Consider the following 54,937-nt stretch of genomic DNA (forward strand, 5'->3'; position numbering starts at 1 on the left):
AGCCGTCCTCCCTGACCCTGATCGGTGGCCCGGTGGACCCGGATGCAACGCCGACCGAAGTCACCGATTTCGGCCGCCGCGTCACCATGGGCCAGCTTGAGGAGACCATGATCCAGCGGGTCGGTTTCAAATACGCAGGCGTCGGCCGCAAGGTCTATCCGGGCCTGTTGCAACTCTCGTCCTTCATGTCGATGAACATGGACCGCCACTCCAAAGCCTTCATGGATCAGATCCAGCGGGTCAGCAGCGGCGAAGCCTCTGATCACGACGCCCATAACCGGTTCTATGACGAATATCTGGCGGTGATGGACATGACTGCGGAATTCTACCTGTCGACCGTGGACCGCGTGTTCAAGAAAGGCGAGATCGCCAAGAACGAATTCGTCGTCGATGGTCACAAGGTCGATATCGGAAAGATCACCGATGTGGCGGTCAAGACCGTCGAAGGCGCCAATGATGACATCTCCGCCCCCGGCCAATGTATCGCGGCGCTGGACCTTTGCACCGGCCTGCCGGATTCGAAAAAGGCCAGCCATGTGGAACCGGGCGCCGGTCACTACGGGATCTTTGCGGGCCGCAGCTGGCGCAACAACATCCGGCCATTGGTGATTGAATTCATGAATGCCAACAGCCGTCCAAAGGGTAAGGCAAAGCGGAGCAAACCCAAGATCGCAGCGGTCTGATCCGATGGCGTCAGAGCAGGACCATTCAGGCCGCGCCTTCTCCTGTTCTTGCGGGACAATGCAGGGATACATCACGCCAGAGGCACTGAAGTCCGGAACCCATATCGCCTGTTTCTGCGCCGATTGCCGTGCCAACGAGCTCTATCACCACAGGCCGGATCCTGCCCCGGGTCCGGTGGCGCTCTTCCAGATGTCGCCGGATGGCATCCACATCACCCAAGGCGCGGAGGAACTGCGCCTGATGCGGCTCAGCCCCAAGGGGTTGTTTCGCTGGTACGCAGGCTGCTGCGGCATGCCCTTCGCCAACACGCTTGAGAAACCCGGCCTGCCCTTCGCCGGGATGCGTACCAATCTGTTCGCCCAGCCTGAGATTTTCGGCAAGATCCGCACCCGCGCCTTTGAACCCCAGCCGGGCAGACCGCCCCGCACCAAGGGCGCCGGAACGATGGTCTATGCCCTGTTCCGCCGCATGATCACCGCGCGCCTGTCCGGCAAGTGGAAAGAGACTCCTTTCTTTGACATTGAAACAGGCCGCCCAGTGAGCGAACCAATCGTGCTGAGCAAGGCAGACCGAGACGCCCTGACACAGGGCTGAAGCCCCCCTCACCCCACATCGATAGTCTGCCGGGAACGCCGGATCAGGCCTGATGGGCCGCGTCCGGCGCGCGAGACAACCAGTACAGCAGCGCCCGGCTCACCGCCTCGGGCTGCTCGAGCACCGGCAGATGCCCTGCACCAGAGATCACCTCCAGCTCTGCATGCGGGATCAGGTCGGCCAGAAATTCATGCCGTTTGACGGGCGTCAGGCGATCATATTCGCCGCACAGGATCAGCGTCGGGACATGACAGCGCCGGGCCACGCCCTGCTGATCCATGCGCCGCTGCAAGGCCCGGCTTTGCGCGACGAACAGATCGCTGCCCAGATGCATCCCCATCTGCCGCACCGTGTTCAGAACCTCCAGCCGCCCAGGTCCGGGCGCCAGGCAATCCGCAGGCAGGGCCTTGGCGAGCATCTCTTCCAGCCGTCCGGTGCGGGCCGCCACGATCATCGGCTCCCGTTCGGCGGCCTGCGCCGGAGTTTCCGCCAGAGGCGTCGTGTCCATCAGGCACAGGCGGCTGACCCGATCCGGCGCACGGCGCAGGATCTCAAGCGCGATAATCCCGCCCATGGACAGCCCGGCCAAGGCAAACCGTTCGGGCAGCATGTTCAGGATGTGCGCGGCAATCGCCTCAATCCGGTCACCGCCCAGCAGTGGCGCCACCGTGACCGGCAGATAGGCCGAAAGCGCCTCGATCTGCGGTGCAAAGACGCGCGCATCGCACATCATCCCGGGCAGCAGCACCAGAGGTTCTGATCCAAGCTGGGCCGAAGCATCCGGGGAGGTGGTGTATTGCATCTGCGGTGCCTCGCTGTTCTGCGCCCTGCAGTCTGCCGCAAGGTCACACAGGTCTCATACTGCAACTTTGTAGAGAGTTTTTTGAAATTGCAAGAAGTTAGAGGTCAATTAGAGATCAATCCGCCTCGGGAAATCCATTCCAGCGAAAGGCGCCATCTTCAGACAGGGGCGAAAACGGATTATGGGCGATTTCCCAGATATGGCCATCCGGCGCGCGGAAGTACCCGATGTATCCGCCCCAGAACACCTCGCCCGCGGGGCGCAGCACCTCTGCCCCCGCAGTTCTGGCGGCCTCCATCAGCACGTCCACCTCTTCGGCGCTGCGGGTGTTGTGGCTGAGCGTCATCGCCCCGGTCCCCAGCGCCTCTACCGGCAGACCGATATCCTCGGCCAGCTTTTCAATCGGATAAAGGCCCAGCGTCTGCGAAATCAGATCGAAGGCAACAACCCCATCCGGGCTTTGCGCCCTTTGCCAGCCGAGCGCCTCGTAAAAAGACGTCGCCACCTCCATATCCGGCACCCCCAGGGTGATCAGGCTAATCCTCTGTTCCATCACTTCACCTCCAGATCGGCCAGCCAGGACAGGATATCCTCAACGGCGGCCTCGGTTTGGCCCGGCGACATGATATCCCCGGCCATGACATGCGCATAGGGATCATCACCAGGGCCGGGCGTGTGGTTCTTCACCTCGACCGGCCCGCCCCAGCGCGCCGCCACTCCAGTGGTCAAATCCGGGCGGACCACGCGGTCCTGCAGGGAATACCAGAAAAGCGCCGGAATCTGCGCCTTCTCCACTGGCAACGCCATCACCGCGCGCACCAGCGCCGCCATCGGCACCGCCGCCACGGATGGGTAAGAGGTGGTCCAGAACCGACCATGTTCCGGGCTGCGCGCCGGAAATTTGCGTTCTTTCCCTACCAGTAGCGGCAGCCAATAGCGCGCAGCGGGCCAGGTTAGCAGCGGCGCTGCCGGATGATTGACGCCGTAGTTCGGGGAAATCATTGCGAGCCCCACCAGATCCTGCGAGAGCGCCGGATCAAGCGCCGCGGCGGTCATCAACGTCGCCCCTGTTGAGGTGGCGATCACCACCACCCGGTCGCCGACCGCACGCGCCGCCGCCAGGGCCTCGGCCACATCCTGCATCCAATCGTTGACCGTTGGTTCGGCCATCGCCGCGCCGGGGCGCCCATGGCCCGCCAGCCGGGTATAGACAAGGTTCGCACCCAGCGCCGCCGCAACCCGATCCGGCACCGGGCGGATTTCCTCGGAGGTGGCAGAGAAGCCGTGGATATAGACCACCGACAGCGGCGTTCGCACTTCGGGCTGTCCGGCCCAGATCACCCGTTTTTCCGCACCGGGCGTGATATCGGAATAGGCGCTTTCGACGGTTTCGAAATAGACACCGACCCCTTCGCCAAAACGGCGCGGCTCGAAAGAGGCTGAAAGGTCCACCGGTTCATAAGGCCCAAAGGCCCAGAGCGCCGCCCCGGCGGCCGACAGGGCCAACCCGGCGCGGACCAGCCATTTTGCCCCCCGCCGTATCATGAAACGCCAAGCACCTCTTCCAGCGCCGCCTCGATCAGCTTCAGGCAGGCCTCATCGGAAAACCGGTGGTCTGCATCCTTGACCAGCGTCAGCCGCATATCGGCGCATTCCGCATGATCGAGCAGCCGCAGCGCGGTCTCGGTGGAGACGGCAGTATCGGCGGTGCCCTGCAGGCAGCGCACCGGGAAAGGCAACGCCAGCGGGCTGCGCAGGACCAGGCGGGTGCGCCCATCCTCGATCATCCGTTGGGAAATGCGGTAGGGTTCCATGTAATCACTGGGCAGCTCCACATAACCCTGCGCGTCGAGTTCGGCCTTCTGCGCATCGGTGAAACTCGCCCAGTATCCATCCTCGGTGAAATCCGGCGCTGCAGCGATGGTGACCATCCCGGCGATGCGTTCGGGTACGGCGCGCGCCAGAAGCAGCGCCTGCCAGCCGCCCATGGAGGAACCAACCGGGACGATGGGCCCTTCGGTCAGCGCCGCAACGGCCGCCAGCGTGTCTTCGTGCCAATCGCCAATGCAGCCATCCTCGAAGGTTTCCGAGCTTTCCCCGTGACCCGAATAGTCAAACCGCAGAAAGGCGCGCCCCCGCGCCTGCGCCCAGGCCTCCAGATGGATGGCCTTGGTGCCTTCCATGTCGGATTTCAGCCCGCCAAGGAATACGATCACCGGCCCCGCACCCTCGGTCTTGTGATAGGCGATGCGCCGCCCTTGGGGCGTCTCCAGATAGTTGGCCGTCATCTCGCGTGTCCTTCTGTCATGTCTTTCGCCATTCCTCTGCCATGTCGTGGCGCCATATGCAAAACCCGCCATCCACCGGCGGGCGGGCTTATATGCTAAGCGCGAGAATGCGGGAAATCTCTGCCAGCGGCCGCCCCGACTGCGCCTGCCATGTATTGAATGCCTCCTGCGCCGCCAGCATGGCCTTTCTTGATCCCGGCGGGCCCGATATCCCCCCTTCAGCGACAAGACGGGCGACCACGTCTTTGGTAGAGACATAGCCATCGCGCCCCATCTGCCGCAGGACATAGCCGCCGGTGGTGCCGCCCAACCGGGACCCTTCGGATTTGAGCCACAATAGCAGTTCCCCAAACCGGTCATCCGGCCAGTCGGCGATCTTGCGGCCAAAACCACCCGCCTCTGCCGAGACCTCTTGAATGAAAACCGCGTTTTCCTGAATGGCGCGCAGTTTCGGGGCGTTGCGAATGATCCGCTTGTCCTGCAACAGCGCATCAAACCATTCATCGGACATCAGTGCCACGCGCCCCACCTCGAACCCCTCGAAGGCGGCAACGATATCGTCCTCTTTGGCCTCGATCATCTTTGTGTTCATGCCGGTCGAAAAGATCCGCATCGCCATGGCCTGCAGCCAGATTGCATCCGGGATCTCTGCCACCTCCGCCTTGGGGCGGATCGTCGGCAGCATGGCCGCAATTGCCTCGGGGCCGCCATGGCGATCCGCCGCCAAGTCCAATATCTCTTCAAAACTATGCATGGTGCTCTTTCTAATCGGGCAATCGGACAAAACACACGGGGATCGTGGCCCCGCGCCCGTCAAAAGGCAAGAATGGAAAGAAAACCAATATGCTCTGGCCTCCTCGCCGTTGTCAGAGGTGGCACAATGACAGTCCGCAGTGGTTGACAGCGCCAGCGCCTCAGTCAAAAAGGGGCACAGACACCATAACCCGCAACCGGGCGTTCAGTGGGCGCCAAACCGACGAGGAGCAGCCGATATGGCCCAGATCTCTCTCACCCTTCCCGATGGCAATTCACGATCCTATGACGCAGGCGTAACCCCTGCCGAAGTGGCTGCCGATATTTCGACCTCGCTGGCCAAGAAAGCAATTTCGGCCACTGTCGATGGCAAGCATTGGGATCTGCAATGGCCCATCGAGGCCGACGCCTCCATTGCCCTGCACACCATGAAGGACGAAGAGCAGGCGAATGAACTGATCCGTCACGATCTGGCGCATATCATGGCGCGCGCGGTGCAGGAAATCTGGCCCGAGACCAAGGTCACCATCGGCCCGGTGATCGAAAACGGCTGGTACTATGACTTCGACCGCGCCGAACCCTTCACCCCCGAAGACCTTGGCGCCATCGAAAAGAAGATGAAGGAAATCATCAACAAGCGCGAACCCGTGACCACCGAGGTCTGGGACCGCGAACGTGCGGTGAAATTCTACGAAGCCAACAACGAGCCCTACAAGGTCGAGCTGATCGATGCCATTCCGGGCGACGAGCCGCTGCGCATGTACTGGCACGGCCACTGGCAGGATCTCTGCCGGGGTCCGCACCTTCAGCACACCGGACAGGTGCCGGGCGATGCCTTCAAACTGATGTCCATCGCAGGCGCCTATTGGCGCGGCGACAGCGACCGCGCCATGCTGCAGCGGATCTATGGCGTCGCCTTCACCGGCAAGGAAAAGCTGAAAGCCTACCTCACCATGCTTGAGGAAGCTGCCAAGCGCGACCACCGCAAGCTGGGCCGCGAGATGGACCTCTTTCACATGCAGGAAGAGGCCCCCGGTCAGGTGTTCTGGCACCCGAACGGCTGGAAGGTTTACACCACCCTGCAGGACTACATGCGCCGTCAGCAGGAACGCGGCGGCTATGTCGAGGTGAACACGCCGCAGGTCGTTGACCGCAAACTGTGGGAAGCCTCGGGGCACTGGGACAAGTACCAGGAAAACATGTTCATCGTCGAAGTGGACGAGGACCATGCCCGGGAAAAGGCCGTAAACGCGCTGAAACCGATGAACTGCCCCTGCCACGTGCAGGTATTCAATCAGGGTCTGAAATCCTATCGCGATCTGCCGCTGCGCATGGCCGAGTTCGGCTCCTGTGCGCGCTATGAACCCTCTGGGGCGCTGCACGGCATCATGCGGGTGCGCGGCTTTACACAGGACGACGGCCACATCTTCTGCACCGAGGATCAGATCGAAAGCGAAACTGCGCGTTTCATCGACTTCCTGTCGAAGATCTACGCCGACCTTGGCTTCCACGACTGGACCATCAAACTGTCGACCCGCCCCGAGAAACGCATCGGCAGCGACGAAAGCTGGGACTTCGTGGAAAAAGCGCTTGGCGATGCCTGCAAGGCGGCCGGCTATGATTTCGAGATCCTCGAAGGCGAAGGCGCCTTTTATGGTCCCAAGTTGGAATTCACCCTGACCGATGCCATCGGCCGGAACTGGCAGTGCGGTACGCTTCAGGTGGACCCCAACCTGCCCGAACGCCTCGAAGCGACCTATGTGGGTCAGGACGGCGCCAAGCATCGTCCCTTCATGCTGCACCGCGCAACGCTCGGCTCCTTCGAACGTTTCATCGGCATCCTGATCGAGGAACACGCGGGCAAGCTGCCGTTCTGGCTGGCGCCGCGTCAGGTGGTTGTCGCTTCCATCACCTCGGAAGCCGATGATTACGTTGCAGAAGTGGTGGAAACGCTAAAAGCCGCAGGCGTGCGCGCCGAGGCGGACATCCGCAACGAGAAGATCAACTACAAGGTCCGCGAACATTCGCTGGGCAAGGTGCCGGTGATTCTGGCGGTCGGCCACCGCGAGGTCGAAGAGCGCACCGTTTCCGTGCGGCGCCTCGGTGAAAAACAGACGAAGGTCGAAACCCTCGCCGATGTAACAAAATCGTTGGGCCTTGAGGCCACGCCGCCGGATCTGCTGTAACAATTGCGGCTACCGCTATCAAAAACCGGCTCCCAATCGGGGGCCGGTTTTCATTTTATAGTTGATTAACGTTCCCAATCAGATGGTTAAACACTACCAGACTGTCACACTTCCTGACGCCCGCGTGACACACAGCCTCGTGAATTTAAAGACCTCCGGACCTGGGTTAGGGTTTTCACGTACCCCAAGGGTATACTCGATATACCGCAAAACCCGTTGAGGAGGACTTCATATGTCGAACCACGCAAAATCCCTCGCCGTCGCCAGCGCGGTTGCCGCTGCCCTGACCGCTGCAACCACCATGCCTGCCGCTGCGCAGAGCAAGGAAAAGTGCTACGGCATCTCCCTGGCCGGCCAGAACGATTGCGCCGCCGGCCCCGGCACCACCTGCGCGGGCAGCTCGGTCGTTGACTATCAGGGCAACGCCTGGACCCTGGTCGACGCAGGCACCTGCGCCGAAATCGAACTGCCGGAAATGGCAGACGGCACCGCGCGCAAAGGCTCGCTTGAGCCGCTGGAACGCGACCTGCCCGCATAATAATTGATTTCGTGAAGGGCGCGCGCCTGCCCGCCCTTCACATTTTCGCCCCGCCCCAAGCCACGACCAGACGAGCAGGACACGCCATGCTGGACGCCGTACTTCCCAACCAACTGCCGACGACCCCCGGCGTGGGGTACAAGCCGCAGCATTTTGACGCCCTGATCCGGTCTGTGACGGATGAACACGGCCCCGGACCAGTGCGCTGGCTGGAAATCCATGCCGAGAATTACATGGGCGACGGCGGACGCCCTATCGCGCAGCTGCGTCATCTGGCCGAACGGTTTGCCATTTCCGTGCACGGCGTGGGCCTGTCGATTGGTGGTGAAGCGCCGCTGGACCGTGACCACCTTGCGCGGTTGAAAAAGCTGGTGAACTGGCTGATCCCGGCGAGCTTCTCTGAGCATCTGGCGTGGTCCACCCATGACAGCCATTTCCTGAACGATCTGCTCCCCCTGCCCTATACTACAGAGACGCTAGAGCGGATCTGCGATCACATCGACCAACTGCAGACCACCATCGGACGCAGCATGCTGCTGGAAAATCCCTCCAGCTATCTCGCCTTTGATGAAAGCGACTGGTCCGAGCCGGAATTTCTGGCCGAAATCAGCCGCCGCACGGGCTGCGGTCTGCTGCTGGACGTCAACAACGTCTTTGTCTCAGCGACCAATCTCGGGTTCTCGCCCACCGGATATATCGACGCCTTCGCGCTCGATAAGGTTGGCGAAATCCATCTGGGCGGGCACGACGAAGATGAAGACGATCACGGCGCGCCACTGCTGATCGACAGCCACGGGCGCGAAGTTGTGGACCCTGTCTGGTCTCTGCTCGACTACACCTTGGCCAAATCCGGTCCCAAACCTGTTCTGATCGAATGGGACACAGATGTGCCGGACTGGCCCATTCTGCGGAACGAGGCAATGCGCGCGGATCAGGCCCTGTCGAAAGTTGCCCCGGCACAGGTGGCAAGATGAAACTGTCGCAAACAGGTTTTGTCAGCGCCTTGCTGGCGCCGGATGCCCCGATTCCGGATGGGCTGTCGGATGGTGTTGGCCGTCCGGCTGGTCGCCGGTTTTCGGTCTACCGCAACAATGTGGCGGCCTCTCTGACAGAAGCCCTGCACGAAGGGTTCCCGGCGATCGCGGGCCTTTTGGGCAAGGAGAACATGGACGGGCTTGCCGGGCTTTACTTTCGCAAGCACCCGCCCGCCTCGCCCCTGATGATGCATTTCGGCGGCGATTTCCCTGATTTTCTGGCCGGGATGCAGCAACTGAACCATCTGGGCTACTTGCCCGATGTGGCCCGTCTCGAACTTGCGCTGCGCCGCTCCTACCACGCAGCCGACGCAACGCCCGCCGCACGGGATGCGCTGGCCGGGATGTCCCCTGATGTGCTGATGTCACTGAAGGTGGGAATTGCCCCGGCGGTGGAACTGCTGCGCTCCGACTGGCCGCTGCATGACATCTGGCGTTTCGCCACGCAGCCCGACGCCCCCAAACCCCGAGCCGAGGCGCAGGACGTGCTGATTACCCGGCCCGAATTCGATCCCATCGCCCAGCCGCTGCACCCCGGCGGCGCTGATTGGATCGACGCCCTGATCCAGGGTCAAAGCATCGGGGCAGCCTATGAGGCGGCCCTGCAAGCGAGCCCTGATTTTGACCTCTCCCAACCGTTGACCCTGCTCTTAGAGGGCGGCGGGCTGACCGATCTTATGATCTCATGACATAAAGGAAAACCAATGCGTTCTGTTGTTTCGCTCCACAACGCGGTCTTCGGCCTCATCGAAACCGCGGGAAGCTGGCTGTTGCCTGCCCTCACCCGTTTCGTCTTTGCTGCAACCCTTCTGATGTACTTTTGGGTCTCCGGCGTCACCAAGCTGGGTGATGGCATTTTGGGCCTGTTCAGCCCCTCCATGGGCGCCTATGCGCAGATCTTCCCGAAGCAATTCGAAGCCGTCGGCTATGACGTGTCACAGCTCGGCGCATTCCACTGGCTGGTCGTCATGGCAGGCACCTGGGCTGAATTCATCCTGCCGCTGCTGCTGATCATCGGCCTGTTCACCCGTCTTGCCGCGCTTGGCATGATTGGCTTTGTCGTGGTGCAGTCCCTGACCGATATCTACGGTCACAACGGCACCGATCCGAAGACACTTGGCGCCTGGTTCGACCGCTTCCCGGACGGCATCATCCTGGATCAACGTCTGCTGTGGGTCTTCCTGCTCAGCGTACTGGTGATCAAAGGTGCCGGCGCCCTGTCGCTTGATGCAGTGCTGCGCCGTAAATTCGCGGCGACCGATCCGGCCTGATCTCAACCGAAATCGTCACGCGTCATTCCCGCCATCCCCGCCAAAAACGGGGATGGCGTTTTTCGTTACCTTATTCGGGCAAAAGCGCCTGCTGAACGCTCTTGTCCCAGCCAAGGTACAGCTTGCCGTCAATTTCGATCAGGGGCCGTTTCATCAGCGCCGGATGCGCGCGCAGCAGATCAAGCGCCGGGGTTTCCCGTTCAGCGTCGCTGAGCCCCCGCCATGTGGTTGAGCGCGTATTGACCAGTTTGCCTTCAAATTCAGCATAGGCGCGCTCCAGAACATCATCCGGCACACCATCGGCCCTGACATCCACCAGTGTAGCCTCTGGCAAGAGTTTCAGTGCCTTACGGCAAGTATCACAGTTCTTCAGTCCAAAAAGCTGCATCGTATCATTCTCTTTCGCTTTGGATCGTTTCCCGTAATTTACGGAAGATTTTGAGGTCTGGTCTTGATTTTTTGTTCACGCATGTAACAGTCGGACTTGCCTAGACATTTTTCGGATGCCGTATAGCTCCTCACGCAGCATTGTCCGGCGCCGAAGAAAGGCAATTGTGAACGCCTTGGCAATATCCGGGGCGCGTATAAGGTAGAAGGAGACACGGAACATGCCAAGTGGCACCGTGAAATGGTTCAATAACACAAAGGGTTACGGATTTATCGAACCCGACACAGGCGGCAAGGATGTCTTTGTTCACATCTCTCAGGTCGAACGTTCCGGATTAAAGGGACTCTCTGACAATATGAAAGTCGGTTACGAGTTGACTGAAGGTCGCGATGGCCGACAGATGGCCGGTGAAATCACCGAACTCTGACGGGGGTGAGGCGGCGCGCACCGGCACGCCGATCCACGCGACACCTCACCGGGCCATCTTATCGTCTGAGGTACTCCACCAAAGCGCAGGCCGGATCTGCCGTCCGTAAGGCGGTGGTTCCGATCGGGTTCCAATCCGCCTCGCTGAAATTGGGGAAGAACGTATCAGCGCCTTCGACGGCAACATCGACTTCGGTGATCAGCAGGCGATCAGCCAGCCCCATCATCGCAGCATAGATCCCGGCGCCGCCGATGCCATAGACGCGCCGGTATCCCTGTGCATAGGCCATATCGATGGCCTCCCCGATCGAGGCGCAGACGGTATCCGCTGCGGCAGGATCTGATGACACAACGATATTCAGGCGGTTTTTCAGCGGCTTGAACGGCAGGCTGTCCCAGGTCCGGCGCCCCATCACGATGGCACCGCCCAGTGTTTCACGCTGAAACGCCTTCAGATCCTCGGGCGCGTGCCAGGGTATCGTGTTGTCCTTGCCAATGGCGCCATCTCGGGCGCGGGCCGCGATCAGTGTAATCATCTCTGCTGCCCCCGTTAAACCGCGACCGGCGCCTTGATGGCCGGATCGGGATCGTAGTTCAGGAATTCAAAGTCCTCGTAGCGGAAGTCGAAAATCGATTTCACGTCCCGTTTGATCCGCAGCTGCGGCAGGGGTTTCGGCGTCCGCGACAGCTGCTCCTGCACCTGATCCATATGGTTTGCATAGATATGCGCATCCCCCATGGTGTGAATAAAATCGCCGACCTCATAGCCAGTCACATGCGCCAGCATCGCCTGCAACAGCGCGTAGGAGGCGATATTGAACGGCACGCCCAGGAACATGTCCGCCGAGCGCTGATAGAGTTGCAGATGGAGCTTACCGCCCAGGATCCGCACCTGCCACAGGGTATGGCATGGCGGCAGCGCCATATCCGGCACATCGCCCGGGTTCCAGGCCGACACGATCAGGCGGCGGCTGTCGGGCGAGGTTTCGATCATCTTCACCAGATCCGCGATCTGATCGACACTGCCCGCGCGATAGAGGGCTTCGTCCCCCGTGGTTCCGGGCACCAGATCCAGACGCGGGAAACGGCGCCACTGATAGCCATAGACCGGCCCCAGATCGCCATTCTCATCCGCCCATTCATCCCAGATCGACACCCCGTTGTCCTTCAGGTAGCCGATGTTGGTATCCCCGGAGAGGAACCACAAAAGTTCGTGAATGATCGAGCGCAGGTGTAGCTTCTTGGTGGTGACCAGCGGGAAGCCGTCGGCCAGAGAGTAGCGCGCCTGCATGCCGAAACAGGACAGCGTCCCGGTCCCGGTCCGGTCGCTGCTGCGGGTGCCGTTCTCCAGAATGTGGCGCAAGGCGTCGTGATATTGCTGCAAAGGTCGTCCCCTCCCCGGCCGCGCCCGGTTGCCGGGCTGTTTCGCCTTTGGTCATACCCGTTGCACCGGCTCGCGCCAAGGCCTTGCGCCCCAGCGCTTGCTGCCAACACCCCAAAGACGAACTATGGCATTCAGGCCAGCCCCGCCGACAAAGTTTTCCCCATCCCGCAAATCCGTTGACTTTTTGGGACCTGCGGCAAATTGTGAGAAAAAACCGCCCAGAAGTTCGAGCAGAGGCAGGCACATCATGAATAAGATTACTGGCGCATTTATTGCGGCGCTTGCGCTATCGGCGTGCGGCAACGGGAATCCGTTCACCGAAGACACGACTGATAACGGCGGCGACACAGGCACCGACACAGGAACGGATACCGGTATCGACGGGGACGGCCGCCCACCGGGGACCCCCTCCCCGACCGCTGACACCTCGATCTTCCGCCGCGAAGGTACCAGCACCGAAGACGCCTATATCGGCAATGGCTATGCCACCGAAATTAGCTATGACAGCGACAACGATACGTTTTCGGTCGACAACCTCGCCTTTGATGGCGACGGCACCTATGCCCGCGGCACCGCCGTCAGCAGCCTTGGCCCCTTTGCGGTTTACGAGGCCGACGCCCAGTACAGCGACATCACCGACAACGAGCCGATCAACCAGTTTACCCACCGGGCGATTTACGGCGTCAGCACATCGGGCAACAGCAAATTCGCCATTGTCCGCACAGGCGCCTATGCCGATTATGGCTTTGGCGGCTTCGTCTATCAGCGCGATAACTCCGTCACCCTGCCCAGCAGCGGACAGGCCCAGTACAACGGTTCCCTGGCCGGCCTACGGGACTACAACGGCGCCGCGGGATTGGAATACACCACCGCCGACGTGCAGATCGCCATCGACTTTGACGACTTTAACCCGGCGACCGGCGGGCGCGGCGATGCGGTGAGGGGCAGCCTGACCAACCGGACCATCTACGACACAGACGGCAATGACATCACCAATGACGTGATCAACCGGATCAACGTTGACAAGAACCTGACGCTATCCAGCATTCCGGTTGCTATCTTCGATGTCGGCCCGAACAATCTTGATGACAACGGCGAAATCATAGGCACCCTGCAAAGCACATATGTCGATCCAAACGGCGTGCGCCAGACTTATGAAACCGGCAATTACTACGCGGTGGTCTCGGGCGACAATGCCGAGGAAATCGTCGGCGTCGTAGTGCTGGAAAACTCGCTTGACCCGGCTGCAAATTCCGTCCGCGAGACGGGTGGCTTCATCGTCTACAATAACTGAGCCTGTGATGCCGCGCGTTCAGCCGCTCAGCCAAGGTCTGGGCAGGGCTGCACTGGTCCTGCTCTGCGCGACGGTTTCGGCCTCTTTCGGGGCCGTGACCACGGCTGCGCCTTCGGGTGAAACGGTGCTGACCCCGGCTCAGATGCGCGCTGCGGCGACGCAGCTCCTGAAGGTCAGCAATCCAAAACAGGCCATGGCCCTGGCAGAGGCGCTGATCTCACGCGACCCAGAGGACCGCACCGCGCTCCTCATCAAATCGCGGGCAGCGCGGGATCTGGGCGACTATCCCACCGCACGAAAAACAGCCAAACAAGCCTGGTCACTGGCCGAGACCGACAGCGACCGATACGCAGCCGCCCTGATCATGGCGCAAGCGCTGTCCTCGGGCGGGCAACGGACCATGGCGCAGTTCTGGCTGCGCCGCGCCGTGGAACATGCCCCGGACCAACAGCTGGAGCGCCGCGCAGTGCGCGATTTCCGCTATCTGCGCGCCAGCACCCCCTGGCTGCACCGGTTTTCCTTTTCGGTTTCTCCTGAATCCAACATCAACAACGGCTCCTCCGAGCGGTCCTCGTTCCTGAATTACGAACTGGCAGAGGTGCTGCTGGGACAGCCCGTCGAATTTGAACTGGGCGGCACCCAGATGGCGCTCTCTGGGATCGAATACGCCGTGGGCCTGCACTCTCGCTACCGGTTCCATGAAACCGCAACTCGGGCGCATGACGTCGCTTTCTCATTGGATGCGCGTAGTTATACCCTCTCTTCCGAAGCCAAGGCGCAGGCGCCCGGCGCCGAGGGCAACGACTTTGCCTTTGCCACCTATCAGATCGGCTATGGCCTGCGTGGCATCAATCTGGACCGTAGGGGCGAATTCCGCGTCGCCGCCGATCTGGGGCAAAGCTGGTACGGCGGTGAGGAATACGCCCGCTTCCTGCGCCTCTCTGCCGGGCAAAGCTACAAGCTGGACCGCAGCCGCCGGATCAACGCGCGCCTGTCGCATGAAATTCAGGACGGTGTCGCGACCAGCGACCAGGACACCTGGCGCGCAGATCTTTCCTACAGCTTCAAGCTGCCCTCTGGCGCAACGCTCTGGACCAACCTGTCTGTGGCCGGGGCAACGTCAAACTATGCCCCCGACGAATTTGAGGAGGTCGGCCTGCGCACCCAGCTGACGCTGGGCAAGCCGATCCTCGGCGCGACGGCGCAATTTGGTCTTTGGGGGCGGATCCGGGATTATGACGTCTCCCCGCACAGCCCGGACGGGCGCCACGATGACCGCTACCAGGCAGATGTCTCGCTCACCTTCAACAAGATTGATTACTACGGTTTCAACCCGACGGTCAGCATTTCAGCATCCAAGCTCGACAGCAATATCGGCCTCTATGAATCGCATCGCTTCGGCGTGAACTTCGGCATTCAGTCGGCTTTCTGACCCCCGCCCCCTCGACTTTCCGGACCTGAAGGTTACTGTCGGCCCGAACGTGATCAGATCAGGGAAAATCACATGCCCCTTACCTATTTGCACACTATGGTCCGCGTTAAGGACCTTGAGAAATCCATGGCCTTTTACAAGCTTCTGGGCCTTGTAGAGACGCGCCGCTATGACAGTGAGCAAGGCCGGTTCTCTCTCATCTTCCTCGCGCCTCCGGGTCAGGAAGATGCCCCGATCGAGCTGACCTACAACTGGGATGGTGACGACGGACTGCCGAGCGACAGCCGCCATTTCGGCCATCTCGCCTATGGCGTCGATAACATTTACGAGATGTGCCAGCACCTGATGGACAATGGCGTCACCATCAACCGCCCGCCGCGCGACGGGCGCATGGCCTTTGTGCGTTCCCCCGACAATATCTCGGTCGAGCTGCTGCAGAACGGTGAAGCTCTGGAACCGGCAGAGCCCTGGGCTAGTATGGAAAGCTCCGGGCATTGGTAAAGCCAGCAGCCCTCCGGCTGCTGGACCAGAGTACAGGAGCCGGTTCAGGACACCAGAACAGAACACGTGAAAAAGGCGGCCCCGTTCCCGGGGCCGCCTTTTTCTGTTTTTGTCGCCTTTATTGTCGCTCAGCGCCGCGGTGATCTGCGGGCAGCGCGTGTACCTCTTTACGCCCCCTGCCGTGTTCGGTCTGTCGGGGCCTTGATCTTTACTGGCTAAACACCGTTTCCCTTTGGGGCCATGTATTGATCTGTTGAGGCATTCTTGCCTGTGCGACACTCACCCTCGCGGCTGAGCTCCTGTAGGTCGCAAACGGTTCACTCTTGAATTCTTCAAGTCGGGGTTTTGGCTGCGTTTTACAGCCGTACTAGGGTCTTCTTAACAGGTAGATCGAGCAGCCTTTCTGGCTGCATGGCAGCGGCCTTGGACCAAACGGTCCAGCACCAAATCAGTAGATGTAGCGGATCTGGTCAGACCAGTAGCGCTCCACACGTTTCAGCGAGGCGGTAATGTCTGCAATACCCTCTCCGCTGATGACACCTTTGCCTTCCAGGCCTTCTGCGTGACGCGAGAACAGCCCCGCCACGATATCGCGGATTTCCCGGCCACGCGGCGTCAGACGCACACGCACCGACCGGCGGTCGATTTCGCAGCGCTGGTGATGCATGTATCCCATGTCGACCAGCTTTTTCAGGTTGTAGCTAACGTTGCTACCTTGATAGTAGCCACGCGTCTTCAGTTCGCCAGCGGTGACTTCATTGTCGCCGATGTTGAACAGTAATAGCGCCTGGACGGCGTTGATTTCCAGAACGCCTACGCGTTCAAATTCATCCTTGATCACATCCAGCAACAACCGGTGCAGACGTTCTACCAGCGCCAGTGCTTCAAGGTAGCCAGTCATGAACCCTTTTCGGTCCTGCTGGCCAATTGGCAATTCCATACTCATTCGCATCTCCGACTCGAATTTGCTGAGAGACAGAATGCCTACAATTTCCGAAAAATCAGTTAAGCTGAATTTTTATGATTATTGATAGGTTTGCGCAATGTGTTGAACCAGCTCGGAAAACGCTTCGGGTGCCGGGACCTGCCCCGTAACCCATTGATATAAATCTTGATCATTTTCATGAAGCAGCCGGTCATAGAGGTCGAGATCCGCCTCTGACATGGCCGCGAGGTTGGCCTCAGCATAAGCGGACAGAAGAATATCCATCTCTTTGATTCCACGCCGCATCGACCGCATCTGCAAACGCTTCAGCCGGTTTTCGCGTGTTTCTGCCCCAGGGGTCTGTCCGCTCATGTGAGTCGCTCTCGTCTTATTGTGCTGCGTTCTGTAGCAGGTTCCGCAGTTTCTTTTCCAGACGCGCAGCGCGGTCCGAACCGGCGCGCAGCTCGGCGCGCAACTCGCGCAGCTCGCTAAGCACGGAAGAGAAATCGCCAGCTTCCAGTTCCAGCTCGCCCGGCTCGGGCATGCCGTCGCCTTCGCCCGTCAGCAGCCAGGTCATCGACACGTTCAGCAAGCCGGACATCATCGACAGTTTATTGGCGCGCGGCTCGGACAGGTCCTGTTCCCAGCCCGACAGGGTGCTTTTCTTGACGCCCAGACGCCGCGACAGCTGGCCCTGGGTCATGCCTGCCGCCTCTCTTGCAGCTGCCACGCGGTCGCCGAACGTCGCGGCCTCCGGTCCGAACCAGTCTGTTGTATCGTTGGCCATTTTGGCTCTCCCTTAATTGAACGCGCCAATGCCGCTTGATCGCGATTTGGCCGCACCCTATGACAGTTAACAGCAACATACAAACCGGGGCCACTCCGCCATGTCTTTTCTGTCAGCAACACTTTCTCGCGTAAAACCGTCACCCTCGATCGCCATCAGCACCCTTGCCGCCGAGCTGAAGGCGCAGGGGCGCGATGTGATCGGTCTGAGCGCCGGTGAGCCGGATTTCGACACGCCCCAGAACATCAAAGACTCCGCCGTCGCTGCCATCGCGGCGGGCAAGACGAAATACACAGCCCCAGACGGCATTCCCGAGCTGAAACAGGCGATCTGCGCCAAGATGAAGCGCGATCACGGGCTGGATTATACCCCGAAACAGGTCTCGGTCGGCACCGGCGGCAAACAGACGCTTTATAATGCGCTGATGGCGACGCTGAACCCGGGCGACGAGGTGATCATCCCGGCGCCTTACTGGGTCAGCTACCCCGACATGGTGCTGCTGGCTGGCGGAACCCCGGTCCCGGTCGAAGCCTCGCTGGAAAGCGATTTCAAACTGACGCCCGAGCAGCTGGAAGCCGCAATCACCCCGAAGACCAAGTGGTTCATCTTCAACTCGCCCTCCAACCCCAGCGGTGCGGGCTATAACCGGGCCGAGCTGAAGGCGTTGACCGACGTCCTGATGCGCCATCCGCATGTTTGGGTGATGACCGATGACATGTATGAACACCTGGTCTTTGACGGGTTCGAATTCTGCACCCCTGCCGAGGTGGAGCCGGGCCTTTACGAGCGGACCCTCACCTGCAACGGCGTGTCCAAGGCTTATGCCATGACCGGCTGGCGCATCGGTTATGCCGCAGGTCCCGAACATCTGATCGCCGCCATGCGCAAGGTGCAGTCGCAATCCACCTCGAACCCCTGCTCGATCAGTCAATGGGCCGCAGTCGAGGCGCTGAACGGTCCGCAGGATTTCATTGCCGAAAACAACGTCGCCTTCAAACGCCGCCGCGATCTGGTGGTGGCTGCGCTGAATGATATCGACGGGATCACCTGCCCAACGCCCGAAGGCGCCTTCTACGTCTACCCCTCCATCGCCGGACTTATTGGCAAGACCACGCCCAAGGGCACCGTCATCAGCGATGACGAAGCCTTCGCCACCGCGCTCCTGGAAGAGCAGGATGTGGCCGTGGTCTTTGGCGCGGCATTCGGTCTGTCCCCGAATTTCCGCATCAGCTACGCCACCTCGGACGAAGCGCTGGTAGAGGCCTGCCGCCGCATCAAAAGCTTCTGCGACACCCTCAGCTGAACCGGAGAGACCGCCTATGTCCGCTGCGCTGCCCGAGTATTACTTCCGTGTCCGCGAAAATGGGGCGTTCGTGTTCCGTGTGGATACGGAGAACCGCCAGCGCCGGATCGACATGGATCAGATCGCCGTTGTGAACACACGCAACGGCGAGATCCGCCCACATGGGGACCGCCAGCTTTCCGCGCGCGACATGGAGGCAATCGAGACCTGGATGGCCGACCGCATTGCCACGCTGGCGCGGCGGGACATTGATGATATCCACCGGGCGGTGGACCATTTGAACCTCACCGCCCATTGGGTGCAAAGCAAGGCCACCGACGAACAGCTGGATGAAGTCTCGGATGCATTGTTAATGGCGATGCACGACCTGCGCTCGGTTCTGGTCCGCAAGAAGGCCGACCAGCTGATGAAATCTCGCAAGGACTAAACCGGCCCGTCGCCGTTTCCCGTGGCCCTGATCAGATCGCGGCGGCAGGTACCCTATGGGCGGCCTGACGCCAGAACCGGATTAGCAGGAAGAACCCGGCACAGCTGAGCCCCAGCGCCAGCCCGTACCAGACCCCGACACCGCCCCAGCCAAAGGTAAAGCCGAACAGGTAGGAGGCCGGGATGCCGACCACCCAATAACTGAGCGCGGCGATCACCATCGGAACGCCGGTGTCCTGCACCCCGCGCAACAGCCCCAGAACCACCACCTGCATGCCGTCCATCAGCTGAAACAGCGCCGCCGCGGCCAACAGCCCGGCCCCGATAAGCAGGATTTGCGGTTTGTCTGGATCCTCGGTACCCAGAAACAGCGAAATCAGCGGATCCGGCGCGGTCAGGAACAGGATGATCGTCGCAACCGACATGGCCAGCGACAGGGCGATTACCACCTTCGCCCCGCGGGCCATATGTGGCCAGTCGCGGCGCCCATAGGCGTTGCCGGACCGGATCGTCGCCGCATTGCTGAGACCGAGGTGCACCATGAAGGTGAGGCCCGACAGCGTGATCGCAATCCCATGCGCCGCCAACGTGGCCGTGCCCAGCCAGCCCATCATCATCGCAGAGGCGGTGAACAGGCTGATCTCGCTGAGATTGGTCAGCCCGATCGGCACGCCAAGGCGGAAGACCTCGCGCAACATCTCCCAGTCGGGGCGGTGAAAATTACGCATCAGCTCGTGCTCGGCCAACGCCTTCAGGGCATATGCAAGCACTGCCACCAGCGACACAAGCTGCGTCAGCACCGAGGCAATCGCCGCACCCGTAATGCCCAGCTCTGGCGCGCCCCAGTGGCCAAAGATCAGCGCATAGTTCACCACGGCATTGACGAGAGCCGCCAGCACCGTAACCCAAAGCACGACCTGCGTGCGCTCCAGCGCCGCCAGATAGGATTTCAGCACCATCACCAGGAGCGCCGGGAACAGCCCCCAGCCTGCAATACGCAGATAGGCCGAGGCATCCGCCGCCACCCCCGGTTTCTGCCCCAGCATCAACAACAACGGCTCGGAATACCACAGCACCGGCATTGCCAGAACGCCGTAGGCCAGCGACAGCCACAGCCCCATGCGGGTGGAGCGTCGGATCTGGCGCTCTTCCCCAGCGCCTGCTGCGGCCGCCACCAGCGGCATCACGGCAAAGGCAAAGCCGGCCCCCAGCATGAAAAAGACAAAGAAACAGGATCCGGCCAGCGTCACCGCCGCCAGTTCATCGACGCCATACCAACCCAGCATGATGGTATCGGTCATGTTGATCGAGAACTGGGCCACATGGCCGCCGATCAGGGGCAGGCCCAGAACCGCCACGGCCCGGGCATGTGCACGATATGTCATCACAGTTTCCATGCTCTCGCATTAGGGCCACCCGCCCCCTCTGGCAAGAGGTTACGTCTCATCTTGAAACGTTCCTCCCTGGCTGCCAGTCCAACACTGCCAAACCCGAATGACGCAGTGTCACGCGGAAATTGCACAACATCCGCTACACATGTCGTGACCACGGGCTACCGTGGGGCCATTGGTTTCAACAGGAGAGCATTATGCGCGAACAGATTGCAGCGATCGGACTTGCGGCGGGACTGGCTGCGGGCACGGCGGCAGTGGCCGAAAACCGGATTGACCGGATCCGCCCCGATGCGCCCGAACTGGCGGCCTTTGGACCCCATCCGATCGGGGTACAGACGCTGACCTTCACCCACCCTGGACAACACGACATCCTCAATACAACGGCCGACAGTCAGCCGATCTATGACCGCCCTCTGACAGTCGAAGTCTGGTATCCGGCCGCGCCCGGCACCGAACCTGGCGGCAGCTATCGCACCGTCCTGCGTGATGGTGCGACCGAAGTCACGTTGCAGGGCCGTGCCGCCCGCGCGGCAGAGCCCGCAACCGGCACCCGCTATCCGCTGGTGGTGATCTCTCACGGCTATCCCGGCAACCGCTTCCTACTGTCGCATCTGGGCGAAAACCTGGCCTCCAAAGGCTATGTGACCGTCTCCATCGACCATACCGACAGCACTTACTCCGATCAGGCGGCCTTTGGCTCGACCCTGCTGAACCGCCCCATCGACCAGAGGTTCGTTATCGATCAGATGGCCGCCCTCGACGGCCCGCTGGGCGCCATCACCGATGTCTCGCAGACCGGCGTAATCGGCTATTCCATGGGAGGCTACGGTGCGCTGATCTTTGCCGGGGCGGGCGTGACCCAGGCCTCGACCGAATACAGCTGGGGTACGCCCGCCGGGCTGCTGTCGCGGCACCTGGCCGGATCGGACAGCCACAAGGCGCTGGTGGACGAGCGGGTCAAGGCGGTGATCTCCATCGGTCCCTGGGGCATGAACACCGGGTTCTGGGATGCCACCGGGCTGGCAGGCGTGGAAAAGCCAGTGATGATGATGGCAGGCAGCGCCGATGATGTGTCGAAATACCCCGCCATGCGGCAGATCTTCGAAGGCATGGTCAACACCGACCGGCATCTTCTGACCTTTGAGGCAGCCAACCACAATGCCGCCGCGCCGATGCCCGCCCCGATCGAAAGCTGGCAACCGGTGGAAACGCTCGATTTCGTGCCGTTTGAACACTATGCGGATGCGGTCTGGGACACCAACCGGATGAACAATATCGCACAGCATTTCGCCACGGCCTTCATGGATCTGCACCTGAAAGGCGCCGAGGACAAAGCCGCGTATCTGGAGCTGATCCCGCGCGCGGCGGATGGCGTCGTCGACACGGACGATGCGGGCAAGGAAGGCCCCGGTCATACCTATTGGAAAGGCTTTGCACCGCGCACCGCGCAGGGGCTGACTCTTGAAACCCTGCCCAAGGGCGAATAGTCACTTAGACAGCCAAGCCCCGCTGCCGGAGCAACCGGCTGGCGGGGCTGATCAGAACGACAGATCAGATCGCCCGCAACATGATCTGAACTGCCAGAAGCGCGATTACCCCTCCGGCCAGCAATTCAAGCCCCGCCGCCAGAGCCAGCGCGCCGCGCCCCTGCATCCGGTCCAGTGCGCCCTGTCGCAGGCTGACCGAGGCAATGGCCACCGCCACAGTCACACTGGCCGTGCCCAGCCCCATGGCAAAGGCCCCGGCGATCCCGGCGGGTAGCACATCCATGCGCCATGTCACCAAGAGAAGGAACACCGCGCCGGTACAGGGACGCAGCGCCACCGCGCCGATAATCGCCAGCGCATCGCGCAGCCCGTGAACCTGTGCCGCCTCTTCCAACGTCGGACCATGCCGGTGACCGCAGCTTGGGCAGGCATCTGCTGAATGATCGTGATCATGGTCGTGGCTGTGCATATGGCCATGGTCACAGGCCGCGACCAGCCCATCCACCTTCGCAGCAGAAGGATTTTGCCGCGCGCGCAGCAGGCGGCGCGTCCCGCGCTGGAACAGGTACACGCCCACCAGCGCGATCAGACCATAGGACAGCGGCGCCAGAACCTCCTCTGCGATGCTGGTCATGCGCTCCCGGCCCCAGTCCATCACGGTCAGGCCGCCTGCGACCAGCACAACCGCCGTCGCCGCCTGCGCCAGCGAGGAGGCCACCGCCAGCGCCGCCAACCGCCCCATGGCCACCGAGCGGTCCATACCGTAGCCGCCGATCACCAGCTTCCCGTGCCCCGGCCCTGCTGCGTGAAAGAACCCGTAGGCGAAACAGAGCGACAATAGCGAGATCAGCGCACCCGGTTGACCGGCCTTTAGCGCCCGCAGGCCCCGCGCCAGCGCCGATTGCGCCTCGCGCTGGCCAGAGGCCGCCCAGCGCGCCACATCCTGCGCCCCGCCAAATCCCCAAAGCCAGATCGCAATGACAAGGACCGCGAGTGCGGCGATTGCTGTAAGGACCCGCATCTCAGTCCCCGCAGATCAGCTGCACTGTATCGGCAAAGGCCTCTCCGACCTCCGGATAGGCGGCCTCAGCTTGATCAGCAGGCATGGCGTAAAGCAGTTCTTCGACCAGCGTGTAGGCACGGTCGAGATCCGGTTCGGTTATTTCGGCCCGGCACCCTGCCCCGACCGACACGCCCTGGTTGACCGTATAGGCCGTGTAGTAAGTGGGATCATAGGCCCGGATCACAACGGCCTCCGCCGGGACCGGCGCCTTCAGTCCGCGCCGGTGGCGGGTGGTGATCCGCCCGTCCACCACTTCGGTCGACAGGTGTTCTGGCGCCGTCAGGGCCAACGACGCGTCGTTCCGGGTCAGGTAGGTGTCCCCGGCATAGCCTGCGCTCCAATTGAGATCAAAGCCTTTGAGGCGCGCCAGTTCATCGTCGGTCAGGACGCCGTCCGCATCCGGGTCCAGCCCCAGATCCTCGAAAATTAGCAGCGAATAGAATTCGTCATAGGCCCAAGTGACCTCGACCGCCTCAAGCGCCCCGCCCGCGCCAATCTGCACCGCCAGACCGGTATCCACAAAGATATGCGGATGCGCCTGCACAGCAGCAGGCGCAAGAGCGGCCCAGGTGGCAAAGACCGGCCCTGCAAGGCGTTTTTGCAGCGTTTTCATGTCCTTTGGTTTAGCCGCAAGCCCCGCTCCCAACAAGACGGCATCCCGCCGCGCCAAGGTGGATCGGCAAAGGTCAGCGCAGCCGGGAATTGGGGTGCAGCGCCTTGCCTAGAATATGGTCCGAGCGGTGGATCACATGATGTGCCTGACCGATGATCAGCGGATCCGGCGCCGTGGCGATTTCAGGGTCCTTTCCAGGATAATCCAGCGTGCTGAGGAAATGGCGCATGCAGTTCAGCCGCGCCCGTTTCTTGCAGTTGGATTTCACCACCGTCCACGGCGCATCTGCGGTGTCGGTGTAAAAGAACATCGCCTCTTTCGCCTCGGTATAGTCATCCCATTTGTCCAGCGAGGCCTTGTCGATCGGTGACAGCTTCCACTGTTTCAGCGGATCAGTCTCGCGCGATTTGAACCGGCGCAGCTGTTCGTCCTGCGTCACCGAGAACCAGTATTTGTAAAGTCGGATACCCGAGCGCACCAGCATCTGTTCCAGATCCGGTGTTTGGCGCATGAACTCCAGATATTCGCTCGGCTCGCAAAAGCCCATCACCCGCTCGACCCCGGCGCGATTGTACCAGGAGCGGTCATAAAGCACGATCTCGCCGCTGGTGGGCAGGTGTTGCAGGTAGCGTTGGAAATACCATTGCCCGCGCTCTTCGTCGGTCGGCTTGTTCAGCGCCACGACGCGTGCATGGCGGGGGTTCAGGTGCTCGGTAAAGCGTTTGATCGTGCCGCCCTTGCCCGCCGCATCACGCCCTTCGAACAGCATGACGAACTTTTCCCCTGTCTCCAGCGCCCAGTGCTGCACCTTCAGAAGCTCCGCCTGCAGCTTTGCCTTCTCTTCTTCATAGGCTTTGCGGGCCATTTTGCGGGCATAGGGATACTTGCCACTCTCAAAGGCGCGGCGGATTTCCTCAGGCGCGGGCGGGCGCGGCGTAGCGCCTGGCTGGGGGGTGCTGGTGTTCGCGGCGGCTGGCCCTGCGGGAACTGGCTGTGCGGGGGGTGTGGACATATGGAACTCCTTACAATCACATTTGCCGCCAGCTTAACGGCTTTGCTGCGCGAGCGCGCTGACCTGTATCAAAGGACCGGCGCAAATTGGGTGTCACGTGACGAAATCGTTGCGCCCTGTGCGGTCTGGCATCAGCCTGTTCTTGATAGCGCGGAGGATTTCAGCATGCAGGCAGGTTTCGAGACACTGAACGGCAAAGCCTTTTTCGTCCGCCGCTGGGGCGACCCTGCCCTGCCGCCACTGCTGATGCTGCACGGGTTTCCCGAATATGGCGGCGCCTGGCAGGAACTGGCCGAACGCCTGTGCCACAGGTTTCACTGCATCGCACCGGATCAGCGCGGATATGGCCAAAGCTGGGCACCGCAGGACGTAGGCGACTACGCCACCTCCAGACTGGTCACAGACATGGCGAATCTGATCCCTACGACCGGCGCCCCGGTCACCGTGCTGGGACACGACTGGGGCGCGGCAGTTGCCTATGGCCTGGCGATGTTCCGACCCAATCTGGTGTCGCGGCTGATCATCGCCAATGGTGTGCACCCCGTGCCCTTCCAGCGGGCGCTGGCTGCCGGTGGACCACAGGCCGCCGCCTCGCAATACATCGCGGACCTGCGGCGCGACGGATCGGAGGCAGATCTAATGGCCAATGATTTCGAAAAGCTACTGGCCCTGTTTGGTGCCCCGATGGATATGAGCTGGCTCAGCGGTGAACGGCTGGAGGCCTACAATGTGGAATGGTCCCGCCCCGGACGCCTTCGCGGCATGGTGAACTGGTACCGAGCCTCGCCCTTGCAACTGGCCCAGCCCGGCAGCCCGACCCCAATGCCGGACCTGCCGCTGAACCGGTTGCAGGTTCCCCAGCCGCACCTGCTGATCTGGGGCGCGGATGACAGCGCCCTTTTGCCCGAAGCGACCGAGGGGCTTGAGGAGTTCGCCCCCAACCTGACACGCATCACCCTGGGGGGCTGCGATCACTGGCTGCACCATCAAAGACCCGATGAGATGAGCCATGCGATCCTGACATGGTCAGAGCAAAGCGTCTGACGCGGGACTGGATCGCAGGCGCATCTGTCTTGCGTCTCGTCGCGGCTTACTTGTGCCCCCAGTCGTTCGGATCTTCCGAATTGTTGGGGCTGAGGCCCAGCACATCGCCATCGGTCGAGCAGCCAAGCCCCAGAACGGTCCGGTTGGCGTAGGAAAAATAGGCTGTGACCTGATTGATTTCGAGGATCTCCCCATCGTCAAACCCGGCATTGCGCATCGCCTGAATGTCGGATTGCTCAACACTCGCAGGCGCCTCGGTCAGCTTGCGCGCATAGCCCATCGCAACCTTCTGCGCAGGCTCCAGCGGTGCCGCCTCGGGATCGCGCGCCTCGATCGCAGCCCGGATAGCCAGACCGCGTTCTTCGTCCTGCAACAGGCGCTGCAACCCGGCAAAGTGATGCTCGACGCAATAGGCGCAGTCATTCAGAGAAGAAATCCAGACGCCAAGCACCTCCAAGAACCACTTGGGAATGGTGTTGCCGGTGTGGTGCAGGACGTTCTTGTAGATCGCCATATGCCCTTCCATCGAATGCGGGCGCAGGCTGTGCACCATCATGATGTTATCGACATTACCGCCCGGCCCGGTCACCCGGTCGTAAAGTTTCTTCAGCTTCCCGGTGGCCTCGTCAAAGGGGACGGTTCTGATCCACGCCATATGCACTCTCCTCTTGCTTTGCGGCAGCTTAACCAACCGCAGCGCCGGGGAAAGAGGTAAAGCCGAAACGAAGTGATCACAAATCGGACAGTTCTGCCCGGCGCGCCACCGCGGCAATGGCCGCAGTGATATCCTCGTCCCGCGTGCGGTGGTTCGTCAGCGCGGCGCGCAGCAGGACCCGGTCCCCCATGCGTGTGGTGGAAAATACCGCTTCGCCGCTTTCCTGCAGGTCCTGGGCGATTGCAGTATTAAGCCGCGTTTGCTCCGCAGCAGGCAGATCCTTCCGCGCGGTGAAGACGCAGACGTTCGACACCACCGCAGCGCCCAGCGCCATGCGCGGCTGTTTCTCGACCTCATCGGCCATCAGAGCCGCAAGTCGGCAGTTGTCGGTGATCGCTGCAGCAAGCGCCTCTTCACCATGCATTTCCAGCGCGCACCAGACCTTGAGGCCCCGATTGCCGCGTGACAGATCGATGCCATAGTCGCAGAACCACGGATCGCCGCCTGCCAACCCGCGTTCACCGCCCTCCAGATAGGCTGGGCGGGCGGCAAAGGCGGCGCGATGGGCGGCCTCATCCGCGATCAAAACCAGACCGCAGTCATAGCCCACATACATCCATTTATGGAAATCGAGCGCTATACTGTCGGCACGTCCGATCCCGTTGCTGAGGCCGCGCCATGGCTCCGCCGCGATGCGCGTCCAGGCGCCAAAGGCCCCGTCCACATGCAGCCACAGCCCGTGATCCACTGCCAGATCCGCAAGAGATTCGAGATCGTCGAACAGGCCCAGATCCACAGAGCCAGCAGTCCCGACAAGGAGGACGGGAACCGCACCTGCTTCCCGGTCCGCCGCGATCATGTCGGTCAGCGCCGCGGGGTCCATCTGCCCGTCCACCAGTGGCACCTGCCGCAGGTTCTCCGCGCCCACCCCGATCAGCTCCAGCGCCTTGCGGGTCGCATTATGCACCCCGACGCCTGCATAGGCCGTGAGCCGCACCGCGCCCTGCCCTGTCTGGCGCACCTCGGGCAAGGCCCGCACCCGCGCGGCCTGAAAGGCAATCACTGTTGCCTGCGACGTGCCCGTGGTCAGAACGCCACTGGCGCCCTCTGGCATCCCCATCCGGCGGCGTGTCCAGTCGATCACAGCGCGCTCCATGTAAACCGCACCATGATCGCGCCCGCCGACATTGGCGTTGACCACCGCGCCCGCCATGCCCGCGATCAGGTCGGAGGCCATCCCAGAGCCCTGCACCCAGCCCCAGAACCGGGGATGCACGTTGCCGCCATGATGCGGCAATACATCCCGCTCGATCCGTCCCACCAGATCACCGCCCTGCCCGATCCGATAGCGCGCAGGCAGATCACCGGGAACCGGTTGCCAGGGACGGTCACGGATCTGTTCCAGCTGGTCCAGCGATGCCTCCAGCATCCGGTGCGCCTCGGCACGGAATGCGGTCCAATCCTTTGGGTCCAGCCCATCACCCTTGCTCATGCCCGTCCCCTCTCTCGCGCGATTTGCCTCCTTACATGGCACAGCGCCGCAGGGTTATCCACAGGCCCCGTCGCCCTCTTCCCCGCGGCGCTGACACCTGCCATAATGCCCCTTAACCAAAAGCAACCAAGAGCAGCCCGAAACAGATGGCCAACGATCTCCTGAGCACGCCTGACGCCGAAACCTATGACGCCTCCTCGATCGAGGTTCTGGAGGGGCTTGAACCCGTCCGCCAGCGGCCCGGCATGTATATCGGCGGCACGGACGAACGCGCGCTGCACCACATGGTGGCCGAGATCCTCGACAACTCGATGGACGAGGCGGTCGCCGGCCATGCCAACCGGATCGAGGTCGAGCTGCACGCCGATTACTCGGTCACCATCCGTGACAACGGCCGCGGCATCCCGATCGACCCGCACCCCAAGTTTCCCGACAAATCCGCGCTTGAGGTGATCCTCTGTACCCTGCACGCGGGCGGCAAATTCTCGGGCAAGGCCTATCAGACCTCGGGCGGCCTGCACGGGGTTGGCTCCTCGGTGGTGAACGCCCTGTCTGATCTGATGGTCGTGCAGGTGGCCAAGAACAAGGAACTGTTCGAACAACGGTTCTCCCGCGGGATCCCGCAGGGGCCGGTTGAAAAGGTCGGTGCCGCCCCCAACCGGCGCGGCACATCGGTCACCTTCCACGCGGATGAGCAGATCTTTGGCTCGCACCGCTTCAAGCCCAAGCGGCTGATGACGCTGGTGCGCTCCAAGGCCTACCTGTTCTCGGGCGTGGAAATCCGCTGGAAATCCGCCATCGACGACGGTGAAACCCCGACCGAGGCGACCTTCCACTTCCCCGGCGGGCTCAGGGATTACCTCTCCGAGGTGCTGGGTAAGGCCACGACCTATGCCGATGCGCCTTTTGGCGGCAAGGTGGAGTTCCGCGAAAAATTCGGCGAGCCGGGCTATGTGGAATGGGCGATCAACTGGACGCCCGCCCGCGACGGCTTCATCCAGAGCTACTGTAACACCGTCCCCACCCCTGAAGGCGGCACCCATGTCGCCGGTTTCTGGGCCGCGATCCTGAAAGGCATCAAGGCCTATGGCGAGCTGGTCGGCAACAAGAAGGCCACGCAGATCTCGCGCGAAGACCTGATGACCGGGGGCTGCGCGCTGGTTTCCTGCTTTATCGCGGACCCCGCATTCGTCGGCCAGACCAAGGACCGCCTGTCGACCGAAAGCGCCAGCAAGATGGTGGAAAACTCGGTCCGCGACCACTTTGACAACTGGTTGGCCGCCGATACCAAATCGGCCGGCGCCATCCTCGATTTCCTGATCCTGCGGGCCGAGGAGCGCCTGCGCCGCAAGCAGGAGAAAGAGACCCAGCGCAAGAGCGCCACCAAGAAACTGCGCCTGCCGGGTAAGCTGACCGATTGTACGTCAAAAGACCGGCGCGGCACCGAGCTGTTCATCGTCGAGGGCGACTCGGCCGGTGGCTCGGGCAAGGGCGCGCGCAGCCGTGAATATCAGGCGTTGCTGCCGCTTAAGGGTAAGATCCTGAACGTTCTGGGCGCGGCTTCTAACAAGCTGGGATCGAACCAGGAGATCAGCGACCTGTGCGAGGCGCTGGGGGTTGGCCTTGGCACCAAGTTCAACCTCGATGATCTGCGCTATGACAAGATCATCATCATGACCGATGCGGATGTCGACGGCGCGCATATCGCCTCGCTGCTGATGACCTTCTTCTTCACCCAGATGCGCCCGCTGATCGATGGCGGTCACCTCTACCTCGCCTGCCCGCCCCTGTTCCGCCTAACGCAAGGCGCGAAACGGGTCTATTGCCTGGATGAGGCAGAGCGGGACAAATGGCTGGAAAAGGGTCTGGGCGGCAAGGGCAAGATCGATGTCTCCCGCTTCAAGGGTCTGGGTGAAATGGATGCCAAGGACCTGAAAGAGACCACGATGGACCCCAAGACCCGCAAGCTGATCCGGGTGACGATTGACGAGGACGAACCGGGCGAGACCGGCGATCTGGTGGAGCGTCTGATGGGCAAGAAACCCGAACTGCGGTTCCAGTATATTCAGGAGAACGCGAAGTTCGTGGAGGAGTTGGATGTTTGAGGTGTTGGTCTCATACAATTCAGAATTGAGGTAAGCACCGATGGGTGACAGCAGCCATTACTCCGAGTCCATTGCCCGACTTGAAAAGGCAGTGGACTTGCGCGAGCGTCTCCCGGACAATGTTGAACTCCTGCGATCAGAAGTGGAGACCTTGTCTGCTCAATCATCGGAGCAGTCCCAACAGATGGATCGCATAATTGAACTTCTAGAGCGAAATAGTGAGATTCTAGAAAGCATTGACCACGCTCATTATTACAAGGTCCGCCCCGAAAGTGTCCAATTGACGCGCATTATTATCCTCCTTGTTGTGATAGCGGCAATTGGACTAGCCTCGCTCTTTCTCTGAGCACCTCGCGTCGAACTCACCAAGACTGACACACGGCCCGTGCCTGACCTTGGGGAGGCGTGAAGCGCCTTCCCGGGGGGAAGGTCAGGCGCGGGCCGTGCGGCTAACGCCCCACGTCCCAAGGGGCCACCTTGCAGGCGTTGCATCTTGGGGAAAGCGTTTCAGCGATGGGCTCCGCCCGTTCTTACCCCAAACAGTGCCCCGCACTGTTTGCCGCTGCGCGGTCCGGGACGAACTCCCGGGGGGAAGGTCAGGCGCGGGCCGTACCGCTGCGCGCCACGCCCCAAGGGGATACCCTGCAGGCATTGCATCTTGGGGAAGGCGTTTCAGCGATGGGCTCCGCCCGTTCTTACCCCAAACAGTGTCCCGCACTGTTTGCCGCTGCGCGGTCCGGGACGAACTCCCGGGGGAAGGTCAGGCGCGGGCCGTGCGGCTGACGCCTCACGCCCCAAGGGGCTACCTTGCAGGCGGTGTATCTTGGGGAAGGCGTTGACGCGTGGGGCTCCGCCCGTTCACGCCTCAAACAGTCCCCCGGACTGTTTGTCCCTTCGGGATCCGGCGTGAACCCCGGATGTAAGGCCAGGCGCGGGCCTCGCCGCTACGCGCCACGCCCCAAGGGACCACCTTGCAGGCGGTGCATCCTGACTTCCCTCCTCCACAGACAGCCTGAAATCACCGTGGCTTTCGCACGGGGCAGCGGCTAACCTCCGGCCAAAACAGGGAGACAGAAATGACCGCCACCATGACCCCCGCGGATCTGCAATCCGTTCTGGCCGAAGGCTTCGCCGATTGGGTGCAGGCGCTGGATCTGACCGTGACCGAGGCCAGCCCGGAACAGACCACCCTGCGCATGCCGCTGACGCCGAACCTTGCCCGCATGGGCGGCATCGTCTCGGGGCAGGCGCTGGCGGCGCTGGCCGATACCTCGATGGTGCTGGCGGCCTTTGCCCATCAGGGCGGCGTGCGCCCGCTGGCAACCACCGATCTGCACACGCAATTCCTGCGCCCCGGGGTGGGCAGCGCGATCCTCTGCCGGGCGCAGGTGGTGCGGGCAGGCAAGGCGCTGGTATTTGCCCGCGCCGAGATGAGCGAAGAGGACAGCGACAAACTGGTCGCCACCGCCACCGCCAGCTTCTTTGCCGCCTGAGGTGAGGCGCAAAACGGCTATACCGCCCTTCCTTGCTGCGCTAGCGTGACCTCATGATCCTGCGTATATTCCTGATTGCCCTGATCCTCGCCTCCTGCGGGCGCGAGCTGACGCAGCAGGAGCGTGCCTTTCTGTCGGACATTCACGGCAGCGACCTGAAGCCGGAAAAGGTACGCATCATAGACGGTGCGCCGGTGGCCGCGACCACCTTCCGCCGCAAACCGCGCCCGCGCGTGGCCTGCCGCGAACGTATCCTGCCGCCAGTGAAGGACGAGATCGTCACATCCTCCCCCGCAGCGGTGACGCTGTTCAACCGGATCTATTATATCCGCGACTGGTACACCGAGAATTACCTGCCTGCTTATCCTGAGCGCCTGTATCTGGTGGAGGCGATGCTGCTGGCCCATGAGGTGACCCATGTCTGGCAATGGCAGAACCGGGCGCGCACCGGATATACCCCGCTGCGCGCCGCGGCCGAGCATCGCGGCAACCCCGATCCCTATCTGTTCGAACTGGACCAGAGCCCCGATTTCCTGAGCTATGGCTATGAACAGCAAGGCGCCATCGTCGAGGAATACGTCTGCTGCCGCGCGCTGGCGCCACAGGGCGCCCGCACCCAGCGGCTGCATGCCATGCTGAAGGATGTGATGCCGGTTTCGGACCTGCCGCAAAGCCGCCAGAGCGACGTCTACCTGCCCTGGAAAGGCGCCGATCTGCGCGGCATCTGTAGCTGAGGCATATGCTGCGGCTCAGCCTTCGGCCTGGATGCTTTCGAGGTAGGTCATCAGCGCCGCGAGAGGGCGCGGTGTCGGCGACAGGGTGCCTTCGACCTCAACCGGAATCAGCTCGCCTTCCAGCAGGGCGCCGAATTCCGGCATGTATTCGGCGCTGACCTTGCCGCGTCCGTAGCCATCGATCTGCGACAGCACTGCAGCGCGCGGGAACGCACCGTCATGGCGCGCGCTGATCTTGCGCAGGTCGGGCGCATCAAGCGTGGTCTCACGCTGGGCGAGATTACCATTTTCGCCATGGCACAGCGCGCAGTTCTGATTGAACAGGATCTGTCCTTCCTGCGCGGTGGGCATGCTGTTGACGATTTCGGTGCAGGCCACGGCAAGCCCGGCCACAAGCGGCAGCATGCAAAGGATCGTTTTGGTCTTCATGGCATCGTTCCTGTCGTTCTGGCCGCAACCGTCTCAGTCAGGGGCACTGTAACCGGCAGGTTTTGCAGCGTAAACCGGCGGCGGCAGAGATGCACCCAGAAACAGGGGCCGCGTGCGCGCGGGCCTATTGCGGCGCGGCCGCCACCGCCCCGTCCTCGAGATGCAGAACCCGGTCCATCCGCGCGGCAAGGTCAAGGTTATGGGTCGCGATCAGCGCCGACAGGCCAGAACTGCGCACCAGATCCATCAAGACGCCAAAAACCTGATCCGACGTCCCCGGATCCAGATTTCCGGTCGGCTCGTCCGCCAGCAGCACACGCGGCTGGTTGGCCAGAGCCCGGCAAAAGGCAACCCGCTGCTGCTCGCCTCCGGACATTGCTGCCGGACGGTGCCCGGCGCGGGCCGAAAGGCCGACAAGATCCAGCAACTCTGCCGCACGCGCCCGAGCCGCCTTCTGACTGGCGCCATTGGCCAGTTGCGGCAGGACGATGTTTTCTGCGGCAGTGAATTCGGGCAACAGGTGGTGGAACTGGTAGATAAAGCCCACATCGCTACGCCGCAGACCGGTGCGCGCCCGCTCGCCGAGCCCGGTGACATCCTGCCCACCGATACACAGGCTGCCCTCGTCCGGGGTATCCAGCAGACCGGCGATATGCAGAAGGGTCGACTTGCCTGCGCCAGACGGCGCGACAAGGGCCACGACCTCGCCCGGTTTCAGGGACAGATCGACACCCCGCAGCACATCCACCTGCGCCGCGCTGCCCCGGTTATAGGACTTGCTGATGCCTTTCAGCTCCAGCGCCAATGCGGCTGCCTGCGATACCTGATCATTCATAGCGCAGGGCCTCCACCGGGTTCAGCCGTGCCGCGCGACGCGCCGGAAAGATCGTCACCACGAAAGACAGGCCAAGCGACAGGGCAACGGCCGAGAGCACATCGGGCAGGTTCAGCTCTGCCGGAAGCGCATAGATGCCCCGGATCGACGGATCCCAGACCCCGCCGCCCATCGCGTAGTTCACGAAGGAGAAGATCGGATCAATATAGATCGCGAAGAGGCAGCCCAAGACCACACCGCAAAGTGTACCAATCACACCGGTAAAGGCACCACAGATGAAGAACACCCGCATCACCGATCCTTCGCTCAGGCCGATGGTGCGCAGGATACCGATATCGCGGCCCTTATTCTTGACCAGCATGATCAGCCCCGAAACGATGTTCATCGTGGCGATCAGCACCAGAATGGACAGGATGATGAACATCACGTTGTCCTCCACCTCCAGCGCGCGCAGGAACCCGCCAGAGGCATCGCGCCAGGTCCAGGCCCCGATCCCCTGTCCCGCCGCGCGCAGCAGCGGCAGCACCAATAGATCGACCTTTTCCGGGTCAGCCACCATGACCTCGATCTCGTCAGCCACGCCTTCACGGTTGAAGAACGCCTGCGCCGCGTCAAACGGCATATAAAGCCGGGTGCGGTCGATGTCATAGCGCCCTGCCGTGAAGATATAGACCACCTCATAGGCGTTGATGCGCGGGCTGGTACCAAAGGGGGTTTTGACCCCATTGGGAGAGATCAGCTTGATCCGGTCGCCGACACTGACGCCTAACTCGCGCGCCACGCCGGACCCGATCGCCACGCCATCCCCGAACCGCTCCAGATCGCCAAGGCTTTCCTCGCTTTGGGCGACGCCGGGAATGGCCTCCAGATCCGCGGCAGCGATACCAAAGACCTCGACCCCGGCATTGCGCTGGCGCAGGTTGGCCATCACCTGCCCTTTGATCAGCGGCGCGGCGCGGATCACACCGGGCACCTGCGATGCTGCTGCGGCCATCTCGGTGTAGTCTTCCAAGGTCCGGTCGATATTGCCCTCTGCCGTGACCTGCCCATGAGAATAGAGCGTCACATGCGCATTGGCGCCCAGGATGGTGCCGACGAATTCCGACCTGAACCCCGAACGCACAGCCAGCGTGGCGATCAGTGCGAACACCGCCAGAGTGATCCCGATCAGGCTGATCCAGGTCATCACGCTGACGCCGCCCTCGGCCCTGCGCGCACGCAGGTAGCGCCAGGCGATCATCCATTCAAAACGTGAAAACGGCGGAGGTGTCGTGGCCATGTGTGGTCCTGCCCGGGAGATTTGCGGACAACCTGTGCTGTCCGGCGTGCAGGGTCAAGGCAAGGCTGCATTGCCAAGGCGGTTTTGGTTTCGTGGCTGGCCATCTCGCGACGGTTCCGCGCGGCGGCGGGTCCCCTGCTCTCACTCGGGAAGCCACCAAGAGATGCTCGCCCCCCACTTACGTAATTCTACTTAAGATTGTGCAAATTGGCGATTCATCTGATTGTATATATTCAAATATGTCCGAATACATCGGCGCCAAAATTTCGCCTGAAACGTTAATTTTTCGTTTTTTTTATTTTAAATACCCACAAAGTAACCATTTCGTGACTTTACCCCCAGGATCACAGCGACGTCAGAGACTGTGAGGGAGCCCCCCCTTGGCATCTCCACAATTCCCCCAGAAAGTGCGCAAACTTCAATTCAAACTGAGGATAACTCAATGACCGATCTTCGCATCGTCGCAACCAACACCTCTGCCCACGGCGGCACCTACACGACCCCTTTCTGGTTCGCCGCCCACGACGGCAGCTTTGACCTCTACAACACCGGCGAAGCTGCATCGGCTGCTCTGGAAGCCCTGGCCGAAGACGGTAACTTCGCTCCGGCAAACGAAGCGGTTGTGGCCGCAGACGCGGATGCCGTAACTGGCGCAGTGCTGGGTGCAGGCACCCCGCCGATTCTGGCACCGGGCGAAACCGCAACCGCAGAATTCTCCGTTGATGGTTCCTCCAACGGTCACCTGTCGCTGGCCGCAATGGTCATCCCCTCGAACGACGCCTTTGTCGGCACCGCAGACTCGCTGCAACTGTTCGACGAAAACGGCCACTTCATGGGCGAGCAAAACATCTCCTTTGCAGGCAGCGACGTGCTGGATGCGGGCACCGAAGTGAACTCCGAGATCGCAGAAGAAGTGCCGCTCCTGGGCCAGATGGCTGCCAACACCGGCACCACCGAAGGTGGCGTGGTCGGCTCGCATGAAGGTTTCCTGCCCGAAGGCGAAGGCAACATCCTAGGCGGCACCAACGCGCTTGGCGAACACATCGACGCGGTTGCAGCAGACTTCACCCGTGACGGCGCGCAAATCGCTGACATCCACATCAACGAATACGCTGTGACAGAAGGCTCCAATGGTTTTGACTTCTTCCGTGGTTCCTCCGTGGATGATCTGGTCAACGGCGCCGGTGGCCGTGACGTTCTGATCGGCCGTGGCGGCTGGGACGAGCTGGACGGCGGCGAGGGCAACGATGTCCTGATCGGCAACAGCGGCAACGACATGCTGACCGGCGGCGAAGGTCGCGACATCTTGAAAGGCGGTAGCGGTAGCGACACTCTGGACGGTGGCGCAGGTCGCGACATCCTGAAAGGCAACAAGGGCAGCGACGTGCTGGACGGTGGCGCTGGCCGTGACCGCATGAACGGCGGCCACGATGCGGACCTCTTTGTGTTCCAAACTGGCTACGACCGTGACCGCATCATTGGCTTCGATGCGAACGAAGACACGATCGCGCTGCACATCGAAGGCGTCGAAAGCTTTGACGATCTGAGCGGTCTGGCCACCGACCACGGCAACCGCACCATCCTCGACTTCGGAGAAGGCGATGCGCTGGTAATCAAGGGTGTGACCTTTGATGAGCTGAGCGCAGCAAACTTCGACTTCCTCTAAGCACGCGTGCGCAGCAAGCTTTTCGGTTTGCTGCGCAACGTCCTGTAGGAATGGCGATTGATACAAAAAGGGGGGCATCACTGCCCCCCTTTTCCATTTCAGTCCCGCGTTTGGAGGTTTCAGCCTGGGGCCTTAACCCTCTGCGCGCCGCCGCTCAGAAGCCGCGGCCCGAGGCGTGCTCGGCGTAGATCTCGGCGATCCTTTTCACGGCGTCTTCCGGGGGCAGTTCCACGCTTTCGCCAGTCCGGCGCGAGGTGAGTTCCACCACGCCGTTCTTCAGCCCGCGCGGACCGACCGTAATACGCCAGGGCAGACCGATCAGGTCCATGGTGGCGAATTTGCCGCCCGCGCGCTCCTTGCGGTCGTCATACAGCGGGTCAAGACCAACCGCAGTCAGCGCGGCATAGATCTTGTCACAGGCCGCGTCGGCTTCTTCGTCGCCTTGCTTCAGGTTGACGATACCGCAGTGGAACGGGGTCACGCCTTCGGGCCAGATGATACCCTTGTCGTCGTGGCTTGCTTCGATGATCGCGCCAACCAGACGGGAAACACCGATGCCATGGCTGCCCATGTGTACGGGGATGGATTTGCCATCGGGGCCTTGCACCGTGGCCCCCATCGGTTCGGAATATTTGGTGCCGAAGTAGAAGATCTGACCGACCTCGATACCACGAGCACTGCGCTGGCGTTCGGCCGGGATCTGGTCGAACAGCGCCGCGTCGTGGGTTTCATCTGTGCGGGCATAAAGCGCGGTGAATTCTTCCATTACTGCGCGGCACTGGTCGTGATCGTCGTAATTGATGTCACGCTGACCAAGGCGGATATCGGTCACCGCGCTGTCGTAGAAGACTTCGCTCTCGCCGGTGTCGGCCAGCACCAGGAACTCATGCGTGTCATCGCCGCCAATGGGGCCAGAGTCCGCGCGCATCGGGATCGCCTGCAACCCCATGCGCTCATAGGTGCGTAGGTAGCTGACCAGATGACGGTTATAGGCGTGCAGCGCGTCTTCCTTAGTCAGATCGAAGTTATAGCCGTCCTTCATGTAGAATTCGCGTCCCCGCATCACGCCGAAACGCGGGCGGATCTCGTCGCGGAATTTCCACTGGATCTGGTACATGGTCAGCGGCAAGTCTTTGTAGCTGCTGACATGGCTGCGGAAGATATCGGTGATCAGCTCTTCGGCGGTGGGTGTGAACAACAGGTCGCGCTCGTGCCGGTCGGTGATGCGCAGCATTTCTTCGCCATAGGCATCGTAACGGCCGCTTTCGCGCCACAGGTCTGCCGATTGCATGGTGGGCATCAGCACCGGGATATGGCCCGCGCGCATCTGTTCCTCATGGACGATGCCTTCGATTTTCTTCAGAACCTTGAAGCCCAGCGGCAGCCAGGAATAGATCCCGGCGGCGGACTGTTTGATCATGCCGGCCCGCAGCATGTAGCGGTGGCTGACGATCTGGGCCTCTGAAGGCGTCTCTTTCAGAACAGGCAGGAAGTAACGGGACAGGCGCATGTCGCTCTCATTCGTTCAAAGGGGTTTTCAAGCGGTCTAAGCCATCGCCGCGCCTCAGGCAATCGGGCTTTGGAGTGGCGGCAGCGGTCAAACCGGATATTAGCCCGGAAACCACTTGAACCGCTGGTCAGTTTTGTAAATGCTAGTTCAAATTTTTTGCGGAGGCCCAGATGCGCGACACCATTACCGAACCCGCCCGGGAAATCCCCGTCGTACATCGCACCGATGTGCTTGTCGTAGGCTCTGGCCCCGGCGGGCTGGCGGCGGCACTGGCAGCAGCGCGCTGCGGGGTCGATGTGACCCTGGTGGACCGGTTCGGCTGCTTTGGTGGCAATATCACCGCTGTCGGCGTCGAAGGTTTTGCCTGGTACCGGCACGAGCAGACGGTTGAGGCTGGTGGCATCGGCTGGGAATTCGAGGAACGCGCCAAGGAGATGGACGCTGCCGTACCGGAAAGCCAGTCCCTGTCATACGAGCTGGACGCCGAAGGCTTCAAACTGGTCGCCGATAGACTGGTCGAGGAAGCAGGCATTCACCCGATGCTGCACCGCATGTTCGTGGCCCCGATCCGCGAAGGCAACCGGATCACCGGCGTGATCGTCGAATCAAAGGCAGGGCGCGAGGCGATCCTGGCTCAGCGGGTGATTGATGCGACAGGAGATGCCGATATCGCGCAGATGATGGGCGCCCCCACACTCAAGACACCGGTGGAGGAAATGCAGGCCGCAAGCGTGATGTTCCACATTGCAGGCGTCGACAAGCAGAAGTTCATGGAAGGCGTCAAAGCAGACCCGCAAACCTACCGGGACTGGTCCACCGGGGAATGGGAGGTGGAAACCTCCGGCAAGGAGGATGAGATGTTCTCTCCCTTCCTCGCCAAGCCTTTTGCGCAGGCCTTGCGCGAAGGGCTGATCCCGGCGCATCTCAATACCATCGGGGGCACCTGGGGGGCCGTCCATGACAGTGGTGAGATGACCTATATGAACCTGGTGCATCTCGCAGGCTGTGACGGCACCGACCCGGACAGTATGACCCGCTTTGAAATCGAAGGGCGCAAGCAGGCCATGCACGCGATCAATGCGCTCAAGGCCTATACGCCTGGCTGCGAAGGCGCACGGCTGCGCAATTTCGGCATGACCATCGGCATCCGTGATACCCGCAAGATCGACGCCCATCACAACATGACCGAGGATGAGACCCGCAATCAGGGCCGGTTCGAAGACACCATCGGCATCTACCCGGAATTCATCGACGGCTATGGCATCCTGATCCTGCCCACCACCGGGCGCTATATGCAGATTCCCTATCGCGCAATGCTGCCTAAAGGGGTGGAAAACCTGCTGGTGACGGGCCGCGCCATCGGCGGCGACAAGGTCGCCCATGCCGCCACCCGCAACATGGCCTGTTGCGCAGTGGCCGGTCAGGGCGCGGGCGTTGCCGCGGCACTATCCGTCAAATCCGCCTGCAGCCCGCACGCGGTGGACATTGCCGCCGTACAAGGTGAACTGACCCGTCAGGGCGTGCGCATCCACTAAGGCACAGCGCGCAGGAACGCCCCTGCCCCATCCAACCGCTCATTTGGCGGCACTTGCTGCTTGGCTGTTGCATGAGGCAACCGCATGGGCAATGACTGGGGTGATTGGCAAACAGATCTCAGAGAGGCGCTTGGCATATGGCACTTCCGGCGAAGAAGCAGTTTCAATACTGGGGCGTTGCCGCCGTGGTTTTCGCAATCGTTCTCTGGGCGCTTGGCGACGTGCTGCTGCCCTTTGTGCTGGGCGCGGCGATTGCCTATTTGATTGACCCCATTGCCGACCGACTAGAGGCCGCAGGCCTCAGCCGTACCGCCGCAACTGCGGTGATTACTATCGGCGCCATGCTGGTCTTCATGCTGCTGCTGCTGGTGGTGGTGCCGACGCTGATCTACCAGCTGAGCGATCTGATCCGGGTTCTGCCCGAAGCCTTTCGCGATCTGCGCAACTTTGCGCAGGAACACTTCCCGTCGATCTTCACCGAAGGTAGCCGCGCGCAGCAAACCATCGCCTCCATCGCAGGCACCCTTCAGGGCAAGGGGATCGAGCTATTTGAATCCCTCGTCGGCTCAGCCGTCTCGGTCGTCAACCTGCTGGTGCTTTTCGTGATCGTTCCGGTTGTCTCGGTCTATCTGCTGCTGGACTGGGACCGGATGATCGAACGGATCGACGCGCTGCTGCCGCTCGACCATGCGCCGGTGATCCGCAAGCTAGCCGGTGAGATTGACGATGTGCTTGCCTCTTTCATCCGCGGCATGGGCACCGTCTGCCTGATCTTGGGCGTTTACTACGCCGTCGCCCTGATGCTGGTTGGTCTAAATTTCGGGCTGGCGGTGGGGTTCATCGCCGGGCTCGTCACCTTCATTCCCTATCTGGGGGCGCTGGTGGGCGGCGCTCTGGCTATCGGACTTGCCCTGTTCCAGTTCTGGGGCGAATGGTGGTCGATCGGGCTGGTGGCCGGGATTTTTGCACTGGGTCAGGTGATCGAGGGCAATTACCTTACTCCAAAACTGGTCGGCGGATCCGTTGGCCTGCATCCGGTCTGGCTGCTGCTGGCCCTGTCGGTCTTTGGTGCGCTTTTTGGCTTTGTTGGCATGCTGGTTGCCGTGCCTGTTGCGGCAGCCTTGGGCGTAGTTGCACGTTTCCTCACGGGACAGTATCTGCACAGCCGTCTGTACCAGGGACTGAGCCACCGGGATTCGAAAAAGTAATATGGCGCAACAACTCAGCTTTGACCTGCCCGCCAAAACGGCTTTGGGCCGGGACGACTTTTTTGTCGCCCCGTCGAATGCCATGGCTGTGGCGCTGCTGGATCCGGGGTTTTCATGGCCCAGTGGCAAACTGGTTCTGACCGGTCCTGCCGGATCGGGAAAGACGCATCTGGCCCATGTCTGGGCCAGCCAGTCCGGCGCCCGGATCGTGGCGGCGGCAGATCTGACCGAGGCGATGGTGCCCGAGCTGGCAACCGCGCCCGTGGTCCTGGAGGACGTGCCGCAGATCGCCTCTGACAAATCCGCCCAGGAGGCCCTGTTTCACCTGCATAACTTGGTGCTGGCGAACGGGTTTGCCCTGATGATGACGGGGCGCGCGGCGCCCAACCTCTGGGGGCTGAGCCTGCCGGACCTGCAAAGCCGTGTTCAGGCCGCCACACATGCCGAGCTGCAGCCGCCGGACGATGCCTTGTTGGCTGTGGTGCTAGCGAAGCTGTTCAATGACCGCCAGATCACCCCGAAACCCGACGTGATCCCCTATCTTGTGGCCCATATGGATCGTTCGTTTGCTGCGGCAGCCCGGATCGTCGAACAACTGGACCGGCTGTCTCTGGCGGAAAAACGCAACCTGTCGCGCCCCCTAGCGGTGCGGCTGATGTCCGAAGACCGCAGTGTCGCGGGCGAAACCCGGGTTGCTGGGACCGGCGGTTGACCCCGGCCCCACCCTAAACCATCCTAGATTCGAGACCCAAGACGGAGCGCCGACACCCGTGACCGAGGATCCTGCCACCCCCGACGCCACCGCCGACTGGGGCCCCTTTGGCCGCCCGCTGTTCGATGATCCCGATTCAAGGGCGCTGTCCCGGGTCGGGGTGGTGGATGTTGGATCAAACTCCGTGCGTCTGGTCGTCTTTGACGGCGCGGCCCGCAGCCCGGCCTATTTCTACAACGAGAAGATCATGTGCGCCCTGGGGGCTGGCCTCTCGGAAACCGGGCGCCTGAACCCCGAGGGACGCAAACGCGCGCTGGCCGCGCTGCGCCGGTTCCAACACCTTGCCGATGGGATGGGGTTGCCACCCCTGTCGGTGGTCGCCACAGCTGCCGTGCGCGATGCCGAGGATGGCCCGGAGTTCTGCGCCGATGTGCTTCGCGAAACCGGGCTGAAGATCTGGGTGATCGACGGTCAGGAAGAAGCGCGCCTGTCCGCGCAGGGCGTGTTGTTGGGCTGGCCCGGCTCTTATGGCCTGGTCTGCGATATCGGCGGCTCCTCGATGGAGCTGGCGGAAATCCACGACGGCGAGGTCGGCAAACGCGTCACCTCCTCCCTTGGTCCGCTGAAACTGCGGGACATCAAGGGCGGGCGCCGGGGGCGCAAGGCTCATATCGCCGAGGTCATGGCGGAACTGCGCGAGGAAATGGGCAAGCAGACCGACCGTCTGTTCCTGGTCGGCGGCAGCTGGCGCGCCATCGCCCGCATCGACATGGCCCGGCGCGGGTATCCGCTGAAGGTTCTGCACGAATACCGGATGAGCGCCAAGGACGTGCGCGCCACCCTGAAATATATCGAGAAACGCGACATCGAAGAGTTGCGCGCCGAAACCGGCATCTCCAACGCGCGGATGTCCTTGGTGCCCTATGCGATCGATGTGCTGTCCCGACTGGTCAAGACATTCAAGCCCAAGGATATCGCCGTATCAAGCTATGGCATCCGCGAAGGGCTGCTCTACGAACAGATGCCCCAGCGCCTGCGCGAACGCGATCCGCTGGTCGAAGCCAGCCGTTTTGCCGAGGCCAAGGACGCCCGCATTCCCGGCTTTGGCAAGACGCTCTATGATTTTGTCATCCCGCTGTTCAGCAATGGGCCGCACACAAAGAAACGCCTGATCAAGGCCGCTAGTCTGCTACATGATGTCAGCTGGCGCGCCCACCCGGATTACCGCGCCGAGGTCTGTTTCGACAATGCCACCCGCGCCAACCTCGGCGGGCTGAAACATTCCGAACGTGTCTTCCTGGGGCTGGCGCTGCTGCATCGCTACCGCAACAAACGACAAGGCACCGCCTTTGAGTATCTTTACGATCTTCTGGATGAAAAAGGGCAGAAAGAGGCGGAAATCCTGGGCAAGGCGATGCGGTTTGGTGCTATGCTGATGGTCAGCGAAAACGGCGACATCGGTAAGCTGAAATGGCAACCGCGCAAGAAGCACCTCACGCTGGAACTGCCGAAAGCCTCCGAAGCCCTTTATGGTGAGGTCGCCGAGGCCCGCCTGAAATCGCTCTGCGACACGCTGGAGGCAGAGCTGACCGTCAAAATTGTTGGCTAACCCGGTCGGCTGCGTAGACCGATTGGGTCAACGGATGACAAAGGGGCGCGTCACCCTACGGCTTGCGCCCCTTAGAGATCGGTAACGCCGTTCTCCGGGACTTCGTCTTTCTCTTCAGGAGAGGGCGCCTCTGGCTTCTTGCGGATGATGATATCGCCATTGGGCAGGATTTCCGGCAGCTCGTAGCTGCTCCAGTCCTCGACCTCGGCCGCAATGGCTGCCAGCGCCGGTCCCATCTCGGACAGAAATTCCCGCATGGAGGGGCCGATTTCTGCGGCCAACCCTTCCAGATCTTCCAGCGCGGGGGCCATTTCCTTGCGCAGCCCTTCCCAGAACAGCTCAGCGCCTTTTTCCATCAAACCCTTACCATTCTCCTCGCTCTCCTGCGCCGCCACAGGGGCGGACAGGCACAGCAGGCAGGCGGCACTTACATGTAAAAACCGTTTCATGGGTCCAATATAAGCTTCCTATGCGATGATTTTAAGTCAGATCGATATCGAGGCTGACAGGGAAATGATCCGAGGCCATGAGCAGCGCCTCGCGTAGGACCTCATCGGCATAGCAATCAGCGTCCTCGAACGGGTGCCAGATCCGCCAGCGAGGATTATAGGCCGTCAGGCTTTGTGAAATCATCACATAGTCAAGGCACGCCCGGAAGAACCGTTTCTTTTCCTCATCATAAAACCGCGCGGTGCTGGGCACGATGCCTGGCCGGGGCTTTTTCAGGCTTTCGGCATGGGGGTCGGTCAGATCCTGCCCCATGATAATCTCAACCGAGGATTGCCCGAATAGGCGCTCGTATTCATCCAGACCCGGACCATCGTTCAGATCGCCCATCAGGATCAGATCATCCCCTGCCGCGATATGATCGGCAATGCGCCGGTGCAGCCAGATCGCCTGTGCCAACTGCGTGCGCCGGTTCTCAATAGCGCGCTGGATGATGGCGTCATGCCCCTTCACCCCATAGGGCGCCTTGGACTTTAGGTGCGCGCCGATCATCCGCAGGGTCTTCCCCCCGGCTGTCGTGACGTTCAGCTCCAGCGGCGGCTTTGAAAACCGCACATGTTCCGGGATGGAATCGGTGTCGAGGTCCAGCTCGAAACGGGTATCGAAACGCGGCGCTTCCTTGCTGCTCCGGGCATCGTGTTCGGCGCTCAGTACCGCTGGGTCGTACATCAGGGCGATTTCCTGATGGGTATCGGTGGCAAAGCCGCTGATCACCTCGTTGGCGCGCAGCCCCGCTTCGGCGGCAAAAGCGCCAAGAGCGCGCACGGTCCGCTGCCGCCGCCCGGTATTGGGCGCCTCGATCACCATCACCGCGTCGGCATCAAGCGTCTGGAAAACATGCGCCAGCGATACCCCTTGGGTATAGCGATCCACCCCGTGCCGCCCCGAGGGCTTATTGTCCAGAATAAGCTGGTCATTCTTGTCGAAGAGGTGTGAAAACCACTCGATATTATAGGTGACCAGCCGCATGTGCCCCGCATCCGTTGATCTCGTCCCACGCGCGGTTGATGTCGATCATCCGCTTTTCCGCCAGACGCACCGCCTCTTCGGGGACGCCCCGAGCCAGCATCGCATCGGGATGGGTTTCCCGCACCAGCTTGCGCCAGTGCTTGCGGATTTCATCAATCGGCATATCCGCCGACACCCCCAGCACCGTGTAGGGATCCTTTGGCGCATCGGTCACAAACCGCGCGCGCAGGGCGGTGAACTGTTGCGGAGTCTGACCGAAGATGCGGCTGACCTCTTCCAGAAACTCATTCTCGCCGGGATGATAGAAGCCATCTGCCAGCGCGATGTGAAACAGTCCTTCCATCAGATCGCAAAGGGTCGCCGGATCATTGGCAAACATGCGCTGGATACGCGCCGCATAGTCCTGATAGCCCGCCACATCGGTGCGCGCCATGTTGAAGACCCGCGCCGCGCCTGCCTCGTCATCGCGGGCGATCTGGAACACCTCGCGAAAGGCGGTCACCTCGTCCCGGGTGACCTGCCCGTCCGCCTTGGCCATCTTGGCCCCCAGCGCGATCACCGCGACGGCAAAACCCACGGTACGTTCAGGTGGCGCCCGCAGGCGGTCAAAAACATCCGCCAGGCTTTCACCCTTGGCCAGCGCGCCCAGCGCATCAGATATGCGGCTCCAAAGAGACATAAGAAAAGCCTAATGCGGTTTGCGCGACCTGTCAGGACCACAGGCACCGGAAACAGGTGATTTTTTAACGCAGCAGACGAATACCGTGCGGCGTGTCGAATTCTGCCTCCATGGCAGCAGGTCCGGTTTCAAACACCAACCGACCGTCGTTGAGCGGCAAAAGCGCTTCAAGATCGGCCGCATCGGGATGCGCGATCACAAGGCGCCGCAACGCGCAGCCTTGCTGCTCCAGCCGGGGCGCGGGATGGGCGCTGTGCCATTCGATGAGCGCCGGAAACAGATTGTCAAAAGGCAGCTTGCCATCGGCGGGCACTGCCATATCCCAGACCAGATCGCCTCGGGTCAGCGGCACCGGGATCCCGGCCCCATCCGGCATCCGCTCCAGCAATTCCGGCAGGCCGGTTGCGCGGCAGATCCAGTTGGTCAGGCGCGGAGCCCCGGTGAAACTATCGAGATCGAACCAGCGCGGGCTGCGTTCCGGCGTTGCCTCGGGATCAATGGCGATGGCCTCGAGATAAAGCCCGTCGGCCAGCCCCAAAAGCCGGTTGTGCGTGCCGAATACCGGGTGCTGCCCGCCTGTCTGAAGCGGCACGCCAAGCGCGGCTTCGACATGGGCCGTGGCCTCCGCAAGCGTTTCACCGGCGACGGCAATGTGATCCAGTTCCATGGCTAAGCCCCTGTTGCGACTGATTTGTGTCGTTGTCTTTCGCGCGGACCCTAGCAAATTCCCAGCGGAAGGAAACCCGCCACCTGAGCCGAAGGGCGCTTAGCAACATCGCGGGTCTGACTGGGGGGGCCGATTTCAGCTTGATCTAAAGTCAACTTCAGAAATTAGGCTTGGAATCATCAGGCGCCCTGCCCGGCCTCGCGCCGCGTAGAAACGCGCATCATGACATACAGCAAAGACCCGCGGGGCCGCGCCCCGCCGGAACCGGAGAAGATCATGCACGACCAACTACCCCCGGAACAATGGGCCGCTCAACATATCCTTGGCATCTATGAAACCCACCTGCCGGTGCGGGATCTGGACCAGTCGCTGGCGTTTTATTGCGGCCAGTTGGGGTTGCCGCTGGCCCGGCGGCTGCCGGAGCGCAATGTCGTGTTTCTCTGGGCCGGGCCAAAAGAAACCGGGATGCTGGGGCTTTGGGGCGCGGGCAGCGCGCCCCTGAGCATGCAGCTGCATTTTGCCTTTCGCGCCACGAAAGAGGCGGTACTTCAGTCCTTTGAGCGCCTGCCCGCCCAGGGTATCACACCGCTTGGATTTAATGGCGCACCGGCGGATGAGCCTGTAGTTCTAGGCTGGATGCCCGCGGTCTCTGTCTATTTCAAGGATCCGGACGGCCATTCCATCGAGATGTTGCATATGCTGGATGAGGCGCCAGATGCGGATTTTGGCGTGGGCGGTTATTCAGTATGGGAGAACCGGACGCACCGCTGATCCTGACGAGGGGAAGGCGGCTGAAACAGAAAACCCGGCGCCACGGGGCACCGGGTGTCTCTTTTTCAGGCCAACGCGCTGACCGCAAGGATCAGCTGCGCGCCTCGCGGATCAGTTTCAGGATATCCTGCGCCGCCTCGGGGATATTGGTACCGGGGCCGAAGATCGCCTTGACGCCATTGTCATAGAGGAACTGATAGTCCTGCTGCGGGATAACACCGCCGCAGATCACGATGATATCCTCTGCGCCTTGCTCTTTCAGCGCCTGAACCAGCTGCGGTGCCAGCGTCTTGTGACCTGCGGCCTGGCTGGAGATCCCGACCACATGCACATCGTTGTCGATGGCATCCTGTGCGGCCTCATCCGGGGTCTGGAACAGCGGGCCTACGTCGACGTCAAAACCGATATCAGCAAAGGCGGTCGCGATCACCTTGGCGCCGCGGTCGTGACCGTCCTGCCCCATTTTCACCACCAGAAGACGCGGACGGCGTCCTTCATCTGCAGCGAATTCATCGATCGATTTCTGGATCGCGGCAAAACCTTCGTCGCCTTCGTACGCGGCGCCATACACACCGGCCAGGGTTTTCACCTCGGCGCTGTGACGGCCGAATTCCTTTTCCATCGCCATGCTGATCTCTCCGACCGAAGCCCGGGCGCGGGCAGCTTCGACTGCGGCGGCCAGAAGGTTGCCACCTTCCTTGGCCACGCGGGTGACTTCATCCAAGGCAGCCGTGCAGGCCGCATCGTCGCGGGTGGCGCGGATCTTTTCCAGCCGCGCGATCTGGCTTTCGCGGACCTTGACGTTATCCACGTCCAGAATGTCGATCGGGTCTTCTTTTTCCTTGCGGTACTTGTTGACGCCGACGATCACCTCTTCGCCGCGGTCGATCATCGCCTGGCGACGGGCAGCGCTTTCTTCGATGCGCAGCTTGGGCATGCCAGAGGCGACCGCCTTGGTCATGCCGCCCATTTCCTCGACCTCTTCCATCAGGGCCCAGGCCTTGTCGATCAGCTCATTCGTCAGGCTTTCCACGTAGTAGGAACCGGCCAGCGGGTCGACCACATTGGTGACGCCGGTTTCTTCCTGCAGCACCAACTGGGTGTTACGGGCGATACGAGCCGAGAAATCCGTCGGCAGGGCAATCGCTTCGTCCAGCGCGTTGGTGTGCAGCGACTGGGTGCCGCCGAGGACAGCCGACATCGCTTCATAGGCGGTGCGGATCACGTTGTTATAGGGATCCTGCTCCTGCAGAGACACGCCCGAGGTCTGGCAGTGTGTGCGCAGCATTTTCGACCGGTCACTCTTGGCGCCAAAATCGGTCATCACCCGGTGCCACAGGGTACGCGCGGCCCGCAGTTTGGAGATCTCCATGAAGAAGTTCATGCCGATGGCAAAGAAGAACGACAGGCGGCCTGCGAATTTGTCCACATCCATCCCGGCCTCGATCGCGGCACGCACGTATTCGCGCCCATCCGCCAGCGTATAGGCCAGCTCCTGCACCAGGTTCGCGCCGGCCTCCTGCATGTGGTAGCCCGAGATCGAGATGGAGTTGAATTTCGGCATCTCGTTCGACGTATATTCGATGATGTCCGAAATGATCCGCATCGAGGGTTCGGGCGGATAAATATAGGTGTTGCGCACCATGAACTCTTTCAGAATGTCGTTCTGAATGGTGCCCGCCAGCAGGCTCTTGTCGTGGCCCTGCTCTTCACCTGCGACGATGAAGTTCGCCAGGATCGGGATCACCGCGCCGTTCATGGTCATTGACACCGAGACCTTGTCGAGCGGGATACCGTCAAAGAGGATTTTCATGTCCTCGACACTGTCGATGGCAACGCCGGCCTTGCCGACATCGCCCACCACGCGGGGGTGGTCGCTGTCATAACCGCGGTGGGTGGCCAGGTCGAAGGCAACCGAAACGCCCTGCTGACCGGCGGCCAGGTTGCGGCGATAGAATGCGTTACTTTCCTCGGCGGTCGAGAAACCGGCGTATTGCCGGATGGTCCAGGGGCGGCCTGCGTACATGGTCGCCTTCACGCCGCGCGTGAACGGGCCGAACCCTGGAAGCGTGCCCATATGGGGCAGCGCCTTGGTGTCTTCCTCGGTATAAAGCGGCTTGACGTCGATCCCTTCGAGCGTCTGCCAGGTCAGGTCCTCAAGCGGGCGGCCACGCAGCTCTTTTTCAGCCAGAGCCCGCCAATCGTCTGTCTTCGTCATGGGGTCTTCCTCTCGTCAAGTCGGTACGGAGCGGGTTTTGTCCCGCCACCTGTTTTTCCGGGTCATACATAATACGGGCCAGGCCATCGGCGCCCGAGGCCAGCCACATGAGATCATCAGCGTAACGCTCGCGCAGCACCGCGCTTTGCACCTCGTCCAGGGGGCGCCAGCGACCCTCTCCTTCGGGCAGGCTCCGGGCGGCCGAGGTCGGGATCATGCCGCGCAGTTCTTCCAGTCGCGGGGACGCCGCATGGCGCATGCGGGCGTTTTCGCGTGGCGCCTTGCACCCGGTCAGCAGCTCCAGCTGCAACTCGGGGCGGCCCCCAAAGGTTTCAAAGGGCAGCACCCGGATTTCAGTATCCGGCATGCTACAGGCCATGTCGGTCAGCACATCACGCCAGCTGCGGGTGCTTTCCAGCAGCCGGTTCAGCTGCCCTGTCGCAGGCACCCGATGCCCGCGCGCCACCGCATAGGTCAGCGCCGAGGTCCAGTAAGCTTCGAGGCTGCGCAGGTTCACCGCCAGCACCGACACCCTGCCATCAAAGGCTTCGTTGAAGCGCGCCAGACGCTCTCCGATCCCGCAGTAGAGCCCGGCAAGTCGCAGGTTTTCCCGCACGCTGCCGATCATGTTCTCGTCGCTGATCAGCAACTGCTCGGTACCCGCATCGCGGCTCTGGTCCAGACGCATCCGAAGCCGCCCACGCGCCCGTTTAGACGCCGCCGCAGCGCTGCCCACGGCCGGGGTTGGCTGAATGCCGTGAAACAGCCCGTCCCGGGTCAGATCCGGGCCCCAGACCTCCAGCCGCTGTTCGGCCAGCGCGGCGGCATTGAACCGCATATAATCCTGAAACGAGGTGGTGGCGCACCGATGAGCACCGACATGAACAATTACTTGCATCGCTTTTCCAGTCCTTTGGACGGGGTCCGTTTTTGCGGACCATCAGAGGGAGACGGACGGATCATGCCCTCTTCACCCTCTCAAAGCGGTTAATGTCCTCTGAATTTTTTTCGGCTCGAACACATTCGGCCATCGCATTCGCACTGGCGCGGCATATATTGACAGCAACAGGAGAGATCATGAAACCAATCCTAGCCCTTGTTCTGACAGCTTTTCTTCCCTGCGCCACCATTGCAGCCGGTGCCAGCGCCGAGGAAGCAACCACCGCCGATACCACAGGGTGGATCGAACCGGAGTACAAAGGCGATCTGAGCGATTTCCTGTGGCACAAACGGCCCGTTGTGGTCTTTGCCGACAGCCCTGAGGATCCGCGATTCCACGACCAAATGGAACGGCTGGCAAAACGTGCGGCGGATTTGCTGGACCGGGACGTGGTTGTTCTGACCGACACCGATCCAAGCGCGCGGTCCGACCTGCGCAAGAAACTGCGCCCGCGCGGCTTTATGCTGGTGTTGGTGGGCAAAGACGGCGGTGTGAAACTGCGAAAACCGCATCCCTGGACAGTGCGGGAGCTGACCCGGACCATCGACAAATTCCCATCGCGCCTGCGCGAGGTCGAAGAACGCCGCGGCAGCTGAGGCGTCAGCCGCTGCCACGCACGTAGATCAGCGCCCCGGCCTGCCGGTCGAGCACGATCATCGCATCGCCATCCGGCACGAAAATCAGCTGCGAAGTCGGGTTCATGATGGCCTGATAATAGACGCCCTTGACCAATTCGGTCATGCAGTGTGCCCCAGCCAAACCGGAGTTCAGCACGCTGATCCCCTGCGGCAGATCGCGAGACATGATTTCCTCGGTCAGCGCGTTGGGTGTTTTGCCCCGAACATCGAAATAGACCGGTTTGCCTGCCGAGAGCATATTCATGCCCGTCGCCATCGACCGTGCCCGGGACACCAACGAGCTGATGCGCGGGCTTTCGATGTAGAAGACCGCCGCAGTGCAACTGCTTGAGGATTCGAAGAAATAGGTCTCGCCCAGCTTGACCCAGGGCGCGATCTGAGCGCGCACTTCCTCTTCCTTGTCCAGCGCACAGGCCCCCAGCACCAAAAGGCCCGACAGCAGACTGACAGCAATGCGGATCATGTGGCGCCTCCGGAAACCCTTGATACCTCTCGCGTGCGGGCTGGACGCGGCACGAAACCGCCCCCACCATGCAGGAGCGGTCGCGGGCCCATCGCCCCGTCCGGATCAATCTGCCAGCCAATTCTGAAGAATTCGTGCATGGGTTGTCATACCCCGCACAAAAAAGGGCAGCCCCGGCCTCAGGGCGATGCCCTGTCCGGCCTCGCAGGCGGACTCGCGCGGCAGATCGCCCCGCAAACCCTCCGGCAAGTATGGCTGCCCCCTGCTGCACCTTATTCGAACTCCATGATGACATCGTCCACAGCGAGGCTGTCACCGGCGCTTGCGTTGACCTTGGACACAATCCCCTTGCGTTCGGCGCGCAGGATGTTTTCCATTTTCATCGCTTCAACGGTGCAAAGCGGCTGGCCTTCCTGCACTTCCTGGCCAACCTCGACATCGACCTTCACGATCAGGCCAGGCATTGGGCAGAGCAGCATCTTGGAGGTGTCCGGCGGCAGCTTCTCGGGCATCAGGCGCGCGAGTTCCGCCTGACGCGGCGTGCGCACGTGCACCTTCAGATCGGCGCCGCGGCTGCGGATGCGGAAGCCGCCAGAGATCTTGCCAACCTTCAGAACCAGTCCGCTGTCATCCGTAGAAACCCGCGCCAGCTGATCGCCCGGCGTCCAGTCCGAAGCCACCCGGACCGTTTCCCCGTCGGCAAAGCGCACGGTGGAGCCGGAGGGATCTGCCTCGATTGTCACATCGAAGGACTGGCCCTGAAGCGTCACCACCCAATCGGTTCCCACCTTGCGTTCGTGGTTGTCCATACGGCCCGACACACGAGTGCGGCGGATTTCGGCGACGCGGTGCATGGCTGCTGTGGCAGCCGCGATGCGGCGCAGCTCTGTCTCGGGCAGTTCGACGCCTTCAAACCCGTCCGGGTACTCTTCGGCGATAAAGGCGGTGGTCATGTCGCCGCTAACGAATTTCGGATGATCCATCACAGCCGACAGGAACGGCAGGTTGTGACCGATGCCCTCAACCTCGAACCCGTCCAGCGCATCACGCATGGCCGCAATCGCTGCCTCACGGGTCGGCGCCCAGGTGCAAAGCTTGGCGATCATCGGATCGTAATACATGGAGATCTCGCCGCCCTCATAGACGCCGGTGTCGTTGCGCACTGCGACGGGGCCTTCGGGCGCTTCGCCCTGCCATTTGCCGTTTTCCAGCAGCGGGCCAGAGGCTTGCTCTGCCGGGGGACGATAACGGGTCAGACGACCGATGGAGGGCAGGAAGTTGCGATAGGGATCTTCGGCGTAAAGGCGGTTTTCAATCGCCCAGCCCGTCAGTTTCACATCATCCTGAGTAATGCTCAGCGGCTCACCACCGGCGACACGGATCATCTGCTCCACCAGGTCAACGCCAGTGATCAGCTCGGTCACGGGGTGTTCCACCTGCAGGCGGGTGTTCATTTCCAGGAAATAGAAGTTCTTGTCGCCATCAACGATGAATTCCACCGTACCGGCAGAGGCATAGCCCACCGCCTTGGCCAGGGCGACGGCCTGCTCGCCCATCGCCTTGCGGGTGGCTTCATCAAGGAAGGGCGACGGCGCCTCTTCGACGACCTTCTGGTTGCGGCGCTGGATCGAGCATTCGCGCTCCCCCAGATAGATGCCGTTGCCGTGGGTGTCGCAGAGCACCTGAATTTCGATGTGGCGTGGCTGTGTGACGAATTTCTCGATAAAGATCCGGTCATCGCCAAAAGAGTTCGCCGCCTCGTTCTTGGAGGACTGGAAACCTTCGCGGGCCTCCTCGTCGTTCCAGGCGATCCGCATCCCCTTTCCGCCGCCGCCGGCAGAGGCCTTGATCATCACCGGGTAGCCGATCTCGTTCGAGATCTTCACCGCCTCATCGGCGTCCTCGATGAGGCCCATGTAGCCGGGAACCGTGCTGACGTTTGCCTCTTGGGCAATCTTCTTGGAGGTGATCTTGTCACCCATGCTTTCGATGGCCCCTACGGGGGGGCCAACAAAGGCGACGCCCTCGGCGGCCAGCGCCTCGGCGAATTTGGAGTTTTCAGACAGGAAGCCATAGCCGGGATGCACCGCTTGGGCGCCGCTCTGACGGATGGCGTCCATGACCTTGTCGATCACGATATAGGACTGGTTCGCGGGCGGCGGGCCGATGTGCACGGCCTCATCCGCCATCTGAACATGCAGCGCCTGCTTGTCCGCATCAGAATAGATGGCAACGGTCTTGATGCCCATTTTGCGCGCCGTCTTGATGACGCGGCAGGCGATCTCGCCCCGGTTGGCGATCAGGATCTTATCAAACATTGGCAGTCCCTTGTTCTCTTTTGAGCCGGAATGCAGGACGCCGCCCCCGGGACGCACCCGGGCGCGGCATCTGCGCGGTGGTTGAACCGGCCTCAAGGGGCCGGAATGTCAGGGCAAGGGCCGCGGCGATGCGATCAGCATTTGCCAGGGTTTTCCTTGCAGTAGATGAGATTTGCAGCTGTGCCAACAGCGGCGCCGGTAACCGGGTTGCCGTCGAGCAAAAGCGAGCCGAGCGCGCCTGCGCTGGCGCCATAGACGACCTGCTCGCCGGTTGACTGCCCACAGGCCGCCAATCCGCCGCACAGGGCCAGGAGCGAGAGTATCCGTGTTGCCTGCATTGCCGTTTTCCTTTTCTGACCGAATTTATCTGGCCAGAGAAGATTGCAGGACGCCCAACGAGCCGCAACGCGCGGGGCCTCTGGGTGCCGGAATGAGCGATGGACCGCCCGCTTTCCCGCAGCCTGTGGCGGGGTTCCGCGCACTGGATGCACTCAAGGAACAGGCAAATGTTGCGCCGCAAAAAAAGAGGCAGGCCGCGGATGGGGGCGCGGTCCTGCCCATCCAAGTCAAGGGACTGGAACAGATGCGTGACAGCGCGAGCATTCCGTACTGTCACATCCAGAATGCAGCTATTGGCAGGGGTGGAAAGCCCGGTGTTCTGCAACGCCACTGACTGCGCAGCTTCCCGCTGAAAGGCGCGCCCCATGTGCGAATTCACGCCGACGCAGCGCACAGAATCCCGGCATTGGCCGCCAAACAGGCGGGCGGACGGACCACCAGTCACCGGGGCTGCCGCGCAGTTGCGCAGTGCCGTGATATGGTAGCCCGCCAGAGCCATCAGTCTGCGGTCCCGTCAAAGGCTTCAGGGAAGGACAGGCGCGCGACATCCACATCGATGACAAGCAGTGCCTCGTAATCTTCGGGATCAAAGGGCTCTTCGGCGGCCACGACTTCGCGCCCGAACAGCCAGCTCAGCCGCCCGGCATCAAGGTTGCCCCGTTCGAAAGGCTGGTCGCCAAAATTCTCCCACAGCGCCCGCATAAAGGCCGCATCGGCCCTGCGGTCCGGCGGACGCCGGTCGCGGAACCGCTCACGCTGAGTGATCGGCGTGACCCCTTTGGGGTTTGGACGACGAATGGTGAACTGGAAATCGGTACCCGGAAGACGGCCGGGAAACCCGCGGTGTTTCAGCATGGTGATGCCTCCAGTCCGGCACCCCGCGCGGCGACTGGGGCCGGCCACAGGGCCGGACCCCTGACGATGTTACTTGTATTTGCCGGTGTAGGTCGGTTCGACCGAGATGGGCTCGGGCTCCACCACGACAAATTCTTCTTCTTTTGAGCCGCATGCAGCGACGGTCGCCAGCAAACCAGCCAGCGTGAAAAGCTTGATGCTCTTGGACATTTCTGTCTCCTGATTATTGTCCTGAAACCCGCCGAGGGAAGTACCTCTGCAGGGTTCGACCTCAATATGCGGACGGCATTTACGCCGCCCAGCTGCATCATAGCCGAATGACAGGTCTTTTCACATCGAAAACACGCGGAGCGGTAGCTTTGTGATCGCAAAGCCGCAGGCAAAGGTGCACTACAGTCGAGGGTCGCAAGATCTTGTAGATACATCAGAAACCCTCCCAGATGCAGGTGTCGCCACTCGGACGATAGGCTTCGAAATACTGGGTGGCGGCGGGATCCTGCACACCAAAGGGCACAGCGCGATCGGCAAATGAGATGACGATACGTTCCGGCTGCAGCGCGTGTTCCTGCATATAGGAGAGTGCCAGCTCCTGGCACAGGTGATCCATATCCGCCATCGCCTGATCATGGGTGGCTGTGCCGCCATTGCGGGAAATCTGCGGCGCCACGAAACGCAAGCGCAG

The 54,937-nt window shown here is 61.7% G+C and carries 60 protein-coding genes (2 of these 60 only partly in view); 27 read left to right on the plus strand and 33 right to left on the minus strand.

Translation table 11 applies throughout. The annotated features are described in order from the left end of the window. On the plus strand, window positions 1-683 hold the 3' portion of the coding sequence (phaZ, locus tag SM763_RS03130; RefSeq protein WP_065270700.1) for a polyhydroxyalkanoate depolymerase. Its footprint begins 595 nt before the window's first position; the window shows 683 of its 1,278 coding nt (coding positions 596-1,278); its start codon lies off the left edge, out of view; it ends in the stop codon at window positions 681-683. Window positions 684-687: 4 nt separating this feature from the next. Continuing rightward, window positions 688-1,278, plus strand: a complete 591-nt coding sequence (locus SM763_RS03135) for a DUF6151 family protein (RefSeq protein WP_347509667.1) — start codon at window positions 688-690, stop codon at window positions 1,276-1,278. Between the two features lie 43 nt (window positions 1,279-1,321). Here the strand turns inward: SM763_RS03135 and SM763_RS03140 are convergent, their stop codons facing one another. From SM763_RS03140 to SM763_RS03160, 5 genes are all read right to left on the minus strand, one after another. After that, window positions 1,322-2,080 carry an alpha/beta fold hydrolase gene (locus SM763_RS03140; RefSeq protein WP_347509666.1) on the minus strand — a complete coding sequence of 253 codons (759 nt, stop codon included), beginning with the start codon at window positions 2,078-2,080 and terminating at the stop codon, window positions 1,322-1,324. A gap of 115 nt (window positions 2,081-2,195) precedes the next feature. Beyond that, a complete protein-coding gene (locus SM763_RS03145) occupies window positions 2,196-2,633 on the minus strand; it encodes a VOC family protein (protein ID WP_274832542.1) in 438 nt (145 codons plus the stop codon). Next, complete coding sequence (locus tag SM763_RS03150) at window positions 2,633-3,625, minus strand: alpha/beta hydrolase (protein ID WP_347509665.1); 993 nt, start codon at window positions 3,623-3,625, stop codon at window positions 2,633-2,635. Before SM763_RS03150 ends, SM763_RS03145 begins: the two co-directional genes overlap by 1 nt. Then, window positions 3,622-4,368, minus strand: coding sequence for an alpha/beta fold hydrolase (locus SM763_RS03155; protein WP_347509664.1), 747 nt, complete (start codon window positions 4,366-4,368; stop codon window positions 3,622-3,624). Before SM763_RS03155 ends, SM763_RS03150 begins: the two co-directional genes overlap by 4 nt. A gap of 88 nt (window positions 4,369-4,456) precedes the next feature. After that, window positions 4,457-5,122 carry a DNA-3-methyladenine glycosylase I gene (locus SM763_RS03160; RefSeq protein ID WP_347509663.1) on the minus strand — a complete coding sequence of 222 codons (666 nt, stop codon included), beginning with the start codon at window positions 5,120-5,122 and terminating at the stop codon, window positions 4,457-4,459. A 238-nt stretch (window positions 5,123-5,360) separates the two neighbouring features. Here SM763_RS03160 and thrS point away from each other — a divergent pair, with 238 nt between their 5' ends. The 5 genes from thrS to SM763_RS03185 all read left to right on the plus strand — a co-directional run bounded on the left by thrS (window position 5,361) and on the right by SM763_RS03185 (window position 10,150). Beyond that, entirely contained in the window at window positions 5,361-7,307 is a 1,947-nt protein-coding gene (gene thrS, locus SM763_RS03165; protein WP_274828403.1) for a threonine--tRNA ligase, read from the plus strand. Window positions 7,308-7,539: 232 nt separating this feature from the next. Then, window positions 7,540-7,845 carry a BufA1 family periplasmic bufferin-type metallophore gene (locus tag SM763_RS03170; protein ID WP_065270710.1) on the plus strand — a complete coding sequence of 102 codons (306 nt, stop codon included), beginning with the start codon at window positions 7,540-7,542 and terminating at the stop codon, window positions 7,843-7,845. A gap of 86 nt (window positions 7,846-7,931) precedes the next feature. Beyond that, window positions 7,932-8,819: an MNIO family bufferin maturase gene (bufB, locus tag SM763_RS03175; RefSeq protein WP_347509662.1), complete on the plus strand. Its 888-nt coding sequence runs from the start codon at window positions 7,932-7,934 to the stop codon at window positions 8,817-8,819. Then, on the plus strand, window positions 8,816-9,568 hold the full coding sequence (locus SM763_RS03180; RefSeq protein WP_347509661.1) for an HvfC/BufC family peptide modification chaperone: 753 nt from the start codon (window positions 8,816-8,818) through the stop codon (window positions 9,566-9,568). Before bufB ends, SM763_RS03180 begins: the two co-directional genes overlap by 4 nt. A gap of 15 nt (window positions 9,569-9,583) precedes the next feature. Beyond that, entirely contained in the window at window positions 9,584-10,150 is a 567-nt protein-coding gene (locus SM763_RS03185) for a DoxX family membrane protein (RefSeq protein WP_274828400.1), read from the plus strand. Between the two features lie 70 nt (window positions 10,151-10,220). On the opposite strand, the gene SM763_RS03190 is transcribed toward SM763_RS03185, so the two are convergent. Further along, window positions 10,221-10,538 (minus strand): arsenate reductase family protein, encoded by a 318-nt coding sequence (locus SM763_RS03190; protein ID WP_347509660.1) that lies wholly within the window; start codon window positions 10,536-10,538, stop codon window positions 10,221-10,223. Between the two features lie 220 nt (window positions 10,539-10,758). On the opposite strand from SM763_RS03190, the gene SM763_RS03195 reads away from it, so the two are divergent. Further along, on the plus strand, window positions 10,759-10,965 hold the full coding sequence (locus SM763_RS03195) for a cold-shock protein (RefSeq protein ID WP_065270715.1): 207 nt from the start codon (window positions 10,759-10,761) through the stop codon (window positions 10,963-10,965). Between the two features lie 58 nt (window positions 10,966-11,023). Here SM763_RS03195 and SM763_RS03200 read toward each other — a convergent pair whose 3' ends face one another. Then, complete coding sequence (locus SM763_RS03200) at window positions 11,024-11,500, minus strand: dihydrofolate reductase (RefSeq protein ID WP_274835692.1); 477 nt, start codon at window positions 11,498-11,500, stop codon at window positions 11,024-11,026. 14 nt (window positions 11,501-11,514) lie between these two features. Continuing rightward, a complete protein-coding gene (locus tag SM763_RS03205) occupies window positions 11,515-12,348 on the minus strand; it encodes a thymidylate synthase (RefSeq protein ID WP_347509658.1) in 834 nt (277 codons plus the stop codon). Between the two features lie 247 nt (window positions 12,349-12,595). Between SM763_RS03205 and SM763_RS03210 the strand changes: the two genes are divergently transcribed. The 3 genes from SM763_RS03210 (at window position 12,596) to SM763_RS03220 (ending at window position 15,575) form a co-directional block, all read left to right on the plus strand. Beyond that, the gene (locus SM763_RS03210) at window positions 12,596-13,642 is read left to right on the plus strand and encodes a hypothetical protein (RefSeq protein ID WP_347509657.1); all 1,047 of its coding nucleotides are present in this window, start codon (window positions 12,596-12,598) and stop codon (window positions 13,640-13,642) included. A 7-nt stretch (window positions 13,643-13,649) separates the two neighbouring features. Beyond that, window positions 13,650-15,074 carry a surface lipoprotein assembly modifier gene (locus SM763_RS03215; protein ID WP_347509656.1) on the plus strand — a complete coding sequence of 475 codons (1,425 nt, stop codon included), beginning with the start codon at window positions 13,650-13,652 and terminating at the stop codon, window positions 15,072-15,074. A 72-nt stretch (window positions 15,075-15,146) separates the two neighbouring features. Next, complete coding sequence (locus SM763_RS03220; RefSeq protein WP_065270720.1) at window positions 15,147-15,575, plus strand: VOC family protein; 429 nt, start codon at window positions 15,147-15,149, stop codon at window positions 15,573-15,575. Between the two features lie 448 nt (window positions 15,576-16,023). Here the strand turns inward: SM763_RS03220 and SM763_RS03225 are convergent, their stop codons facing one another. The 3 genes from SM763_RS03225 to SM763_RS03235 all read right to left on the minus strand — a co-directional run bounded on the left by SM763_RS03225 (window position 16,024) and on the right by SM763_RS03235 (window position 17,287). Next, on the minus strand, window positions 16,024-16,521 hold the full coding sequence (locus tag SM763_RS03225) for a MarR family winged helix-turn-helix transcriptional regulator (protein WP_197492335.1): 498 nt from the start codon (window positions 16,519-16,521) through the stop codon (window positions 16,024-16,026). 78 nt (window positions 16,522-16,599) lie between these two features. Beyond that, the gene (locus SM763_RS03230; protein WP_274838493.1) at window positions 16,600-16,872 is read right to left on the minus strand and encodes a succinate dehydrogenase assembly factor 2; all 273 of its coding nucleotides are present in this window, start codon (window positions 16,870-16,872) and stop codon (window positions 16,600-16,602) included. 16 nt (window positions 16,873-16,888) lie between these two features. Beyond that, window positions 16,889-17,287, minus strand: coding sequence for a helix-turn-helix domain-containing protein (locus SM763_RS03235; RefSeq protein ID WP_274828393.1), 399 nt, complete (start codon window positions 17,285-17,287; stop codon window positions 16,889-16,891). Window positions 17,288-17,387: 100 nt separating this feature from the next. Here SM763_RS03235 and SM763_RS03240 point away from each other — a divergent pair, with 100 nt between their 5' ends. Continuing rightward, entirely contained in the window at window positions 17,388-18,590 is a 1,203-nt protein-coding gene (locus tag SM763_RS03240; protein WP_347509655.1) for a pyridoxal phosphate-dependent aminotransferase, read from the plus strand. A gap of 16 nt (window positions 18,591-18,606) precedes the next feature. Next, window positions 18,607-19,017: a hypothetical protein gene (locus SM763_RS03245; protein ID WP_065270725.1), complete on the plus strand. Its 411-nt coding sequence runs from the start codon at window positions 18,607-18,609 to the stop codon at window positions 19,015-19,017. Window positions 19,018-19,048: 31 nt separating this feature from the next. Here SM763_RS03245 and SM763_RS03250 read toward each other — a convergent pair whose 3' ends face one another. Continuing rightward, on the minus strand, window positions 19,049-20,401 hold the full coding sequence (locus SM763_RS03250) for an MATE family efflux transporter (RefSeq protein ID WP_347509654.1): 1,353 nt from the start codon (window positions 20,399-20,401) through the stop codon (window positions 19,049-19,051). A gap of 203 nt (window positions 20,402-20,604) precedes the next feature. On the opposite strand from SM763_RS03250, the gene SM763_RS03255 reads away from it, so the two are divergent. Further along, on the plus strand, window positions 20,605-21,897 hold the full coding sequence (locus tag SM763_RS03255; protein WP_347509653.1) for an alpha/beta hydrolase family protein: 1,293 nt from the start codon (window positions 20,605-20,607) through the stop codon (window positions 21,895-21,897). 64 nt (window positions 21,898-21,961) lie between these two features. Here the strand turns inward: SM763_RS03255 and SM763_RS03260 are convergent, their stop codons facing one another. The 3 genes from SM763_RS03260 to ppk2 all read right to left on the minus strand — a co-directional run bounded on the left by SM763_RS03260 (window position 21,962) and on the right by ppk2 (window position 24,585). After that, window positions 21,962-22,918 (minus strand): nickel/cobalt transporter, encoded by a 957-nt coding sequence (locus tag SM763_RS03260; RefSeq protein WP_347509652.1) that lies wholly within the window; start codon window positions 22,916-22,918, stop codon window positions 21,962-21,964. A gap of 1 nt (window position 22,919) precedes the next feature. Beyond that, complete coding sequence (locus tag SM763_RS03265; RefSeq protein WP_347509651.1) at window positions 22,920-23,573, minus strand: DUF1007 family protein; 654 nt, start codon at window positions 23,571-23,573, stop codon at window positions 22,920-22,922. 73 nt (window positions 23,574-23,646) lie between these two features. After that, a complete protein-coding gene (ppk2, locus tag SM763_RS03270; RefSeq protein WP_274828388.1) occupies window positions 23,647-24,585 on the minus strand; it encodes a polyphosphate kinase 2 in 939 nt (312 codons plus the stop codon). A gap of 165 nt (window positions 24,586-24,750) precedes the next feature. Here ppk2 and SM763_RS03275 point away from each other — a divergent pair, with 165 nt between their 5' ends. Then, the gene (locus SM763_RS03275; RefSeq protein ID WP_347509650.1) at window positions 24,751-25,629 is read left to right on the plus strand and encodes an alpha/beta fold hydrolase; all 879 of its coding nucleotides are present in this window, start codon (window positions 24,751-24,753) and stop codon (window positions 25,627-25,629) included. A 46-nt stretch (window positions 25,630-25,675) separates the two neighbouring features. Here the strand turns inward: SM763_RS03275 and SM763_RS03280 are convergent, their stop codons facing one another. Further along, window positions 25,676-26,284 carry a carboxymuconolactone decarboxylase family protein gene (locus SM763_RS03280; protein ID WP_274838488.1) on the minus strand — a complete coding sequence of 203 codons (609 nt, stop codon included), beginning with the start codon at window positions 26,282-26,284 and terminating at the stop codon, window positions 25,676-25,678. Window positions 26,285-26,360: 76 nt separating this feature from the next. Next, the gene (locus SM763_RS03285; RefSeq protein WP_347509649.1) at window positions 26,361-27,776 is read right to left on the minus strand and encodes a pyridoxal phosphate-dependent decarboxylase family protein; all 1,416 of its coding nucleotides are present in this window, start codon (window positions 27,774-27,776) and stop codon (window positions 26,361-26,363) included. A 146-nt stretch (window positions 27,777-27,922) separates the two neighbouring features. On the opposite strand from SM763_RS03285, the gene parE reads away from it, so the two are divergent. The 4 genes from parE (at window position 27,923) to SM763_RS03305 (ending at window position 32,108) form a co-directional block, all read left to right on the plus strand. Continuing rightward, on the plus strand, window positions 27,923-29,881 hold the full coding sequence (parE, locus tag SM763_RS03290; protein WP_274835703.1) for a DNA topoisomerase IV subunit B: 1,959 nt from the start codon (window positions 27,923-27,925) through the stop codon (window positions 29,879-29,881). A 40-nt stretch (window positions 29,882-29,921) separates the two neighbouring features. Continuing rightward, entirely contained in the window at window positions 29,922-30,227 is a 306-nt protein-coding gene (locus tag SM763_RS03295; protein ID WP_347509648.1) for a hypothetical protein, read from the plus strand. Between the two features lie 730 nt (window positions 30,228-30,957). Next, window positions 30,958-31,374 (plus strand): PaaI family thioesterase, encoded by a 417-nt coding sequence (locus SM763_RS03300; RefSeq protein ID WP_347509647.1) that lies wholly within the window; start codon window positions 30,958-30,960, stop codon window positions 31,372-31,374. Between the two features lie 53 nt (window positions 31,375-31,427). Beyond that, a complete protein-coding gene (locus SM763_RS03305) occupies window positions 31,428-32,108 on the plus strand; it encodes a hypothetical protein (protein WP_347509646.1) in 681 nt (226 codons plus the stop codon). A 15-nt stretch (window positions 32,109-32,123) separates the two neighbouring features. Here the strand turns inward: SM763_RS03305 and SM763_RS03310 are convergent, their stop codons facing one another. The 3 genes from SM763_RS03310 to SM763_RS03320 form a co-directional block, all read right to left on the minus strand. Then, on the minus strand, window positions 32,124-32,537 hold the full coding sequence (locus tag SM763_RS03310) for a c-type cytochrome (protein ID WP_347509645.1): 414 nt from the start codon (window positions 32,535-32,537) through the stop codon (window positions 32,124-32,126). Window positions 32,538-32,661: 124 nt separating this feature from the next. Further along, window positions 32,662-33,372, minus strand: coding sequence for an ABC transporter ATP-binding protein (locus SM763_RS03315; RefSeq protein ID WP_347509644.1), 711 nt, complete (start codon window positions 33,370-33,372; stop codon window positions 32,662-32,664). After that, on the minus strand, window positions 33,365-34,651 hold the full coding sequence (locus tag SM763_RS03320) for a lipoprotein-releasing ABC transporter permease subunit (protein WP_347509643.1): 1,287 nt from the start codon (window positions 34,649-34,651) through the stop codon (window positions 33,365-33,367). Before SM763_RS03320 ends, SM763_RS03315 begins: the two co-directional genes overlap by 8 nt. A 442-nt stretch (window positions 34,652-35,093) precedes the next feature. Here SM763_RS03320 and SM763_RS03325 point away from each other — a divergent pair, with 442 nt between their 5' ends. Further along, window positions 35,094-36,317, plus strand: coding sequence for a spondin domain-containing protein (locus SM763_RS03325; RefSeq protein ID WP_347510961.1), 1,224 nt, complete (start codon window positions 35,094-35,096; stop codon window positions 36,315-36,317). A 154-nt stretch (window positions 36,318-36,471) separates the two neighbouring features. Here SM763_RS03325 and proS read toward each other — a convergent pair whose 3' ends face one another. Then, a complete protein-coding gene (gene proS / locus SM763_RS03330; protein WP_347510960.1) occupies window positions 36,472-37,827 on the minus strand; it encodes a proline--tRNA ligase in 1,356 nt (451 codons plus the stop codon). 170 nt (window positions 37,828-37,997) lie between these two features. Here proS and SM763_RS03335 point away from each other — a divergent pair, with 170 nt between their 5' ends. The 4 genes from SM763_RS03335 (at window position 37,998) to SM763_RS03350 (ending at window position 42,891) form a co-directional block, all read left to right on the plus strand. Then, the gene (locus SM763_RS03335; protein ID WP_347510959.1) at window positions 37,998-39,362 is read left to right on the plus strand and encodes an FAD-dependent oxidoreductase; all 1,365 of its coding nucleotides are present in this window, start codon (window positions 37,998-38,000) and stop codon (window positions 39,360-39,362) included. A gap of 137 nt (window positions 39,363-39,499) precedes the next feature. After that, window positions 39,500-40,570 carry an AI-2E family transporter gene (locus tag SM763_RS03340; RefSeq protein ID WP_065270739.1) on the plus strand — a complete coding sequence of 357 codons (1,071 nt, stop codon included), beginning with the start codon at window positions 39,500-39,502 and terminating at the stop codon, window positions 40,568-40,570. 1 nt (window position 40,571) lies between these two features. Next, window positions 40,572-41,282 carry an HdaA/DnaA family protein gene (locus SM763_RS03345; RefSeq protein WP_347510958.1) on the plus strand — a complete coding sequence of 237 codons (711 nt, stop codon included), beginning with the start codon at window positions 40,572-40,574 and terminating at the stop codon, window positions 41,280-41,282. 58 nt (window positions 41,283-41,340) lie between these two features. Continuing rightward, window positions 41,341-42,891 carry a Ppx/GppA family phosphatase gene (locus SM763_RS03350; protein ID WP_274840522.1) on the plus strand — a complete coding sequence of 517 codons (1,551 nt, stop codon included), beginning with the start codon at window positions 41,341-41,343 and terminating at the stop codon, window positions 42,889-42,891. 71 nt (window positions 42,892-42,962) lie between these two features. On the opposite strand, the gene SM763_RS03355 is transcribed toward SM763_RS03350, so the two are convergent. The 4 genes from SM763_RS03355 to SM763_RS03370 all read right to left on the minus strand — a co-directional run bounded on the left by SM763_RS03355 (window position 42,963) and on the right by SM763_RS03370 (window position 45,713). Then, complete coding sequence (locus tag SM763_RS03355) at window positions 42,963-43,340, minus strand: hypothetical protein (protein WP_274835714.1); 378 nt, start codon at window positions 43,338-43,340, stop codon at window positions 42,963-42,965. A gap of 31 nt (window positions 43,341-43,371) precedes the next feature. Beyond that, entirely contained in the window at window positions 43,372-44,367 is a 996-nt protein-coding gene (locus SM763_RS03360; protein ID WP_274838647.1) for an endonuclease/exonuclease/phosphatase family protein, read from the minus strand. Further along, window positions 44,348-45,046, minus strand: coding sequence for a TerB family tellurite resistance protein (locus SM763_RS03365; RefSeq protein WP_347509920.1), 699 nt, complete (start codon window positions 45,044-45,046; stop codon window positions 44,348-44,350). Before SM763_RS03365 ends, SM763_RS03360 begins: the two co-directional genes overlap by 20 nt. Window positions 45,047-45,110: 64 nt before the next feature. Next, window positions 45,111-45,713 carry a VOC family protein gene (locus SM763_RS03370; RefSeq protein WP_347509919.1) on the minus strand — a complete coding sequence of 201 codons (603 nt, stop codon included), beginning with the start codon at window positions 45,711-45,713 and terminating at the stop codon, window positions 45,111-45,113. 222 nt (window positions 45,714-45,935) lie between these two features. Between SM763_RS03370 and SM763_RS03375 the strand changes: the two genes are divergently transcribed. Further along, on the plus strand, window positions 45,936-46,484 hold the full coding sequence (locus SM763_RS03375) for a VOC family protein (RefSeq protein WP_490363261.1): 549 nt from the start codon (window positions 45,936-45,938) through the stop codon (window positions 46,482-46,484). A 91-nt stretch (window positions 46,485-46,575) separates the two neighbouring features. Here the strand turns inward: SM763_RS03375 and scpA are convergent, their stop codons facing one another. Together scpA and SM763_RS03385 are read right to left on the minus strand one after the other, a co-directional pair. Then, the gene (gene scpA, locus SM763_RS03380; protein ID WP_368997565.1) at window positions 46,576-48,702 is read right to left on the minus strand and encodes a methylmalonyl-CoA mutase; all 2,127 of its coding nucleotides are present in this window, start codon (window positions 48,700-48,702) and stop codon (window positions 46,576-46,578) included. After that, window positions 48,668-49,600, minus strand: a complete 933-nt coding sequence (locus tag SM763_RS03385) for a hypothetical protein (protein ID WP_347509917.1) — start codon at window positions 49,598-49,600, stop codon at window positions 48,668-48,670. The genes scpA and SM763_RS03385 overlap by 35 nt, the downstream gene beginning before the upstream one ends. A gap of 179 nt (window positions 49,601-49,779) precedes the next feature. Between SM763_RS03385 and SM763_RS03390 the strand changes: the two genes are divergently transcribed. Beyond that, window positions 49,780-50,238: a DUF4174 domain-containing protein gene (locus SM763_RS03390; RefSeq protein WP_065270749.1), complete on the plus strand. Its 459-nt coding sequence runs from the start codon at window positions 49,780-49,782 to the stop codon at window positions 50,236-50,238. A gap of 4 nt (window positions 50,239-50,242) precedes the next feature. Here the strand turns inward: SM763_RS03390 and SM763_RS03395 are convergent, their stop codons facing one another. From SM763_RS03395 to SM763_RS03405, 3 genes are all read right to left on the minus strand, one after another. Beyond that, on the minus strand, window positions 50,243-50,743 hold the full coding sequence (locus SM763_RS03395; RefSeq protein ID WP_347509916.1) for a hypothetical protein: 501 nt from the start codon (window positions 50,741-50,743) through the stop codon (window positions 50,243-50,245). 272 nt (window positions 50,744-51,015) lie between these two features. Next, window positions 51,016-53,061, minus strand: a complete 2,046-nt coding sequence (locus tag SM763_RS03400) for an acetyl-CoA carboxylase biotin carboxylase subunit (protein ID WP_368997567.1) — start codon at window positions 53,059-53,061, stop codon at window positions 51,016-51,018. Window positions 53,062-53,195: 134 nt separating this feature from the next. Further along, the gene (locus tag SM763_RS03405; RefSeq protein ID WP_065270752.1) at window positions 53,196-53,399 is read right to left on the minus strand and encodes a hypothetical protein; all 204 of its coding nucleotides are present in this window, start codon (window positions 53,397-53,399) and stop codon (window positions 53,196-53,198) included. Window positions 53,400-53,491: 92 nt separating this feature from the next. Between SM763_RS03405 and SM763_RS03410 the strand changes: the two genes are divergently transcribed. Beyond that, the gene (locus tag SM763_RS03410; RefSeq protein ID WP_274828368.1) at window positions 53,492-53,734 is read left to right on the plus strand and encodes a hypothetical protein; all 243 of its coding nucleotides are present in this window, start codon (window positions 53,492-53,494) and stop codon (window positions 53,732-53,734) included. A 164-nt stretch (window positions 53,735-53,898) separates the two neighbouring features. Here SM763_RS03410 and SM763_RS03415 read toward each other — a convergent pair whose 3' ends face one another. The 3 genes from SM763_RS03415 to SM763_RS03425 form a co-directional block, all read right to left on the minus strand. Next, a complete protein-coding gene (locus tag SM763_RS03415; RefSeq protein ID WP_065270754.1) occupies window positions 53,899-54,255 on the minus strand; it encodes a hypothetical protein in 357 nt (118 codons plus the stop codon). Between the two features lie 69 nt (window positions 54,256-54,324). Next, complete coding sequence (locus SM763_RS03420) at window positions 54,325-54,465, minus strand: hypothetical protein (protein ID WP_165832697.1); 141 nt, start codon at window positions 54,463-54,465, stop codon at window positions 54,325-54,327. A 214-nt stretch (window positions 54,466-54,679) separates the two neighbouring features. Further along, window positions 54,680-54,937 carry the 3' portion of a DUF6497 family protein gene (locus tag SM763_RS03425; RefSeq protein ID WP_347509914.1) on the minus strand. It continues 120 nt past the right edge of the window, so 258 of the gene's 378 nt are visible here — the last part of the coding sequence; its start codon lies beyond the right edge, outside the window; it ends in the stop codon at window positions 54,680-54,682.

Source organism: Pseudophaeobacter sp. C1-32P7, assembly GCF_041008775.1.
Lineage (GTDB): Bacteria > Pseudomonadota > Alphaproteobacteria > Rhodobacterales > Rhodobacteraceae > Phycobacter > Phycobacter gallaeciensis_A.

Coding starts and splice junctions, on each gene's coding strand:
- SM763_RS03135 (WP_347509667.1), top strand. CDS start 688: ATGGCGTCAGAGCAGGACCATTCAGGCCGCGCCTTCTCCTGTTCTTGC.
- SM763_RS03140 (WP_347509666.1), bottom strand. CDS start 2,080: ATGCAATACACCACCTCCCCGGATGCTTCGGCCCAGCTTGGATCAGAA.
- SM763_RS03145 (WP_274832542.1), bottom strand. CDS start 2,633: ATGGAACAGAGGATTAGCCTGATCACCCTGGGGGTGCCGGATATGGAG.
- SM763_RS03150 (WP_347509665.1), bottom strand. CDS start 3,625: ATGATACGGCGGGGGGCAAAATGGCTGGTCCGCGCCGGGTTGGCCCTG.
- SM763_RS03155 (WP_347509664.1), bottom strand. CDS start 4,368: ATGACGGCCAACTATCTGGAGACGCCCCAAGGGCGGCGCATCGCCTAT.
- SM763_RS03160 (WP_347509663.1), bottom strand. CDS start 5,122: ATGCATAGTTTTGAAGAGATATTGGACTTGGCGGCGGATCGCCATGGC.
- thrS (WP_274828403.1), top strand. CDS start 5,361: ATGGCCCAGATCTCTCTCACCCTTCCCGATGGCAATTCACGATCCTAT.
- SM763_RS03170 (WP_065270710.1), top strand. CDS start 7,540: ATGTCGAACCACGCAAAATCCCTCGCCGTCGCCAGCGCGGTTGCCGCT.
- bufB (WP_347509662.1), top strand. CDS start 7,932: ATGCTGGACGCCGTACTTCCCAACCAACTGCCGACGACCCCCGGCGTG.
- SM763_RS03180 (WP_347509661.1), top strand. CDS start 8,816: ATGAAACTGTCGCAAACAGGTTTTGTCAGCGCCTTGCTGGCGCCGGAT.
- SM763_RS03185 (WP_274828400.1), top strand. CDS start 9,584: ATGCGTTCTGTTGTTTCGCTCCACAACGCGGTCTTCGGCCTCATCGAA.
- SM763_RS03190 (WP_347509660.1), bottom strand. CDS start 10,538: ATGCAGCTTTTTGGACTGAAGAACTGTGATACTTGCCGTAAGGCACTG.
- SM763_RS03195 (WP_065270715.1), top strand. CDS start 10,759: ATGCCAAGTGGCACCGTGAAATGGTTCAATAACACAAAGGGTTACGGA.
- SM763_RS03200 (WP_274835692.1), bottom strand. CDS start 11,500: ATGATTACACTGATCGCGGCCCGCGCCCGAGATGGCGCCATTGGCAAG.
- SM763_RS03210 (WP_347509657.1), top strand. CDS start 12,596: ATGAATAAGATTACTGGCGCATTTATTGCGGCGCTTGCGCTATCGGCG.
- SM763_RS03215 (WP_347509656.1), top strand. CDS start 13,650: ATGCCGCGCGTTCAGCCGCTCAGCCAAGGTCTGGGCAGGGCTGCACTG.
- SM763_RS03220 (WP_065270720.1), top strand. CDS start 15,147: ATGCCCCTTACCTATTTGCACACTATGGTCCGCGTTAAGGACCTTGAG.
- SM763_RS03225 (WP_197492335.1), bottom strand. CDS start 16,521: ATGAGTATGGAATTGCCAATTGGCCAGCAGGACCGAAAAGGGTTCATG.
- SM763_RS03230 (WP_274838493.1), bottom strand. CDS start 16,872: ATGAGCGGACAGACCCCTGGGGCAGAAACACGCGAAAACCGGCTGAAG.
- SM763_RS03235 (WP_274828393.1), bottom strand. CDS start 17,287: ATGGCCAACGATACAACAGACTGGTTCGGACCGGAGGCCGCGACGTTC.
- SM763_RS03240 (WP_347509655.1), top strand. CDS start 17,388: ATGTCTTTTCTGTCAGCAACACTTTCTCGCGTAAAACCGTCACCCTCG.
- SM763_RS03245 (WP_065270725.1), top strand. CDS start 18,607: ATGTCCGCTGCGCTGCCCGAGTATTACTTCCGTGTCCGCGAAAATGGG.
- SM763_RS03250 (WP_347509654.1), bottom strand. CDS start 20,401: ATGACATATCGTGCACATGCCCGGGCCGTGGCGGTTCTGGGCCTGCCC.
- SM763_RS03255 (WP_347509653.1), top strand. CDS start 20,605: ATGCGCGAACAGATTGCAGCGATCGGACTTGCGGCGGGACTGGCTGCG.
- SM763_RS03260 (WP_347509652.1), bottom strand. CDS start 22,918: ATGCGGGTCCTTACAGCAATCGCCGCACTCGCGGTCCTTGTCATTGCG.
- SM763_RS03265 (WP_347509651.1), bottom strand. CDS start 23,573: ATGAAAACGCTGCAAAAACGCCTTGCAGGGCCGGTCTTTGCCACCTGG.
- ppk2 (WP_274828388.1), bottom strand. CDS start 24,585: ATGTCCACACCCCCCGCACAGCCAGTTCCCGCAGGGCCAGCCGCCGCG.
- SM763_RS03275 (WP_347509650.1), top strand. CDS start 24,751: ATGCAGGCAGGTTTCGAGACACTGAACGGCAAAGCCTTTTTCGTCCGC.
- SM763_RS03280 (WP_274838488.1), bottom strand. CDS start 26,284: ATGGCGTGGATCAGAACCGTCCCCTTTGACGAGGCCACCGGGAAGCTG.
- SM763_RS03285 (WP_347509649.1), bottom strand. CDS start 27,776: ATGAGCAAGGGTGATGGGCTGGACCCAAAGGATTGGACCGCATTCCGT.
- parE (WP_274835703.1), top strand. CDS start 27,923: ATGGCCAACGATCTCCTGAGCACGCCTGACGCCGAAACCTATGACGCC.
- SM763_RS03295 (WP_347509648.1), top strand. CDS start 29,922: ATGGGTGACAGCAGCCATTACTCCGAGTCCATTGCCCGACTTGAAAAG.
- SM763_RS03300 (WP_347509647.1), top strand. CDS start 30,958: ATGACCGCCACCATGACCCCCGCGGATCTGCAATCCGTTCTGGCCGAA.
- SM763_RS03305 (WP_347509646.1), top strand. CDS start 31,428: ATGATCCTGCGTATATTCCTGATTGCCCTGATCCTCGCCTCCTGCGGG.
- SM763_RS03310 (WP_347509645.1), bottom strand. CDS start 32,537: ATGAAGACCAAAACGATCCTTTGCATGCTGCCGCTTGTGGCCGGGCTT.
- SM763_RS03315 (WP_347509644.1), bottom strand. CDS start 33,372: ATGAATGATCAGGTATCGCAGGCAGCCGCATTGGCGCTGGAGCTGAAA.
- SM763_RS03320 (WP_347509643.1), bottom strand. CDS start 34,651: ATGGCCACGACACCTCCGCCGTTTTCACGTTTTGAATGGATGATCGCC.
- SM763_RS03325 (WP_347510961.1), top strand. CDS start 35,094: ATGACCGATCTTCGCATCGTCGCAACCAACACCTCTGCCCACGGCGGC.
- proS (WP_347510960.1), bottom strand. CDS start 37,827: ATGCGCCTGTCCCGTTACTTCCTGCCTGTTCTGAAAGAGACGCCTTCA.
- SM763_RS03335 (WP_347510959.1), top strand. CDS start 37,998: ATGCGCGACACCATTACCGAACCCGCCCGGGAAATCCCCGTCGTACAT.
- SM763_RS03340 (WP_065270739.1), top strand. CDS start 39,500: ATGGCACTTCCGGCGAAGAAGCAGTTTCAATACTGGGGCGTTGCCGCC.
- SM763_RS03345 (WP_347510958.1), top strand. CDS start 40,572: ATGGCGCAACAACTCAGCTTTGACCTGCCCGCCAAAACGGCTTTGGGC.
- SM763_RS03355 (WP_274835714.1), bottom strand. CDS start 43,340: ATGAAACGGTTTTTACATGTAAGTGCCGCCTGCCTGCTGTGCCTGTCC.
- SM763_RS03360 (WP_274838647.1), bottom strand. CDS start 44,367: ATGCGGCTGGTCACCTATAATATCGAGTGGTTTTCACACCTCTTCGAC.
- SM763_RS03365 (WP_347509920.1), bottom strand. CDS start 45,046: ATGTCTCTTTGGAGCCGCATATCTGATGCGCTGGGCGCGCTGGCCAAG.
- SM763_RS03370 (WP_347509919.1), bottom strand. CDS start 45,713: ATGGAACTGGATCACATTGCCGTCGCCGGTGAAACGCTTGCGGAGGCC.
- SM763_RS03375 (WP_490363261.1), top strand. CDS start 45,936: ATGACATACAGCAAAGACCCGCGGGGCCGCGCCCCGCCGGAACCGGAG.
- scpA (WP_368997565.1), bottom strand. CDS start 48,702: ATGACGAAGACAGACGATTGGCGGGCTCTGGCTGAAAAAGAGCTGCGT.
- SM763_RS03385 (WP_347509917.1), bottom strand. CDS start 49,600: ATGCAAGTAATTGTTCATGTCGGTGCTCATCGGTGCGCCACCACCTCG.
- SM763_RS03390 (WP_065270749.1), top strand. CDS start 49,780: ATGAAACCAATCCTAGCCCTTGTTCTGACAGCTTTTCTTCCCTGCGCC.
- SM763_RS03395 (WP_347509916.1), bottom strand. CDS start 50,743: ATGATCCGCATTGCTGTCAGTCTGCTGTCGGGCCTTTTGGTGCTGGGG.
- SM763_RS03400 (WP_368997567.1), bottom strand. CDS start 53,061: ATGTTTGATAAGATCCTGATCGCCAACCGGGGCGAGATCGCCTGCCGC.
- SM763_RS03405 (WP_065270752.1), bottom strand. CDS start 53,399: ATGCAGGCAACACGGATACTCTCGCTCCTGGCCCTGTGCGGCGGATTG.
- SM763_RS03410 (WP_274828368.1), top strand. CDS start 53,492: ATGAGCGATGGACCGCCCGCTTTCCCGCAGCCTGTGGCGGGGTTCCGC.
- SM763_RS03415 (WP_065270754.1), bottom strand. CDS start 54,255: ATGCTGAAACACCGCGGGTTTCCCGGCCGTCTTCCGGGTACCGATTTC.
- SM763_RS03420 (WP_165832697.1), bottom strand. CDS start 54,465: ATGTCCAAGAGCATCAAGCTTTTCACGCTGGCTGGTTTGCTGGCGACC.